Origin of the sequence: Streptomyces sp. 5K101 (genome assembly GCF_046506645.1) — a bacterium.
In the GTDB taxonomy this organism is placed as follows: Bacteria; Actinomycetota; Actinomycetes; order Streptomycetales; family Streptomycetaceae; genus Streptomyces.
Genome location: NZ_JBKFFO010000005.1, coordinates 457801 through 513922 on the forward strand (window position 1 = coordinate 457801; position 56122 = coordinate 513922).

Annotated in this window: 53 protein-coding genes and 3 tRNA genes (2 of these 56 running past the window's edge); 30 read left to right on the top strand and 26 right to left on the bottom strand. The window is 72.0% G+C overall.

Annotated features, from left to right (window positions below; genetic code table 11):
- Positions 1–538: the 3' portion of an LLM class flavin-dependent oxidoreductase gene (locus tag ACLB9X_RS13060; RefSeq protein ID WP_410360454.1), read on the top strand. 359 nt of this gene lie to the left of the window's left edge; only the last 538 of its 897 coding nucleotides appear in the window; the start codon falls outside the window, past its left edge; the stop codon is at positions 536–538.
- A 65-nt stretch (positions 539–603) separates the two neighbouring features.
- Here ACLB9X_RS13060 and ACLB9X_RS13065 read toward each other — a convergent pair whose 3' ends face one another.
- Positions 604–1197 (bottom strand): RNA 2'-phosphotransferase, encoded by a 594-nt coding sequence (locus tag ACLB9X_RS13065; RefSeq protein ID WP_410360455.1) that lies wholly within the window; start codon positions 1195–1197, stop codon positions 604–606.
- A gap of 362 nt (positions 1198–1559) precedes the next feature.
- Here ACLB9X_RS13065 and ACLB9X_RS13070 point away from each other — a divergent pair, with 362 nt between their 5' ends.
- The 5 genes from ACLB9X_RS13070 to ACLB9X_RS13090 all read left to right on the top strand — a co-directional run bounded on the left by ACLB9X_RS13070 (position 1560) and on the right by ACLB9X_RS13090 (position 5846).
- Positions 1560–2525, top strand: a complete 966-nt coding sequence (locus tag ACLB9X_RS13070) for an ABC transporter ATP-binding protein (protein ID WP_410360547.1) — start codon at positions 1560–1562, stop codon at positions 2523–2525.
- Positions 2522–3424, top strand: coding sequence for an ABC transporter permease (locus tag ACLB9X_RS13075; protein ID WP_410360456.1), 903 nt, complete (start codon positions 2522–2524; stop codon positions 3422–3424). The genes ACLB9X_RS13070 and ACLB9X_RS13075 overlap by 4 nt, the downstream gene beginning before the upstream one ends.
- Positions 3421–4332 carry an ABC transporter ATP-binding protein gene (locus ACLB9X_RS13080; RefSeq protein WP_410360457.1) on the top strand — a complete coding sequence of 304 codons (912 nt, stop codon included), beginning with the start codon at positions 3421–3423 and terminating at the stop codon, positions 4330–4332. The genes ACLB9X_RS13075 and ACLB9X_RS13080 overlap by 4 nt, the downstream gene beginning before the upstream one ends.
- A 17-nt stretch (positions 4333–4349) precedes the next feature.
- Positions 4350–5069, top strand: coding sequence for an ABC transporter permease subunit (locus tag ACLB9X_RS13085; RefSeq protein WP_410360458.1), 720 nt, complete (start codon positions 4350–4352; stop codon positions 5067–5069).
- 156 nt (positions 5070–5225) lie between these two features.
- The gene (locus ACLB9X_RS13090) at positions 5226–5846 is read left to right on the top strand and encodes an NADPH-dependent F420 reductase (RefSeq protein WP_410360459.1); all 621 of its coding nucleotides are present in this window, start codon (positions 5226–5228) and stop codon (positions 5844–5846) included.
- A 332-nt stretch (positions 5847–6178) separates the two neighbouring features.
- On the opposite strand, the gene ACLB9X_RS13095 is transcribed toward ACLB9X_RS13090, so the two are convergent.
- From ACLB9X_RS13095 to ACLB9X_RS13135, 9 genes are all read right to left on the bottom strand, one after another.
- Positions 6179–6991: an HAD family hydrolase gene (locus tag ACLB9X_RS13095; protein ID WP_410360460.1), complete on the bottom strand. Its 813-nt coding sequence runs from the start codon at positions 6989–6991 to the stop codon at positions 6179–6181.
- Positions 6988–8265 (bottom strand): serine--tRNA ligase, encoded by a 1278-nt coding sequence (serS, locus tag ACLB9X_RS13100; protein ID WP_410360461.1) that lies wholly within the window; start codon positions 8263–8265, stop codon positions 6988–6990. The genes ACLB9X_RS13095 and serS overlap by 4 nt, the downstream gene beginning before the upstream one ends.
- 477 nt (positions 8266–8742) lie before the next feature.
- A complete protein-coding gene (gene pheA / locus ACLB9X_RS13105; RefSeq protein ID WP_410360462.1) occupies positions 8743–9684 on the bottom strand; it encodes a prephenate dehydratase in 942 nt (313 codons plus the stop codon).
- A gap of 46 nt (positions 9685–9730) precedes the next feature.
- Positions 9731–10960, bottom strand: a complete 1230-nt coding sequence (gene efeB / locus ACLB9X_RS13110; protein WP_410360548.1) for an iron uptake transporter deferrochelatase/peroxidase subunit — start codon at positions 10958–10960, stop codon at positions 9731–9733.
- Positions 10961–10978: 18 nt separating this feature from the next.
- Complete coding sequence (locus ACLB9X_RS13115; protein WP_410360549.1) at positions 10979–13084, bottom strand: copper resistance protein CopC; 2106 nt, start codon at positions 13082–13084, stop codon at positions 10979–10981.
- 22 nt (positions 13085–13106) lie between these two features.
- A complete protein-coding gene (locus tag ACLB9X_RS13120; protein WP_410360463.1) occupies positions 13107–13556 on the bottom strand; it encodes a copper chaperone PCu(A)C in 450 nt (149 codons plus the stop codon).
- Complete coding sequence (locus ACLB9X_RS13125) at positions 13553–14212, bottom strand: SCO family protein (RefSeq protein ID WP_410360464.1); 660 nt, start codon at positions 14210–14212, stop codon at positions 13553–13555. Before ACLB9X_RS13125 ends, ACLB9X_RS13120 begins: the two co-directional genes overlap by 4 nt.
- 31 nt (positions 14213–14243) lie before the next feature.
- Entirely contained in the window at positions 14244–14987 is a 744-nt protein-coding gene (locus ACLB9X_RS13130) for a YcnI family protein (protein WP_410360465.1), read from the bottom strand.
- A gap of 96 nt (positions 14988–15083) precedes the next feature.
- Entirely contained in the window at positions 15084–15866 is a 783-nt protein-coding gene (locus tag ACLB9X_RS13135; protein WP_410360466.1) for a hypothetical protein, read from the bottom strand.
- A gap of 215 nt (positions 15867–16081) precedes the next feature.
- On the opposite strand from ACLB9X_RS13135, the gene ACLB9X_RS13140 reads away from it, so the two are divergent.
- Positions 16082–16534 (top strand): ATP-binding protein, encoded by a 453-nt coding sequence (locus tag ACLB9X_RS13140; RefSeq protein WP_410360467.1) that lies wholly within the window; start codon positions 16082–16084, stop codon positions 16532–16534.
- Between the two features lie 66 nt (positions 16535–16600).
- Here the strand turns inward: ACLB9X_RS13140 and ACLB9X_RS13145 are convergent, their stop codons facing one another.
- Both ACLB9X_RS13145 and ACLB9X_RS13150 read right to left on the bottom strand, forming a co-directional pair.
- Positions 16601–18061 (bottom strand): aminopeptidase P family protein, encoded by a 1461-nt coding sequence (locus ACLB9X_RS13145; RefSeq protein ID WP_410360468.1) that lies wholly within the window; start codon positions 18059–18061, stop codon positions 16601–16603.
- A 130-nt stretch (positions 18062–18191) separates the two neighbouring features.
- Positions 18192–19736: a PP2C family protein-serine/threonine phosphatase gene (locus tag ACLB9X_RS13150; protein ID WP_410360469.1), complete on the bottom strand. Its 1545-nt coding sequence runs from the start codon at positions 19734–19736 to the stop codon at positions 18192–18194.
- 490 nt (positions 19737–20226) lie between these two features.
- Between ACLB9X_RS13150 and ACLB9X_RS13155 the strand changes: the two genes are divergently transcribed.
- Positions 20227–20967: a bifunctional DNA primase/polymerase gene (locus tag ACLB9X_RS13155; protein ID WP_410360470.1), complete on the top strand. Its 741-nt coding sequence runs from the start codon at positions 20227–20229 to the stop codon at positions 20965–20967.
- Positions 20968–21156: 189 nt separating this feature from the next.
- A complete protein-coding gene (locus tag ACLB9X_RS13160; RefSeq protein WP_410360471.1) occupies positions 21157–21768 on the top strand; it encodes a hypothetical protein in 612 nt (203 codons plus the stop codon).
- A gap of 194 nt (positions 21769–21962) precedes the next feature.
- Here the strand turns inward: ACLB9X_RS13160 and ACLB9X_RS13165 are convergent, their stop codons facing one another.
- The 3 genes from ACLB9X_RS13165 to ACLB9X_RS13175 all read right to left on the bottom strand — a co-directional run bounded on the left by ACLB9X_RS13165 (position 21963) and on the right by ACLB9X_RS13175 (position 24560).
- Positions 21963–22946, bottom strand: a complete 984-nt coding sequence (locus ACLB9X_RS13165; protein WP_410360472.1) for a DUF5926 family protein — start codon at positions 22944–22946, stop codon at positions 21963–21965.
- 156 nt (positions 22947–23102) lie between these two features.
- Positions 23103–23687 (bottom strand): ATP-binding protein, encoded by a 585-nt coding sequence (locus tag ACLB9X_RS13170; protein ID WP_410360550.1) that lies wholly within the window; start codon positions 23685–23687, stop codon positions 23103–23105.
- Positions 23688–23756: 69 nt separating this feature from the next.
- Positions 23757–24560, bottom strand: a complete 804-nt coding sequence (locus ACLB9X_RS13175; protein WP_410360473.1) for a glycerophosphodiester phosphodiesterase — start codon at positions 24558–24560, stop codon at positions 23757–23759.
- Between the two features lie 274 nt (positions 24561–24834).
- Between ACLB9X_RS13175 and ACLB9X_RS13180 the strand changes: the two genes are divergently transcribed.
- Positions 24835–26292: a trypsin-like peptidase domain-containing protein gene (locus ACLB9X_RS13180; protein ID WP_410360474.1), complete on the top strand. Its 1458-nt coding sequence runs from the start codon at positions 24835–24837 to the stop codon at positions 26290–26292.
- 91 nt (positions 26293–26383) lie between these two features.
- Positions 26384–26468, top strand: a tRNA-Ser gene (locus ACLB9X_RS13185).
- 137 nt (positions 26469–26605) lie between these two features.
- Here the strand turns inward: ACLB9X_RS13185 and ACLB9X_RS13190 are convergent.
- Complete coding sequence (locus ACLB9X_RS13190) at positions 26606–26836, bottom strand: hypothetical protein (RefSeq protein ID WP_410360475.1); 231 nt, start codon at positions 26834–26836, stop codon at positions 26606–26608.
- Between the two features lie 380 nt (positions 26837–27216).
- On the opposite strand from ACLB9X_RS13190, the gene ACLB9X_RS13195 reads away from it, so the two are divergent.
- The 4 genes from ACLB9X_RS13195 (at position 27217) to ACLB9X_RS13210 (ending at position 29707) form a co-directional block, all read left to right on the top strand.
- A complete protein-coding gene (locus ACLB9X_RS13195) occupies positions 27217–27915 on the top strand; it encodes an aminotransferase class IV (RefSeq protein WP_410360476.1) in 699 nt (232 codons plus the stop codon).
- 218 nt (positions 27916–28133) lie between these two features.
- Entirely contained in the window at positions 28134–28904 is a 771-nt protein-coding gene (locus tag ACLB9X_RS13200; protein WP_410360477.1) for a formylglycine-generating enzyme family protein, read from the top strand.
- A 247-nt stretch (positions 28905–29151) separates the two neighbouring features.
- Positions 29152–29412 carry a WGxxGxxG family protein gene (locus ACLB9X_RS13205; protein ID WP_410360478.1) on the top strand — a complete coding sequence of 87 codons (261 nt, stop codon included), beginning with the start codon at positions 29152–29154 and terminating at the stop codon, positions 29410–29412.
- A 13-nt stretch (positions 29413–29425) separates the two neighbouring features.
- Complete coding sequence (locus ACLB9X_RS13210) at positions 29426–29707, top strand: hypothetical protein (RefSeq protein WP_410360479.1); 282 nt, start codon at positions 29426–29428, stop codon at positions 29705–29707.
- A gap of 306 nt (positions 29708–30013) precedes the next feature.
- Here the strand turns inward: ACLB9X_RS13210 and ACLB9X_RS13215 are convergent, their stop codons facing one another.
- Positions 30014–30484, bottom strand: coding sequence for a GNAT family N-acetyltransferase (locus ACLB9X_RS13215; RefSeq protein WP_410360480.1), 471 nt, complete (start codon positions 30482–30484; stop codon positions 30014–30016).
- Positions 30485–30510: 26 nt separating this feature from the next.
- Complete coding sequence (locus tag ACLB9X_RS13220) at positions 30511–31392, bottom strand: bifunctional DNA primase/polymerase (RefSeq protein WP_410360481.1); 882 nt, start codon at positions 31390–31392, stop codon at positions 30511–30513.
- A gap of 424 nt (positions 31393–31816) precedes the next feature.
- Here ACLB9X_RS13220 and ACLB9X_RS13225 point away from each other — a divergent pair, with 424 nt between their 5' ends.
- From ACLB9X_RS13225 to ACLB9X_RS13245, 5 genes are all read left to right on the top strand, one after another.
- The gene (locus tag ACLB9X_RS13225; protein WP_410360482.1) at positions 31817–32740 is read left to right on the top strand and encodes a bifunctional MaoC family dehydratase N-terminal/OB-fold nucleic acid binding domain-containing protein; all 924 of its coding nucleotides are present in this window, start codon (positions 31817–31819) and stop codon (positions 32738–32740) included.
- Positions 32737–33141, top strand: a complete 405-nt coding sequence (locus tag ACLB9X_RS13230) for a MaoC/PaaZ C-terminal domain-containing protein (RefSeq protein ID WP_410360483.1) — start codon at positions 32737–32739, stop codon at positions 33139–33141. The genes ACLB9X_RS13225 and ACLB9X_RS13230 overlap by 4 nt, the downstream gene beginning before the upstream one ends.
- A complete protein-coding gene (locus ACLB9X_RS13235; protein ID WP_410360484.1) occupies positions 33138–34307 on the top strand; it encodes a lipid-transfer protein in 1170 nt (389 codons plus the stop codon). Before ACLB9X_RS13230 ends, ACLB9X_RS13235 begins: the two co-directional genes overlap by 4 nt.
- Positions 34308–34429: 122 nt before the next feature.
- Complete coding sequence (locus ACLB9X_RS13240; RefSeq protein WP_410360485.1) at positions 34430–34990, top strand: SigE family RNA polymerase sigma factor; 561 nt, start codon at positions 34430–34432, stop codon at positions 34988–34990.
- A gap of 164 nt (positions 34991–35154) precedes the next feature.
- The gene (locus ACLB9X_RS13245; protein ID WP_410360551.1) at positions 35155–36801 is read left to right on the top strand and encodes a long-chain fatty acid--CoA ligase; all 1647 of its coding nucleotides are present in this window, start codon (positions 35155–35157) and stop codon (positions 36799–36801) included.
- Between the two features lie 136 nt (positions 36802–36937).
- Here ACLB9X_RS13245 and ACLB9X_RS13250 read toward each other — a convergent pair whose 3' ends face one another.
- The gene (locus tag ACLB9X_RS13250) at positions 36938–40861 is read right to left on the bottom strand and encodes a PAS domain-containing protein (RefSeq protein WP_410360486.1); all 3924 of its coding nucleotides are present in this window, start codon (positions 40859–40861) and stop codon (positions 36938–36940) included.
- Positions 40862–41029: 168 nt separating this feature from the next.
- Positions 41030–41473 carry an SSI family serine proteinase inhibitor gene (locus ACLB9X_RS13255; protein ID WP_410360487.1) on the bottom strand — a complete coding sequence of 148 codons (444 nt, stop codon included), beginning with the start codon at positions 41471–41473 and terminating at the stop codon, positions 41030–41032.
- Positions 41474–41718: 245 nt separating this feature from the next.
- On the opposite strand from ACLB9X_RS13255, the gene ACLB9X_RS13260 reads away from it, so the two are divergent.
- The 3 genes from ACLB9X_RS13260 (at position 41719) to ACLB9X_RS13270 (ending at position 42913) form a co-directional block, all read left to right on the top strand.
- Positions 41719–41812: transfer RNA gene (locus ACLB9X_RS13260), tRNA-Ser, on the top strand.
- A 253-nt stretch (positions 41813–42065) separates the two neighbouring features.
- Positions 42066–42138: transfer RNA gene (locus tag ACLB9X_RS13265), tRNA-Arg, on the top strand.
- Between the two features lie 265 nt (positions 42139–42403).
- Entirely contained in the window at positions 42404–42913 is a 510-nt protein-coding gene (locus ACLB9X_RS13270; protein WP_410360488.1) for a hypothetical protein, read from the top strand.
- A 111-nt stretch (positions 42914–43024) separates the two neighbouring features.
- Here ACLB9X_RS13270 and ACLB9X_RS13275 read toward each other — a convergent pair whose 3' ends face one another.
- Complete coding sequence (locus ACLB9X_RS13275) at positions 43025–43378, bottom strand: hypothetical protein (RefSeq protein WP_410360489.1); 354 nt, start codon at positions 43376–43378, stop codon at positions 43025–43027.
- Positions 43379–43654: 276 nt separating this feature from the next.
- On the opposite strand from ACLB9X_RS13275, the gene ACLB9X_RS13280 reads away from it, so the two are divergent.
- The 6 genes from ACLB9X_RS13280 to ACLB9X_RS13305 all read left to right on the top strand — a co-directional run bounded on the left by ACLB9X_RS13280 (position 43655) and on the right by ACLB9X_RS13305 (position 51445).
- A complete protein-coding gene (locus tag ACLB9X_RS13280) occupies positions 43655–44521 on the top strand; it encodes a DUF2797 domain-containing protein (protein WP_410360490.1) in 867 nt (288 codons plus the stop codon).
- A 153-nt stretch (positions 44522–44674) separates the two neighbouring features.
- The gene (locus ACLB9X_RS13285) at positions 44675–45556 is read left to right on the top strand and encodes an amidohydrolase family protein (protein ID WP_410360491.1); all 882 of its coding nucleotides are present in this window, start codon (positions 44675–44677) and stop codon (positions 45554–45556) included.
- A gap of 104 nt (positions 45557–45660) precedes the next feature.
- Positions 45661–46398, top strand: a complete 738-nt coding sequence (locus tag ACLB9X_RS13290) for a response regulator transcription factor (RefSeq protein ID WP_410360492.1) — start codon at positions 45661–45663, stop codon at positions 46396–46398.
- Positions 46391–48004: a sensor histidine kinase gene (locus ACLB9X_RS13295; RefSeq protein WP_410360493.1), complete on the top strand. Its 1614-nt coding sequence runs from the start codon at positions 46391–46393 to the stop codon at positions 48002–48004. Before ACLB9X_RS13290 ends, ACLB9X_RS13295 begins: the two co-directional genes overlap by 8 nt.
- Before the next feature lie 25 nt (positions 48005–48029).
- Complete coding sequence (locus tag ACLB9X_RS13300; protein WP_410360494.1) at positions 48030–49370, top strand: glycosyltransferase; 1341 nt, start codon at positions 48030–48032, stop codon at positions 49368–49370.
- Positions 49367–51445: an ArnT family glycosyltransferase gene (locus ACLB9X_RS13305; protein ID WP_410360495.1), complete on the top strand. Its 2079-nt coding sequence runs from the start codon at positions 49367–49369 to the stop codon at positions 51443–51445. Before ACLB9X_RS13300 ends, ACLB9X_RS13305 begins: the two co-directional genes overlap by 4 nt.
- A gap of 160 nt (positions 51446–51605) precedes the next feature.
- Here the strand turns inward: ACLB9X_RS13305 and ACLB9X_RS13310 are convergent, their stop codons facing one another.
- From ACLB9X_RS13310 to ACLB9X_RS13320, 3 genes are read right to left on the bottom strand one after another with little or no spacing between them, the layout of a single operon-like run.
- Positions 51606–52325 carry a collagen binding domain-containing protein gene (locus tag ACLB9X_RS13310; RefSeq protein WP_410360496.1) on the bottom strand — a complete coding sequence of 240 codons (720 nt, stop codon included), beginning with the start codon at positions 52323–52325 and terminating at the stop codon, positions 51606–51608.
- Positions 52301–54088 carry an MDR family MFS transporter gene (locus ACLB9X_RS13315; protein ID WP_410360497.1) on the bottom strand — a complete coding sequence of 596 codons (1788 nt, stop codon included), beginning with the start codon at positions 54086–54088 and terminating at the stop codon, positions 52301–52303. Before ACLB9X_RS13315 ends, ACLB9X_RS13310 begins: the two co-directional genes overlap by 25 nt.
- An 8-nt stretch (positions 54089–54096) precedes the next feature.
- Entirely contained in the window at positions 54097–54561 is a 465-nt protein-coding gene (locus ACLB9X_RS13320) for a MarR family winged helix-turn-helix transcriptional regulator (RefSeq protein ID WP_410360498.1), read from the bottom strand.
- Between the two features lie 202 nt (positions 54562–54763).
- On the opposite strand from ACLB9X_RS13320, the gene ACLB9X_RS13325 reads away from it, so the two are divergent.
- Positions 54764–54979 (top strand): hypothetical protein, encoded by a 216-nt coding sequence (locus ACLB9X_RS13325; protein WP_410360499.1) that lies wholly within the window; start codon positions 54764–54766, stop codon positions 54977–54979.
- Positions 54980–54995: 16 nt separating this feature from the next.
- Here ACLB9X_RS13325 and ACLB9X_RS13330 read toward each other — a convergent pair whose 3' ends face one another.
- Both ACLB9X_RS13330 and ACLB9X_RS13335 read right to left on the bottom strand, forming a co-directional pair.
- The gene (locus ACLB9X_RS13330; RefSeq protein ID WP_410360500.1) at positions 54996–55715 is read right to left on the bottom strand and encodes a hypothetical protein; all 720 of its coding nucleotides are present in this window, start codon (positions 55713–55715) and stop codon (positions 54996–54998) included.
- Between the two features lie 59 nt (positions 55716–55774).
- A protein-coding gene (locus tag ACLB9X_RS13335; protein ID WP_410360501.1) for an RNA polymerase sigma factor SigF crosses the window boundary here: on the bottom strand, positions 55775–56122 show its 3' portion. Its footprint extends 516 nt past the window's final position; 348 of the gene's 864 nt are visible here — the last part of the coding sequence; the start codon falls outside the window, past its right edge; it ends in the stop codon at positions 55775–55777.

Below are 56122 nucleotides of genomic sequence, written 5' to 3' on the forward strand. Positions count from 1 at the left end.
GCGGGAGCGGGCCGACCGGTTCGCCGAGTTCGTGCCGCTGCTCGACCGGCTGCTGACGGAGGGGGCCGTCACTCACGAGGGCGCCTTCTACTCGGCGGTCGAGGCGCGCAACATCCCCGGCTGCGTCCAGCGCCCGCGGCTGCCGTTCGCCGTCGCCGCCACCGGGCCGCGCGGACTGAGGCTCGCGGCCGCGCACGGCCAGGCATGGGTGACGACCGGTGATCCGAAGCTGTTCGAGACGGGGACGCCCGAGCAGTCGACCGAGGCCATCCGCGGGCAGATGGACAAGCTGTCGAAGGCCTGCGCCGAGGTCGGCCGGGACGGGGCCGAACCGGAGAAGATCCTGCTGACCGGGTTCACCCCCGACCGGGGGCGGCCGCTGGAATCGCTGGACGCGTTCGTCGACTTCGCGGGCCGGCACTTCGCGCTCGGCTTCGACGAGATCGTGATCCACGCGCCCATCCCGGACTCGGTCTTCGCTGCCGACCAGGCCGTCTTCGAGCAGATCGCGACCGAGGCCCTGGGACAGCTCCGCTAGCTGACCGGCGGGTGGCGGGGCCCGGGCGCGGTCCCGGAGCGGCTGCGGGGCCGCGCACCGGCGGATCAGGGGCGGGGCTCGAGGCGCTGGAGACCCGGGAAGCGGATGAACTCCGGGGGCACCGAGGCGGTCAGCCACACGCCGTTGGCGCTGACCCGGAAGACATGGCCTCCCCGGTGCAGCGCGCCGGCGTGCACGGCCAGCACCACGGGGCGGCCTCGGCGCGCGCCGACACGCGTGGCGGTCTCCCGGTCGGGCGAGAGGTGGACGTCGTGGCGGTCCATCGGGCGCAGCCCCTCGGCGCGGATCGCGTCCAGGCTGCGGGCCACCGTGCCGTGGTACAGGTACTCGGGCGGTTCGGCCGCCGGGAGCCCGAGATCGACGTCCACGGTGTGGCCCTGGTTGGCGCGGATGCGGCCTTCGTCGATGGTGAAGCGCCTCTTGTCGTTGACGGCCACGACATGGTCGAGCTCGGCGCGGGTGAAGCGGAAGCCGTGCTCCGCCGCCGCGCGCATCAGCTCGTCGATCGGTACCCAGCCGTTCGCGTCGAGGGTGATGCCGATCCGCTCCGGCTGGTGCCTCAGATGCTTCGAGAGGTACTTCGACACCTTGACGGTGCGCCGGTCGTCCGGGGAGGCGCCCGCGGGTCGTGCGTTCATTCCTTCAGCGTGCCCCGTGGATGTCGGCCACGCCACTGAAAAATCTGCGCCTCGGATGTTTGGTCCACAACCAACTGCACTTACCCACAAGCGAATTGGCGATTCTGTGGACAACGGGCATGGCATTCGCCCCATGTGAACGGGCCTCGTCTTGATCACGCCCTCGTCGTCCAGTATCTCCTGCAGCGCGAGTCCGACGTCCTCAAGGAGCCTGCGGGGCCTGTGGAGAACTCCGGGACCCCGAGGCGGGGTCTCCTCAGGTCGCACCGCCCCTACGGGTCCGTACCTCTCTGGTCGGACGCGAATCGGGACGCGAGGCTGACGTCAGGTGTGGCGGACGCCACTACCGTCGAAGCGTGACTGTGATCGCGACCGAAAGCCTGAGCAAGCGGTTCCCGAGGGTGACCGCGCTTGACCGGCTCTCGTTGGACATCGGCCCCGGTGTGACCGGCCTGGTGGGCGCCAACGGAGCCGGCAAGTCCACGTTGATCAAGATCCTGCTGGGTCTGTCCCCCGCCACCGAGGGCCGGGCCGCCGTGCTCGGACTCGACGTGGCCACGAGCGGAGCGCAGATCCGCGAGCGCGTCGGCTACATGCCCGAGCACGACTGCCTGCCGCCCGACGTCTCGGCCACCGAGTTCGTCGTCCACATGGCGCGCATGTCGGGGCTGCCGCCGACCGCCGCCCGCGAGCGCACCGCCGACACGCTGCGCCACGTCGGCCTGTACGAGGAGCGCTACCGCCCCATCGGCGGTTACTCGACCGGCATGAAGCAGCGCGTGAAGCTGGCACAGGCCCTCGTCCACGACCCGCAGCTCGTTCTGCTCGACGAGCCGACGAACGGACTCGACCCGGTCGGCCGCGACGAGATGCTCGGCCTGATCCGCCGTGTCCACACCGACTTCGGCATCTCGGTACTGGTCACGTCCCACCTCCTCGGCGAGCTGGAGCGCACCTGCGACCACGTCGTCGTCATCGACGGCGGCACGCTGCTGCGCTCCAGCTCCACCAAGGACTTCACGCAGACCACGGCCACCCTCGCGGTCGAGGTCACCGACTCCGAGACGCACCCCGACGGCACCGCCGCGCTGCGGGCGGCGCTCGCCGCGGCCGGTGTCACGCTGCACGAGCGGACGGAGGAGGGCCTGCCCGGAGCGGGCCACATCCTGCTGCTGGAGGCGACCGGCGAGGAGACGTACGACATCGTCCGGGACACCGTCGCCGACCTCGGCCTCGGTCTCGTCCGGATGGAACAGCGCCGTCACCACATCGCGGAGGTCTTCCGCCCGGAGACGGCCGACCGGCCCATGGAGGTGCAGGCCCGGTGAGCACGCAGACCCCCGGGGCCCCGGAGACAACGCGGATCCACAACATCGGGTACCGCACCTACGACGGCCCCCGCCTCGGCCGCGCCTACGCGCGCCGCTCGCTCTACTCGCAGTCGCTGCGCGGCGCGTACGGCCTCGGCCGCTCGGCCAAGTCCAAAATCCTGCCGATGATCCTGCTGGGCATCATGTGCCTCGTGGCGGCGATCATGGTGGCCGTCGCGATCTCGGTGCCCACGATGAAGGACCTGCCGGTGGAGTACACCCGCTTCGCGATCATCATGCAGGCGCTGATCGCCCTGTTCCTGGCGGCACAGGCACCGCAGTCCGTCTCGCGCGACCTGCGGTTCAAGTCGGTCCCGCTGTACTTCTCGCGTCCCATCGAGCGCGTCGACTACGTGGTCGCCAAGTTCGCGGCGATGGCCTCCGCGCTCTTCGTCCTCACCGCCACGCCGCTGGTCATCCTGTATCTGGGCGCGCTCCTGGCGAAGTTCGACTTCGCCGACCAGACGAAGGGATTCGCCCAGGGCATGGTCTCCGTGGCTCTCCTCTCCGTCCTCTTCGGCGGCATCGGCCTCGTGCTCGCCGCCTTCACTCCGCGCCGCGGCTTCGGCGTCGCCGCCGTCATCGCCACAATGACCATCACCTACGGCGCCGTGTCCACGGTCCAGGCCATCGCCTGGGAGACCGGCTCGGCGGGTGCCGTCCCGTGGCTGGGCCTGTTCTCGCCGGTCACGCTCATCGACGGGGTGCAGACCGCGTTCCTCGGCGCCACGTCCGCCTTCCCGGGCGGCGACGGCCCGGGCGCCGGCGCCGGCGTCGTCTACCTCCTCGTCGTCCTCGCGCTCGTCGCCGGCTCGTACGCCGTGCTGATGCGCCGCTACCGGAAGGTCGGCCTGTGACAACGGTCAACATCGAGCACGCATCGCGCTGGTTCGGCAACGTGGTGGCCGTCAACGACGTCACCATGGCGATCGGCCCCGGCGTCACCGGTCTCCTCGGCCCCAACGGCGCCGGAAAGTCCACCCTCATCAACATGATGGGCGGCTTCCTGGCCCCCTCCACCGGCACCGTCACCCTCGACGGCCGGCCGATCTGGCGCAACGAGTCGGTCTACCGGCAGATCGGCGTCGTCCCCGAGCGGGAGGCGATGTACGACTTCCTCACCGGCCGCGAGTTCGTCGTCGCCAACGCCGAACTGCACGGCCTGGGCGACCGCGAGGCCGCGCGGGCGCTCGCCACGGTCGAGATGGAGTACGCCCAGGACCGCAAGATCGCGACGTACAGCAAGGGCATGCGGCAGCGCGTGAAGATGGCCTCAGCGCTCGTCCACGACCCGTCGGTGCTGCTGCTGGACGAACCGTTCAACGGCATGGACCCGCGCCAGCGCATGCAGCTCATGGACCTGCTGCGCCGCATGGGCGCGGACGGCCGCACCGTGCTGTTCTCCTCGCACATCCTGGAGGAGGTCGAGCAACTGGCCTCCCACATCGAGGTGATCGTCGCCGGGCGGCACGCGGCCAGCGGTGACTTCCGCCGGATCCGTCGCCTGATGACGGACCGCCCGCACCGCTACCTGGTGCGCTCCAGCGACGACCGGGCGCTCGCCGCCGCGCTGATCGCCGACCCGTCCACGGCCGGCATCGAGGTCGACCTCGCCGAGGGGGCGCTGCGCATCCAGGCCGTCGACTTCGGCCGGTTCACCGAGCTGCTGCCGAAGGTCGCGCGGGAGCACGGGATCCGGCTGCTCACGGTCTCGCCGTCCGACGAGTCCCTCGAATCGGTCTTCTCCTACCTCGTAGCGGCCTGAAAGGAGCTGTGACGTCCATGTACAACCCCACAGTCGCCCGGCTCACCTATCGGGCCCTGCTCGGCAGGCGGCGCGCCGCCATCCTGTTCGTGCTGCCCGCCCTGCTGCTGCTGATCGCCGCCGCCGTACGGGCGTTCAACGGCGCGGACGACCAGGTCGCGGCCGACGTCCTGAGCGGCTTCGCCCTCGCCACGATGGTGCCGCTGATCGGTGTGATCGCGGGAACGGGCGCGATCGGCCCCGAGATCGACGACGGCTCGATCGTCTACCTGCTCGCCAAGCCGGTGAAGCGGCCGACGATCATCTTCACCAAGCTGATCGTGGCGATCGCCGTGACCATGGCCTTCTCGGCCGTCCCCACGTTCGTCGCCGGCTTCATCCTGAACGGCAACGGGCAGCAGATCGCCATCGCCTGCACCGTCGCGGCCCTGGTCGCCTCCATCGCGTACAGCGCCCTCTTCCTGCTGCTGGGCACCGTCAGCCGGCACGCGGTGGTCATCGGGCTGGTCTACGCCCTGGTGTGGGAGACGCTGTTCGGCAGTCTGGTTCCCGGGGCCCGGACGCTCAGCGTCCAGCAGTGGTCCCTGTCGCTGGCCGAGAAGATCGGCGGCGAGGGAATGATCGGCTCGGACGTCGGCCTGCCTGCGGCGGTGGCGCTGCTGGCAGGAGTGACCGTGGCGGCGACCTGGTACGCGGGCCAGAAGCTGCGCGTTCTCAAGCTCGCCGGCGAGGAGTGACGCGCGCCGGCCGAGCACGGCGGCCCCTGCCGGGACGGGCGGGGGCCGTTCCGCACGTGACCACCGGTCACGGTCGGGCCCTACGTCCACAGCCCGAGCGTGTCCGGGCCCGCAGCCCGACACGGGCGAACGGCCCGCCCGCCTAGCGTCACAGCCATGACGAACATCGCGATCATCGGCACAGGAAATGTCGCCAGAACACTCGCGGCCGGCGCCGTGCGCGCCGGTCACGACGTGGTGCTCGGCTCCCGAGACCCGCAGAACAGGAAGGACCTGGACCACCCCGTGGTCACCGTCGCGGAGGCGGCCGCACACGGGGACATCGTCGTCAACGCCACGCCCGGCACCTCCGAGAGCCTCGAACTCCTCGCCTCCATGCGGCCGAAGCTGGCCGGCAAGGTGCTGCTCGACGTCACCGTCGCCCTCACGCCGGCCATGGAGCTGGTCCACCACAACGAGAGCGTGGGCGAGATCCTCCAGCGGGCGCTGCCGGACACCAAGGTCGTCAAGACGCTGTGCACCATGGACGCCTCGGTCATGATCCGCCCCGAGCTCCTGACCTCGCCCGGCACGGTCTTCCTGTCCGGGGACGACGCCGGGGCCAAGGAGCGCGTCGGCGATCTGCTGGAGGACTTCGGCTGGCCGGCCGCGTCCCGGCTCGACCTGGGCGGCATCGCCACGGCCCGGGGCCAGGAGCACTTCGCGCTGCTGTTCGTGGGGGTGGCCACCGCGCTCGGTGCGCACGTCTTCAACGTGGAGGTCGTGCGAGCCCGCTGACACGAAATCCGGTGGCTCCGAACACCCTTACCGGGCAGAGTGGTTGAAGCCGGTCCCGTACATCCGTGCGAGGTGCCGGTGCCACCGACCGGGAGAGGAGCGCGGCGATGACCGAGAGTTCGAGTCGAGGTCCGTTGTGCTCCCGTCGGGGCGGCACCGGGCAGGCCGCGGAGTAGTCATCACCCTCCGCACGGCCGCCCGGAGCGGCTGCCCAGGGGGCGGCCGCTTCGAGCGCGCATCCGCGCGGGCCGCCCCCTTCCCGGAGGATCGGCCGAGGGCAAGGCCCGAGCGCCGCGCCCGTGGGGCCGAGTCCCCGCCGTGAGCGTTCGCCGTCAGCCCCGGAGCAGGTGCTCCAGGACCACCGCGATGCCGTCGTTCTCGTTCGAGGCGGTGATCTCGTGGGCCACGGCCTTCAGTTCGTCGTGTGCGTTCGCCATCGCCACGCCGTGCGCGGCCCAGCCGAACATCGGGATGTCGTTGGGCATGTCGCCGAAGGCGATCGTGTCCGCGCCCCGCACGCCCAGCCGGCGCGCCGCCAGCGACAGGCCCGTGGCCTTGCTCAGGCCCAGCGGCAGGATCTCCACGATCCCGGCCCCCGCCATCACCACGTCCACGAGACTGCCGACCGTCGCCCTGGCGACCGTGGCCAGCTCGTCGTCGTCCAGCGTCGGGTGCTGGATGTAGATCTTGTTCAGCGGAGCGGCCCACAGGTCGGCCGGGTCCTGCATCGGCACGTACGGCAGCGGGCCGTCCAGCACCCGGTAGCCCTCGCCGATGAGCACGTCGCCGTCGAGTCCGTCCCGGCTCGCCGCCAGCAGCAGCGGGCCGACCTCCGCCTCGATCTTGGCGAGGGCGAGCCCGGCCAGCTGCCGGTCGAGGGTGACCGACGTCAGCAGCCGGTGCTCGCCCGCGTGGTAGACCTGCGCCCCCTGCCCGCACACGGCCAGGCCGTCGTAGCCGAGGTCGTCCAGGATGTGCCGCGTCCACGGCACCGCGCGCCCGGTGACCACGATGTGCGCCGCGCCCGCCGCGGTGGCCGCGGCGAGCGCGGCACGGGTGCGCTCCGAGACGGTCTCGTCGCCACGCAGCAGTGTGCCGTCCAGGTCTGTCGCGACGAGCTTGTACGGGAAGGGGGCGGAGCTCACCTGGAGATCGGCTCCAGCACCTCGCGGCCGCCGAGGTACGGACGGAGCACCTCGGGGACCCGCACCGAACCGTCGGCGAGCTGGTGGTTCTCGAGGATTGCCACGATGGTGCGCGGCACGGCGCACAGCGTGCCGTTGAGCGTCGCCAGCGGCTGCACCTTCTTGCCGTCGCGCATGCGGACGGCGAGGCGGCGCGCCTGGAAGCCGTCGCAGTTGGACGCCGAGGTCAGCTCGCGGTACTTGCCCTGGGTCGGGATCCACGCCTCGCAGTCGTACTTGCGCGAGGCCGAGGCGCCGAGGTCACCGGTGGCGACGTCGATCACCTGGAACGGCAGCTCCAGGCCGGTCAGCCACTGCTTCTCCCACTCCAGCAGCCGCTTGTGCTCGGCCTCGGCGTCCTCCGGAGCCACGTACGAGAACATCTCGACCTTGTCGAACTGGTGCACCCGGAAGATGCCGCGGGTGTCCTTGCCGTACGTGCCGGCCTCGCGGCGGAAGCAGGGCGAGAAGCCCGCGTACCGCAGCGGCAGCTTGTCGCCGTCGATGATCTCGTCCATGTGGTACGCGGCGAGCGGGACCTCGGAGGTGCCGACCAGGTAGTAGTCGTCCTTCTCCAGGTGGTACACGTTCTCCGCGGCCTGGCCGAGGAAGCCGGTGCCCTCCATGGCGCGCGGGCGGACCAGCGCGGGGGTGAGCATCGGGATGAAGCCGGCCTCGGTCGCCTGGGCGATCGCGGCGTTGACGAGGGCGAGCTCGAGGAGGGCGCCGACGCCCGTCAGGTAGTAGAAGCGCGAGCCGGACACCTTGGCGCCGCGCTCGACGTCGATGGCGCCGAGCGCCTCGCCGAGCTCCAGGTGGTCCTTGGGCTCGAAGCCCTCGGCGGCGAAGTCGCGGATCGTGCCGTGCGTCTCCAGGACGACGAAGTCCTCTTCGCCCCCGACCGGGACGTCCGGGTGGACGATGTTGCCGAGCCTGAGCAGGAGCTGCCGGGTCTCCTCGTCGGCGTCGTTCTGCGCGGCCTCGGCGGCCTTGACGTCGGTCTTGAGCTGCTCGGCCTTCTGCAGAAGCTCGGCGCGCTCCTCGGGAGAGGCCTTGGGGATGAGCTTGCCGAGCGACTTCTGCTCGGAACGCAGCTCGTCGAAGCGGAGGCCCGAGGACCTTCGCCGCTCATCGGCGGAGAGAAGGGCGTCGACGAGGTCGACATCCTCTCCACGGGCGCGCTGGGAGGCGCGAACACGGTCGGGGTCCTCACGGAGCAGGCGAAGGTCAATCACCCCACCAGGCTACCGGTGCCGACTCGGGGCACCCCACCCGATATTGCCTTGCGTGGCGTTTTGCCCGAATTGCCAGAATCGATAAAGGTGGGCAATTCCTCGCCCCGGGTGTCCATTATCCAGACGCTGTCCGGATCGTGGACCGCTTGTCCACAGGCACCATGCGGCGGATGCGGTTATCCACAGGGTGTGCGAAGGGTCTGTGGACTATGGAATTGATCATTCCGAAAGGCCCGTGAGCGCCCGGGGATTCCCTGATCAAACTGCCCCCACGCGCTCATTCGGGTGGGAATTCCTCGCTCTAAAGAGTTGATCAATGGAATTGGGGTGACAGGGGGCAGCCTGCTGCTCTGTGGACGGAAGTGGGACCTCTGGGCCGATTTGTCGATGATGCGGCGATGCGTTGTCGACTTGTCCCCAGGTCGAGAAGCGCGCCTGTGGATAAGTTCTGTGGAAAACCGGAATCCGCCGGTACGGTCAGCCCTGGGCGCGGCCGTCCTGGCAGCGGGCCAGCCAGTCGGACGCGGCGGTGAACTCGGCGTCGGACGTCCCCGTGCGCAGCGCACGCACCTGCCCGGGCGCCACCCCGGCCCTCGGATACGAGCCGAGGAACCGCACCTCCTGGCAGATCCGCTTCAGGCCCATCAGCGCCTCGCCCACCCGGCGGTCCGAGATGTGGCCTTCGGCGTCGATGGCGAAGCAGTAGTTCCCGATGCCCGCGCCGGTCGGCCGCGACTGGAGCAGCATCAGGTTGACGCCGCGTACGGCGAACTCCTGGAGCAGCTCCATCAGCGCACCCGGATGGTCCTCGCGCTGCCAGATCACCACGGACGTCTTGTCCGCGCCCGTCGGCGCCGCGGGCCTGGCCGGCCGGCCCACCAGCACGAACCGCGTCTCGGCGTTCTCGGCGTCGTGGATCTCGGTGACCAGCGCCTCCAGCCCGTATGTCGCCGCGGCGAACTCGCCCGCGAAGGCGGCGTCGAACCGCCCCTCCTGGACGAGCCGCGCGCCGTCCGCGTTCGACGCGGCCGACTCCCACAGCGCGTCCGGCAGATGCGTGCGCAGCCAGTTGCGCACCTGCGGCTGGGCCACCGGGTGGCCGGTCACCGTCTTGATCTCGGAGAGCTCGGTCTCCGGGCGCACCAGCAGCGCGAAGGCGATGGGCAGGACCACCTCGCGGTAGATCATCAGCGGCTCGCCCGAGGCCAGCTCGTCGAGGGTGGCCGTGACCCCGCCCTCCACGGAGTTCTCGATCGGCACGAGCGCCGCCGCGGCCTCACCCGCCCGCACGGCGTCGAGCGCGGCGGGCACGGAGACCATCGGGACCAGCTCCCGGGTCGCGGCTTCGGGGAGGGTGCGCAGGGCGGCCTCCGTGAAGGTGCCCTCGGGACCGAGATACGTGTAGCGCGTGGCCGACATACCGTCACCCTAATGCGCCCGGGACCCGCCCGTACGCCGCCTCGGTTCAGCCCTCCAGCAGCCGCTGCCCCACGTACTCGCCCTTCGCCGGCCCGCCCGGCACCGCGAACAGGCCGCTCGCCTCGTGCCGGATGAACGGCGACAGCGCGTCACCCCGGTCGAGCTTGCGCTGCACCGGGACGAAGCCGCGCAGCGGATCGGCCTGCCAGCAGATGAAGAGCAGCCCCGCGTCGGGCGTCCCGTCGGCGTCGATCCCGTCGTGGAAGGAGAACGGCCGCCGCAGCATCGCGGCACCGCCGTTCTGCTCGGGCGCGGAGATGCGTGCGTGCGCGTTGGCGGGGATCACGGGCTTTCCGTCACGGCCGGTCTCGTCGAGGGCGAGCTCCGTCGTCTCCGAGCCGCCCGTCAGTGGAGCGCCGTCGGCCTTGCGGCGGCCGATGACCTGCTCCTGCTTCCTCAGCGGCAGCTTCTCCCAGTCGTCGAGCAACATGCGGATGCGGCGCACGACGGCGTACGAACCGCCCGCCATCCAGGCGTGCTCGGTCTCGTCCGGCACGAACACCCGTCGGCGGAAGTCCGGTTCGGACGGCTTGGGGTTGCCGGTGCCGTCGACCTGGCCCATCAGGTTGCGCGCGGTCATCGGCGTCGCGGTCGCGCCCCGGGAACGGTTGAAGCCGTTCATCTGCCAGCGCACCCGCGCCGCGTCGCCCGCCGACTTCTGGATCGCGCGCAGCGCGTGGAAGGCGACGAGCGCGTCGTCCGCGCCGATCTGCACCCACAGATCGCCGTCGGAGCGCTTGCGGTCGAGGCGGTCCGAGGAGAAGTCCGGCAACGGGTCCAGCTGCACAGGGCGTTCGGCGACCAGGGACGTACGGTCGAAGAAGGTGCGGCCGAACCCGAAGGTGACGGTCAGCGACGACGGTCCGGCGTCGAGCGCGACGCCCGTGTCACCGTCCCCCGCGGGCCGCCCCGCCATCAGGTCCGCCGCAAGGGCCGACCAGCGCCTCATCAGCGTGGCCGCCTCCTTGCGCCCCGCCCCTGGCGCGAGGTCGAAGGCGACCAGGTGCCCGTGGGCCTGCTGCGGGTCGGTGATCCCCGCCTGGTGCGTGCCGTGGAAGGCCACGCCGGTGGTGCCGATGGCGGTCAGCGGCGTCGGGGAATCCGACGAGGCGGCGTGCGCGGCGGCGCCGCCCGCGGCGCCGAACACCAGCCCGGTCGCGCCCGCGGCGCCGGCGGTGCCGAGCAGCCGCCGCCTGGAGATGTCGTTGTCGCGCAGGGAGTCACTCACGGGGTATCAGCCGATCCTGATGTTCTTGTCGACGGTGGTCTGGTCGATGTCCGAGGTGCGCAGGGTCACCTTGACCTGCCAGTCGCCGGGCATCGGGATCTGGACCGCGCTCGCGCTCCAGTGTCCCGCCGACACCCGGTCGGGCGTGATGGGCAGCGGGCCGATCTGCTTGGCCTCAAGGGTGAAGGAGACCTTCACCTCGGGGGCGTCCAACGGCTTGCCGTCCGGCGTCTCGGTCCACACGTGCATCTCGTTCGAGCCGGGCTGCGCGGGGTCGAGGCTCAGCCGTACGGTGCCCTTGCCCTGTTCGCCGCCCGTGTCGAAGGGCAGCTCGATCTCGGCGGGCCCGGTGTTCGCGGGAGCGGCCGACGCCTCGCCGCCGCGCGCGGCCTCCTCTGCCGTACGCCCCGGCTCGGTCGACGTGAGCACGGTCGTCACGGCGAGCAGGACGACCGCGACCGCGGTCTCGGCCAGCACGGTGCGGCGCAGCCCGGAGCGCTCGGCGTCGGCGTCCCTGGCGCGCCTGCGCTCGGCGGTGGCCATCGCGGCCTTCTGCCGGGCCAGTTGAGCGGCACGGACCGGGTCGGACGGCTCGCCGCCGGTGCCGTCGGCGGGCTCGTCCTCCGCGGTCTTCGTGTCGTCGGCGACGTCCACGGCGGTCTTCGTGCCGTCCGAAGTCTTCGTGTCGTCGGCGGCGTCCACCGGGGTCTTCGTGCCGTCTGCGGTCTTCGTGTCCTCGGCGGGTCCGGCCGCCGCGATCTTCATGCCGTCGGCGGGCTCGTCCTTTGCGGGTCCCGCCGCCGCGACCTCGGACAGCCGCGCGGTCCAGCGCCGCGAGATCCACGCGACGGCGACGAGCACCGCCACGAGGCCGATCTTGAGCAGCAGCAGCTGTCCGTACCGCGTCCCGGTGAGCGCCGACCACGAGCCGACCTGCCGCCACGACTGGTAGAGCCCGGTCGTCGCCAGCACCACGACGCTCCAGAACGCGGCCGTGGAGAACCGCCGCACGGCCGCGCGCTCCACCGACGGCGCGCGGTACAGCGCGGTCAGCAGCGTGGCCAGACCGCCGAGCCAGACCGCGACGGCCAGCAGGTGCAGGATGTCCACCGGCATGGCGATCACCGGCTGGACGCCGGTGGACGCGTGCTCGGACAGCGCCCAGGTCGCGGCGATCCCGGCCGCGACGACCGAACCGCCCAGGGCGAGCCCGAAGGTGAGGTCGTCGCGGTGCTGCTCGTCGTCGCCGGAATCGGGCAGTCGGCGCGAAGCGCCGTCCGGCAGGGTGGTGGTGGCGGACGCGCGGGCATAGGTGCCGAAGAGCACCGCGACGAAGAGCGCGGCCGCTCCGAGCAGCAGCAGCCGCGAGACGAGCGCGGCACCGGTCTTCGTCTCCAGGACGTCCCCGAGGCCGCCGAGGTCGAGCGCGTCCGCGAGGTCACCCGAGCCGGTGTACGGCGAACGCAGCAGCAGCATCGCCAGGGTGGCCGCGGTCAGCGTCACCCACCCGTGGGCGACGAGACGCTGCACGGGCCGCACCGACGCGCCGCGCCGCCAGCACAGGAGCACGAAGGCCGCGCCGCCCGTGAGCAGGACGAAGCCCGCGTACGCGGCGTAGCGCGCGATCCCGTACAGCACGCCGACGACTCCGCCGCCGGCCTCCTGATCGGGCAGCGCGACGGTTGTCTTCGACGGCGCGCCGATGGAGAAGGTGAAGGCGCCGGCGACCGGATGGCTGTCGGCGGAGACGGCCTGCCAGGCGACGGTGTACGTGCCGTCCGGCAGACCCGCGTGAAGGGAGACGCCGTACGTGACGGTGCCGCCGGTGCCGAGGTCGCGGACCTCGTCCGTGTCGGCGCGCTTGCCGCTCGGTTCGAGCACGCGGATCGAGTCGTCGCCCATGGCGATCTGCTCGGAGAAGGTGAGCGTGACCTCCTTGGGCGCGCTGGGCACCACCGCCCCGTCCTTCGGGTTGCTCGTGATCAGCGCGGCGTGCGCCTCGGCGGGGCCCGCACCGGCCAGCAGAGCACCGACGAGCGTGCCGACGAGCACGACCGCGGCGAGCAGTCGCCGCAGCGCGGACGGGCCGAAGCGCGGGGCGGTGGCTGTCATCATGCGATCAGTCCCTCACTGCTCAGTGCTTCTGCGGGTGGTAGGTGGTCTCCTTGACGGGGACCTCCACCGTGATCGGGTCCGACTTCTCGAAGTGCAGCTCGACCGCGACCTTGTCGCCCTTCTCCGGCCGCTGCTTGAGCGTCATGAACATGATGTGATTGCCGCCGCGTTCGAGATCGAGCGTGCCGTCCGCGGGGATGTCGAACGACGTCACCTCGCGCATCTTCTGGTCCTTCGTCTCGTGGATCGTGACGTCGTCCGAGATGTCGCTGGTGACCGAGGTGAGCTTGTCCGCGCTCCCCCCGCTGTTCTCGACGGTGAGGAACCCGGCGGCCATGTCGCCGACGGGCTGCGGCATGAAGGCGCCGCTGACCGACAGCTTCGGCCCGTCGTCCGCCGAGCAGCCCGCCAGCGCCAGACCGGTGCTGACGGCGACGGCGAGGGCCAGGGAGATACGCCGGCGGGTCACGGCTTCTCGCCCTTGATCAGCGCGGGCAGGTCCTTCGCCCACTCGTCGGCCGTGGTGTCCTCGCCGTACAGGACGTAGCCCTTGTCGGTCTTCGGCGAGAAGACGACGACCTGGGCGCCGTGCATGGACACGACGGTGCCGTCCTTCTCCTTCTTCGGCGGGTCGATGCCGATGCCGATCGCGCGTGCGCCCGCCTGGATGGTCGGGAACTCGCCGGTCAGCCCGATGAAGGACGGGTCGCCCGCGCTCGGCAGCCACTTGGCGAGCTCGGCCGAGGTGTCCCGCTCCGGGTCGGTGGTGACGAAGACGACCTGGAGCTTGTCCTGGTCGGCCTTGGGAAGCTGCTTCCTGGCGATGGCGATGTTGCTCATCGTCAGCGGGCAGACGTCGGGGCAGTGGGTGTAGCCGAAGTAGATCAGGGTCGGCTTGCCCTTGGTCCGCTCCCGCAGGTCGAACGTCTTGCCACGGGTGTCGGTCAGGACGAGGTCCGGCTTGGTCTTCGGCTCTTGGAGCACCGTCGCGGCCTCGGTCTTCTTCTGCGCCGAGATGTCGAAGTCGGGCTTGGCCGCGGCTCCTTCGTCACCGGTGCCGCAGGCGGACAGGGAGAGCCCGGCGGCCACGACGAGCGCGGCCGCGAGCAGGGTCTTCTTACGCATTGAGCAGGTTCCAGACGTGGTGGACGGGTTTTCAGGAGCTGCGGCGGCGGCCGGCGAGGACTCCGAAGGCCACGCCCGCCGCGCCGACGACGATGCCGACGACGCCCAGGACGCGGGCCGTGGAGTCACTGCTGACGGACGAGGCGGCGGACTCGGTGCGCGCCGCGCCCTCGTCGTCGTGGCCCCCGCTCTTGTCGTCCGCGGGGGCGGCCTTCGCGCCCGCGCCGTGGTGGTCGTCGGTCGCCGCGGAGAGCTTCAGCACGGGAGCGGGGGACTCGGGCTCCTCGCCGCCCTCCTTCGGCTCCTCGATCCAGCGCACGACTTCCTTGTTGTCGTACGTCTGCAGCGCCTTGAAGACCATCTGGTCGGCGTCCTCGGGCAGCCGGCCCAGGGAGAGCGGGAACTGCTGGAACTGGCCGGGCGCGATCTTCGAGCCGTCCGCGGTCCAGGTGACCTTGGAGGCGGCCTCGGTGATCTGCTTGCCGTGCACCTCCAGCGGCTTGTCCAGCTTCGCCTTGGTGACCTCGACCTTCCAGCCGGGCACCGGCTGCGGCATCACGGACGCCAGCGGGTGCTCGGTGGGCATGGAGACCTCGAGCTTGACGGTCGAGGCGTTGTCCCGCTCGTTGGGGACCTTGAAGTTGACGGTCGCGTAGCCGCCCTTGGCGGCCTCGCCCTGCGGCTGCACGCTGACGTGCGCGAAGGCGGCGCCGGAGAAGACGACGACGGAGGTGGCGGCGACGACGGCAGCGGCGGCAGCGCGGTAGACGTTCATGCTGGCAAACACTCCACGGTGAAGGAGAGACGAGGATGCGCCGGCGCACGGGCGTGCGCGGGCACGGCGGCTCCACTCCCGTCGAGCGAGCCGCGATCAGGCGCTGAGGACGTGTACGCGCGGTGGCCCGCGCCTGATCACCGTGTGCTGAAGAACCTCCCCGGCCGTGGGCGGGGGAGGCCCCGCCGGGTGCGCCGAGGGCCGGGGCAGGCGCGCCGGTATGCCGGGCAGACCGGCGCACAGGGCCCGTACGAGCACGACGGCCGCACGCAGTGCGCGCAGCCGCGCCGCCTCGGCGACCTCCTGGGCCGGGCCGGCGGAGAGCAGCATCAGCCGCATCAGCGCCGCGTCCCCGCGCCGCAGCAGCAGTCCCGTCACGATCCCGGCCAGCAGGTGCCCGAGCACCATGGCCAGCGAGGGCATCTCAGGCCCCGTGGCCGTCGCCTCGGCGAGGTGCTCGTGACCGGTGTGCGCCGCCGGGTCGATGCCCGCCGTCGTGACGATGCGCCGCGCGTCCGAGGGGCTGAGGGAGGCGGCGCCCGCGCCGCAGACGAGCTTGGCCGCCGTCCTGATCAGCGCTTCGTCGGCGGTCTGCGCGAGGTGCAGCCTGCTCTGCCCGAGGCCGAACAGGGCGTGCAGCCCGAGCTGTCCGGCGGTCAGTACGGCCACGATGGCGGGCAGCGAACGCTCCCGTCCCGCGAACGGCACGACCAGCGCGAAGACCCCGGCGCTCCCGGCCAGGAGCGTCCACAGCGGAACCGTCTCGCAGGCGGCGAGCACATGTCCGGTCGCGGACAGCACGACGCAGACCGCGGTGAAAACCGCGGCCCTCAGAAGCCGCAGACCGGCTCCGGCGCGTGCGGGGGGTGTGGACGACATGGCCGGCTCATCATCGCACTGTGCCGTTCGCCTCCGTATGGCGGGTCCGGAAGATCCCGTTTGCGGACCGGGTTCGTCGCGGGTCCGTCGGCATACACCGCGAAGCGCGGCTCCGCATCCGCCGAATGAGGGCCGTCACAGCGACCGAGTGCTTACGGAGTGTGCCCGTGGGCAATACGTATCGGTATGTCGAGCCGCGGCCAGGAGGCTGGAGCATGAGCATCTGGTGGTCCCTCCATCTGCGGCGTGAGGCTGCGAGCGTGCCGTTCGCCCGCCGTCTGCTGCTCGGCGCGATGGAGACCGCGGGCGTCGACCCGGACGTCTCCTACGACTTGTGTGTGGCCCTGACCGAGGCGTGTGCGAACGCCGTGGAGCACGGCGGCGGCACGGACGCGCGCGGCGCGTCGGCGGGATACCGGGTGACGGCCTACCTGGACGGCGAGAAGTGCCGTATCGAGGTGGCCGATTCGGGGCCGGGCTTCGTCCCGCGGCGCGGTTCGCTGTGCGGGCACACCGCACCGTCCACCGCGGAGAGCGGCCGGGGGCTCTGTCTGATCGAGCAGCTCGCGGACCACGTCCATGTGCGCAGCGGGCCGGGCCGCGGCGCGGTGGTGAGCTTCGACAAGATCCTCAAATGGCGCGAGGGCGCGCTGCTCGGAGTCTCCTGAGTCTCCTGAGCGGCGCGCCCTCGGTGTGTCCGTAGCGGATCGGCCCTGTCGGGGTCCGTCCCCGGATCAGCCCTGGCGCAGGCCGGCCATCCAGGCCTCGACCTCGTCGGCCCGGCGGGGCAGGGCGGCGGAGAGGTTCCGGTTGCCGTCCTCCGTGACGAGGATGTCGTCCTCGATGCGGACGCCGATGCCGCGGTACTCCTCCGGCACCGTGAGGTCGTCGGCCTGGAAGTACAGGCCAGGCTCGACGGTCAGGCACATGCCCGGCTCGAGAGTGCCGTCGACGTAGTTCTCGGTGCGGGCGGCGGCGCAGTCGTGGACGTCCATGCCGAGCATGTGGCCGGTGCCGTGGAGGGTCCAGCGGCGCTGGAGGCCGAGCTCCAGGACGCGCTCGACGGGGCCTTCGACCAGGCCCCATTCGACGAGCTTTTCGGCCAGGACGTGCTGGGCGGCGTCGTGGAAGTCGCGGTACTTGGCACCCGGCCTGACGGCGGCGATGCCGGCCTCCTGGGCCTCGTACACGGCGTCGTAGATCTTGCGCTGGATGTCGGTGTAGCGGCCGTTGACCGGCAGGGTGCGCGTGACGTCGGCCGTGTAGAGGGTGGTGGTCTCCACGCCGGCGTCGAGCAGGAGCAGGTCGCCGGAGCGCACGGGGCCGTCGTTGCGGACCCAGTGCAGCGTGCAGGCGTGCGGGCCGGCGGCGGCGATGGTGCCGTAGCCGACGTCGTTGCCCTCGACGCGGGCGCGCAGGAAGAAGGTGCCCTCGATGTAGCGCTCGCTGGTGGCCTCGGCCTTGTCGAGGACCTTGACGACGTCCTCGAAGCCGCGGGCGGTCGCGTCGCACGCCTTCTGCAGCTCGCCGATCTCGAAGTCGTCCTTGACCAGGCGGGCCTCGGACAGGAAGACGCGCAGCTCCTCGTCGCGCTCGGCGGTGACCTTGTCGGTCAGGGCGGCCTCGATGCCGGCGTCGTGACCGCGCACCACGCGGACCGGGCCGGTGGCCTCGCGCAGGCGGTCGGGCAGCTCGCGCACGTCGGACGCGGGGATGCCGTAGAGCTGCTCGGCCTCGGTCAGCGAGTGCCGGCGGCCGACCCACAGCTCGCCCTGGCCGGACAGCCAGAACTCGCCGTTCTCCCGGTTGGAACGCGGCAGGAGGTGGATCGTGGCCCGGTGGCCCTCGCCCTCGGGCTCCAGGACCAGGACGCCGTCCTCCGTCTGGTCACCGGTCAGGTACGCGTACTCGGTGGCGGCGCGGAAGCTGTACTCCGTGTCGTTCGAGCGGGCCTTGAGGTTGCCCGCGGGGATCACCAGGCGCTCGCCGGGGAACCGGGCGGACAGCGCCGCGCGGCGGGCGGCGGTCTGTGCGGCCTGCGCGACGGGCTCGAGGTCACGCAGCTCGGTGTCCGCCCAGCCGGTCGTCATGTTCTCGGCCAGCTCGTCGGACACGCCCGGGTACAGGCCGTTCTTGCGCTGCTTGATCGGCTGCTCGTCCTGTTCCGGGGTCTCCGGGGTGAGCTCCTCCGCCACGTCTGCCTCCTGGGCCTGTCGGCCTTCGCGATACGACATAGGGCCCCGGCCGCCGTTCCGGCAGCGTGGGACCTGTCCATCGTATGTGCGAGGCGGGGCGGACCGGCGCGGTCCTGTGAGATGTGACGATTCAGTCGAAACGGGCAGCGAGCAGCACGACGTCCTCGCCGCCGGCCGCCCGGTCCAGCCCCTTCGGCAGCATCGTGTGCAGCACGTGGTCGGCGATCGCGGCCGGATCGTTCCTGGTGGCCTTCGGCACGCTCGACGCGGCGGCGTGCAGCCGGGCGAAGGCCCGGTCCATCGGGTCGCCGGTGCGCCGGAGCAGTCCGTCGGTGTACAGCAGCACCGTTTCTCCGGGCTGCGGGGACAGCTCCACACTCGGCGCCTCCCAGCAGGCGAGCATGCCCAGCGGCGCCGACAGCGAGGTCTCGACGAACTCCGTCCGCAGGTCCCCGATCACGAGCGGCGGGGTGTGCCCGGCCCCGGCCAGGACGATCTTGCGGGCGGCCGGCTCGGCGTAGGCGAACAGGGCCGTCGCGGTGCGCGCGGGCTCGGTCAGGCGCAGCAGCAGCTCCAGGTCGGAGAGGACCGCGACCGGGTCCTCGCCCTCCATCACGGCGTAGGCCCGCAGGGAGGCGCGCAGCCGGCCCATCGCGGCGAGCGCGCTCGGACCCGACCCGCTGACCGAGCCGACCGCCAGGCCGAGCGCGCCTTCGGGCAGCGGCAGCGCGTCGTACCAGTCGCCGCCGCCGCGCGGTCCTGCGCGGTGCCGGGCCGCGAGCCGGACGCCGGGCACCCGCGGCAGCCGGCTGGGGAGCAGCTCCTCGGCCACGGTCGCGACGGTAGCCCGGGCGCGCTCCAGCTCCAGGAGACGGGCGAGGTGCTCGGTGGCGTAGCGCAGGTAGAGGCCGACGAGATGCGTCTGGCGCTCGACGGGGGAGGCCGGTTCGTCGTAGAACCACACGGCCGCGCCGAGCGTGCCGGACTCCTCGGTGGCCAGCGGAGACGTGTAGCAGGCGGCGTAGCCGAGGCGGACGGCCACCTCTCGGTGCAGGGGGTGCAGTGCGTTGTCGGCGAGCAGGTCGGGATGCGCGACCGGGCGCGGAACGGCGGGTGCCGGGCTGCCCTGCCGACGGCCTTCGAGGATCGACCCGTACGCCGTGACCTCGCGTGGCACGGTCTCGATGTGTCCGAGGTCGGCGCGGCTGAGGCCGAGGCCCTTGGTGCGCGCGGGTCCGCCGCCGGGGGCGAACGCGCCGTCGCGCGCCGGGTCGCCGGACGGTTCGAGGACGACCATTCCGCGGCGGGCGCCGACCAGCGCGGCGCCGGCGCACAGCAGTTCGTCGAGGGCGTCGTCGAGCGAGGCGGTCCGGATCAGCCGCTCGGTGAGCTCATGGAGGGTGGTGAGATCGGAGACCCAGCCGGCCAGCCGGTCCTGGATCACCGCGCCCGGGGCGGGCGGTGCGGCGGGGACGGGGGGCAGCGGGGCCGCAGTGTGCGTCGGCGCGGGAACCGTTGCATCGATTCCGGCCACTTTCGGCAGGTGTGGGGCGCTCATGGCTGCCGGCTTTCCGGCAGGTGCGTTTCGCTCAATAGCATCGCAAACCCCCATGTCAATCTGCGCCGCTACCAATGCATCCACATCTACACGCACACGCGAGGTGATGTCCAGCATTGTCCCGGTGGGATTGATGGTGTCTGCGGGACAGTTAACTTGGCTGAAAAAAGCACCCGATGGCCGGTGTCTGCGGTCGACTGAGGGCGTTCGGCAGGGGCCCCGGGGTGCAGACCCCAGGGGGAGCGTCATTGCAAGCGTGCTGGGTACGTGTACGTAGACGGTGATGGCCAGGGGCAGTTGGACCGCCCCCGGAACCTGGCAGCGGGCCCGGGCGTCTCAATGCCAAAGGCCGCGCCCCATCCTCGTGGCGGGAAAGTCAGAGCGGGACAGCAAGCGCCAGGCGCGCGCCACCCCTCGCCACGCGTTTAATGGACTACAGCCGACGTTCGGCCCCTGGGCGGCGATCCTGCCGCAGCGCACCAGGGGGCGCCCATGCCAGCGGCACGGGCGGTGACGCGCCGATCAGTACGCATTTGTACGCACAGTGAAGTCATGTGCACGTTATGTGATGTGGACCCCGGCGTTCAACGGAAAGGAACGAGCGCTCATGCGCGAGATCCTCGGAAGGCGACGCAGGCTTCGGTACCGGCGCAAGAAGGGGCCGAACCAGCTCGAGACGGCGCTCACCTGCGCCGCCGAGTGGGACTGGCCGGTGCTCCCCGGTGTGGGACCGAAAGCCGCGGGGGGCAACTCCCCTGAGGGCTCCGGAAGAAGCGGCCGCGACCGCGGGCGGGGCTGCGCCTGTCCCGACCCCGAGTGCGTCGTCCCCGGCGCGCACCCCTTCGACCCAGGGATCCTGGCGGCCACCACCGATGAGCGGATGATCCGCTGGTGGTGGTCCAACCGGCCCACCGCCCCGGTGGTGCTGGCCACCGGCGGCCGGGCGCCCTGCGCGCTGAGCCTGCCCGCGGTCGCGGCGGCCCGGGCGCTGGCCGTGCTCGACCGGATGGACATGCGGCTCGGGCCCGTCGTCGCCACACCCACCCGCTGGTCGCTGCTGGTCGCCCCGTACAGCCTGGAGCGGCTCGGCGAGCTGCTCTTCGTCAAGGACTGCGTGCCCAGTTCGCTGCGCTTCCACGGCGAGGGCGGCTATCTGGTGCTTCCCTCCTCGGAGACGGGGAGCGGGCAGGTGCGCTGGGAGCGGGCGCCGCTGCCCGGATCCGCCGCGCCCTGGCTGCCGGACGTGGAGGCGGTCGTGGACGCACTGGTCGAGGCGACCGCGAGCAGCGCACCGGAGAGCGGCCTGTATCCGCCGGACGCGGGCGGCGGCAGCCGGCTCGCCTACTGACCGGCCTCTCCACGGGCCCGGCCCACGGCCGGGCCCTCGCGCGGAATACGGTGCTCCGCTGCCTCACTCTTATGGGTAAGAGCTGGGCCGACGTGTCACGGAATTGGACGTACGCCGTCCGGGGCACCCTCAATTCGCGGATATCTTCGGGCAACCGTCAGGAATTTCCGCGCAGTCGGCAGGTGGCCCATGAATCTCCGCATGACCGGGCTCGCCGCCGTGGTGGCCGTCGCCACGCTGGTCCCCCTCGCCGCGTCGGCCGGCACGGCCGGCGCCCCCGCATTCGAATCGGCGTCGTCCGAGGAGGCGGAGGGCGGCGGCGCGACGCACCGCACGCGTACCGGCGAAGCCACCGGCGTGCCGGCCCTGCTCCCCGCGCTCGTCGGCGAGGGGGCGGCCGGGAACGAGGGGGCGCATGGTACTGGAACGGCCGAGCGGGTCCCAGCGCACACTTCGGAGCGATGTGGGCCGGAACTCGCCTCCCCCGACGGCGTCGATGGACAGACCTGCGTCCTGACCGACGGCGACCGGACCTGGGCGCGTACGTATTACCGCAATGCGACGGGTGAGGAATTGACCTCCGTGCTGACCCTCATGGGTCCCGGCGGACGTACCTGGCAGACGAACTGCGCGGTCGACGAGGGCGACGAGCCGGGCACCTGTGAAACCCCTCGGGAACGTTCGCTGGGGGCTGCCTCGCACTACTCCGCCGTCGCCGAGTTCGCTGCCGCGTGGGCCGGTGACGACGCGCCCCTGATGCTGCGCTCCGGGAGCAATTCCCGTATGGCCATGGGCAGTTGACGGGGAGAACCTACCCGCACAATGGAAGCGCCCGGTCGCTGGCGACGGGGGATGCACCAGCGACCGGGCTTCTAGAACGGTAACAAGAGATCTGCGGTTCGCAAATTCGATCTCTGGTATTCGGACAGGGATTCAGCTCGCCACAGAGTGAGTTGTGACTGGGGTCACCCGGAAGCTCCCGGAAGTCGTCACTCTCAGCTCAGGGTGACTTGGCGGTTGGTGAGACCGCCGCGCGCCCTGCGCTCCTCCGCGGTCAGCGGTGCGTCGTTCTCCAGGGCCGCCGCGAGCCGCTCCGCGAACTCAGCCGCGGGCGTCTCGCACTCCTTGGCCCCCATGGCGCGGGGCAGGTCCCACACCGGGACCATCAGCCCGTGGGCACGGAAGGAGCCGACCAGCCGGGTGCCTTCGCCGAGCGAGGACGTGCCGGCCGCGTGCAGTCGCGCCAGGGCGTCGAGCAGCCGCTCCTCGGGGTGCGGCATGACCCAGCGCAGGTGGTTCTTCTCCGGCGTCTCGCACCAGTAGGCGGCGTCGACACCCGACAGCTTCACGGTCGGGATCGCCGCGGCGTTGGCGCGCTCCAGCGAGGCGGCCACCTCCGGCGACGCCTGCTCGGCCGAGTCCGGAACCCAGAACTCGAAACCGGAATGGACCTGCGGCGCGAAGGCGGCGTCCGGGTCGAGCAGATCCTGCAGCCGTACGTCCGCGGCCGGGGCGCCTGCGGTGACGGGCGTGCCCGGCTCGGCGGCGAGCGCCTTCCGCAGCGTGCCGGCGAGGTCGCGGCTGAGGTCACCGGACGGGGTGTCGTTCTGCAGACCGAGCAGAACGGAACCGTCGTCACGGCGCAGTGCGGGCCAGGCCATGGGCAGGACGGTGGCGAGCGTCACGGACGGCACACCCTCGGGCAGTCCGCCCTTCAGGGTCAGCTCGACGGTGGCGGCGGGCACCAGCTCGCGCAGGGCCACCCAGTCGCACTCGCCCGGCAGGCCCTCGAAGGGGCGCTGGACCAGTTCGGCCACCGCGTGCGCGGCGGCCCGGCCGTGACAGGCCTTGTAGCGGCGGCCCGAACCGCAGGGGCAGGGCTCGCGCGCGCCCACGACCGGCACGGGCTCGTCGACGCCTGTGGCCCCGGCCTTGGTCTGAGGCTTCGTCGCCTTCGTCTGGGGGCGCTTCTTGGCCATGGTGTGGCTTTCTCCCGAATGCGGCGGTGCTGTGTCGGGCGCGAGCCTAGCCGTATGCCGTCGCCGTGGGGGAGCGTTGCCGCACCGGCGTGCGGCGGTGTGCCGGAACGGGTGGGTGACGGACCGTCGGCGCGGTCCCGGCGCCGCGGCGCCGGATCAGTCCAGATCGTCGAAGGCGTCGGCGAAATCGAAGGACGGGCCCGCGATGCGCGTGGCGAAGTCCTCCCGGCGGTGCCCCTCCGTGACGATCACCCACACGGTGACCTCACCGGACACGCCGTCCCGCACACCCCACTCCTGGGCCAGCGCCGAGATGATGTTCAGCCCGCGGCCGCCGCGTGCGGTGACCGAGGGCGTGGCCGGAACCGGGCGGGTCGGACCGCCCCCGTCCGTCACCTCGACCGTGAGCCGGCCCGCCGCGTCCACGCGCCACGCGGCGTGGATGTCGCCGTCGCCCACATCGGCGCGCCCCAAGGGCCTGCCATGGCGACACGCGTTGCTGAGAAGTTCGGAAAGGATCAGAACTGCATCGTCGACGACCGCTTCGGATACGCCGCTGCGGCTCAGCTGCTCGCGCATCCGGTGTCGTGCCTCGCCCACGCCCGCAGGGCCATGGGGTACGGCCATGCTCGACGACGTGGGCACCTCCTGTGCCACCACCAACGCCACCCCCGAGACCTCCTTTGCCCCACGCCACGGTGTGAATGCCCCAATGGACTGGACCGGAAACCGGCCAACCATGGACGAGTGACGCACTCGACACGGACCGGATACGCCCCGAACGCGCCGGGGCACTCCCCGTAACGACCGTTACGCCCGGCCCAGTTGGGACAGGACCTGTTTGGGGCGATTGGTGATGATTGCGTCCACGCCCAGCCGGACGCAGAGTTCGACGTCCTCCGGTTCGTTCACCGTCCACACGTGGACGCGGTGGCCCGCCTGGTGCACCCGGGCCACGTAGCCGGGATGGTTGCGCACGACCCGGATGCCGGGGCCCGCGATCCGTGCACCGCCGGGAAGCCGCCCGTCGCGCAGCCGCGGGGTCATGAACTGCGTGAGGTAGACGGTGGGCAGGCTCGGCGCGCCGGCCGCGATCCGGGTCAGCGAGCGGGCCGAGAAGCTCATCACCCGCACCTGCGACTCGTCGGCGGACGGCGGCGCGTCCAGGCCGAAGCGCCCGAGCAGCTTCAGCAGCCGTTCCTCGACCTGACCCGCCCAGCGGGTGGGGTGCTTGGTCTCGATGGCGAGCTCGATGCGCCGCCCGGAGTCGGCGACCAGTTCCAGCAGCCGCTCCAGGGTGAGTACGGACGTCAGGGACGGGTCCCGCCAGTCCGGGCTCTCGGGAGCGTCCTTCCACGAGCCGAAGTCGAGGGCGGCGAGATCCGCGAGCTCCAGCGCGGAGACCGCGCCGCGGCCGTTGGAGGTGCGGTTCACGCGGCGGTCGTGGACGCAGACCAGATGGCCGTCGGCGGTGAGGCGCACGTCGCATTCGAGGGCATCCGCGCCGTCCTCGATCGCCTTGCGGTAGGCGGCCAGCGTGTGTTCGGGTGCGTCCTCGGAGGCGCCTCGGTGGGCGACGACCTGAATGTGGTGCTGCTGCCGTGCTTGGGTCACCGCGTCATGGTGTCACCGGGACGGGGCATACGGATGCAGGGGTACGGCGGAACGCATCGTTCCTGCCCCTCTTCGGCCGTTCCGCCCGGCACGCGCCGCCCAGCCGGTCGGCCGCTCCGGGGGTGCGTCCGTTTTGCCGGAAGTAAAGGATTGTCGGAATACGCACAGCTCCTGCTTACAGTGGCCTGACGTGCTGTGGGAAAAGCTGTCTGCGGACGGATCGCGCCGACGAAGCGCGCACCGACACCGACGTGGAATCTGAGGAGACAGAGCTGTGAGCACCGAGAACGAGGGCAACGCGGTTCCGGCCGCCCCGTCCGTACCTCCTCGGCCGGACACCGCTCCCGAGGGTTCTCCGCCCTCCCCCGCCGGCGTCGGGGCACCTGGGCCGGAGGCGTCGACCGTGGCGGAGCGGCCCTGGCAGTCCCCCCAGCCGGAGCAGGCCCCCGCCCAGCACCCCGGAACCGCGCCGGAGCAGGCCCCCGCCCAGCACCCGGGCACCGCGTGGCCGCCGCCCTCGCTGCCTTCCTACGGCGCCGGAGGCCCCGGCGGTCCCGCGTGGGGAGCGCCGGTGCCTCCGCCGCAGCCGCCGCGCAGGCGTGCGGGCGGGCTCGTGGCGGCCGTGCTCGTCGCGGCCCTGGTCGCGGGCGGTGTCGGAGGCGGCATCGGCTACTGGGCCGCCGCCAGCAACGACGACGCCCCCGGCTCCACCACCGTCTCCGCCGTATCGCCCCAGGACCTCAAGCGCGAGCCCGGCACGGTCGCCGCGGTCGCCGGCAAGGCGCTGCCGAGCGTGGTGACCATCGAGGCGGAGTCGGGCGCCGGCGGGATGGACGGCTCCGAGGGCGGCGGCGAGGCCGGCACGGGCACCGGCTTCGTCTACGACAAGGAAGGCCACATCCTCACCAACAACCACGTGGTGGCCTCGGCGGCCGACGGCGGCACGCTGTCGGTGATCTTCTCCAACGGCAAGAAGTACGACGCCGAGGTCGTCGGCCGGGCCCAGGGCTACGACGTCGCCGTCCTGAAGCTGAAGAACGCGCCCGCGGGTCTCGCCCCGCTGCCCCTCGGCAACTCGGACAAGGTCGTGGTCGGCGACTCCACCATCGCGATCGGCGCCCCCTTCGGCCTGTCCAACACGGTCACCACGGGCATCGTCAGCGCGAAGAACCGCCCGGTGGCGTCGGGCGACGGCTCCAGCGGCAAGAACTCCTACATGAGCGCGCTGCAGACCGACGCCTCGATCAACCCGGGCAACTCGGGCGGCCCGCTGCTCGACTCCGGCGGTGCGGTCATCGGCATCAACTCGGCCATCCAGTCGGCGGGCAACGGCCTCGGCCAGTCCCAGGCCGGTTCGATCGGCCTCGGCTTCGCGATCCCGATCAACCAGGCGAAGGCGGTCGCCGAGCAGCTGATCAAGACGGGCCGGCCGGTCTACGCGGTGATCGGCGCGACGGTCGACATGGCGGGCGAGGGCACGGGCGCCAAGATTGCCTCCGAGGGCGCAGGCGGCACGGAGGCAGTAACCCCGAACGGCCCCGCGGCCAAGGCGGGGCTCGAGCCGGGCGACGTGATCACCGGCTTCAACGGCAAGGCGATCGACAGCGGCCCGACGCTGATCAGCGAGATCTGGAACCACAAGCCGGGCGACAAGGTGACGCTGACCTACGAGCGCGACGGCAAGGAGCACAAGGCCGAGGTGACCCTCGGCGAACGCGAGGGCGACAGCTGACCCCGCGCCCCCACCCTCGGAACGCTGCTGCACCCGACGTGCGCAGCCCGGTAGTCTGTAGCCCGCTCCGGCGCAGGTGGCCGGGGCGCTGGGTGGGTTGCCCGAGCGGCCTAAGGGAACGGTCTTGAAAACCGTCGTGGCGCGAGTCACCGTGGGTTCAAATCCCACACCCACCGCTTGCAGGTCAGCGTAGGCGCTGGTCAGAAGGGGTGCCCCGGTCCTCGGAGCACCCCTTTCGCGTACGGACTGTCTCACCCCTTCTCGCCCGTATCCCAGCTCTGACCAGTACGTATGGGCCATCTGTGGGCCAGAGTCAGGGCTGCTTCCCCTCATCGAGCGCGCGGGCGATCAGGTTGTTGGAGTGCTGCTGCCCGCCCTTAAGGATCTTTGCGTAGAAGCGGTACAGCACGGCGATGCTGTGGCCGGCCCGAGCTGCGACCTCGGCAGGGTCTACTCCCGACTTGATCCAGAGGGAGACTCCCGCGTGCCGCAGGGAGTACGGCACCGCCGCGAGACCGGACGCAGCCTCGCGGCGCGAGAGCACGGCTTTGCGCGCCCTCTCTCAGACATCGCAGTACTCCGTGGAGGCCACGCGTCCTCCCCGTGCAGCCCGGAACAGTCGGCCGTCGTCGGCGGTGCCGTATCGGGCAATGTGCTCTCGGAGTAGATGCACCAGAATGGGCGGGACTGGCACAGTCCGCGTCGCGCCACGCTTACGGCGCTTGAGCCCCCGTGTCTCGTAGGACTCGCCATCGTCTGTCCAGCCGCCGCCCACCTCTGGACGGCTCTCGCCAAGCAGTAGCTCGCCCCATTCCTTCACGGAGTCCGGCGAGTTCGGCGGCAAGGTGCAGTCCGACTCCTTGAGGGCGACGATTTCGCCCGGCCGCATGGCCGCGTGATTACGGGCACTTCACGTCTATGCGGATGGAAGACGGCACCATCCGGGGCCTGTCGCTTCATCTGGACCGCCTCGTGCGGGACTGCCGCATCGTCTTCGGTGTCGAGCTGGACCGAGAGCGGACACTGAACTACATCCGCCAGGCGGCCGACGGCGTCACTGGGGTCGCCGGCCTCCGCGTCACCGTCTTCGACCCTGCGCTCGACATGGGGCGCCCGAGCGACGCCAAAGACCCAGACATCCTGGTGAACCTGCGGCCCGCCGGTGCCTTGCCGCCGCCGCCCCTCACTGCCAAAACCTACACCTTCACCCGCGACAACGCGGAGGTGAAGCACATCGGCCTGCACCCGCAGCTCCGGCTCCGCCGCGAGGCTCAACTCGCGGGATTTGACGACGCGGTGTTCCTTGAGCCGGACGGCAGGGTCTCCGAGGGCGGCACGTGGAACCTGGGCTTCGTCGACAGGGAAGGGACAGTCATCTGGCCCGACGCACCCGTGCTTCCCGGCACGACGATGCTCCTGCTCCAGGGCCTCGATGCCCCGAAGCAGACCACCGCCCCGGTGCGGCTCGCCGATATCCCGAAGATGGCCGCCGCATTCGCCACGAACACGACGATCGGCGTGCGCTCCGTCAGCGCGGTCGACGACGTGCAGTTCCCGCAGGATCACCCCGTGCTCGCAGCGCTGCGTGACGCCTACGCCGGCATTCCCGGCGACCGCCTGTAGACGCGCGCCGCCGCCCCGCCTAGGGCAGCGACTCACGACAGAGGTAGCCCCATGCCACTCGTTACGAAATGGACCGGACGTGAAGTTAAGGCACTGCGTGAAGCCGTACGGATGAGCCTCATGGAGTTTGCCGAGAAGCTGGGGGTATCCGATCGCATCGTCTCCCGGTGGGAGGCGGACGGCGAACAGGCCTCCCTGCGCATGGTGAACAAGCGGCCTTGGACACCTTGCTCGCCAAGGCCGACCAGGATGCCCAGGGCCGCTTCGTCGGCATCCTGGCAGCGGACGACATCCCCGCCTTCGCAGTCATCGAGCCCGTCGAAGACCAGACGAGCAGCGGCGACTACGTGAAGCACCCCGGTGACGGCAAGCTCATGGCGCATGTTCCGGAAGGAATCTTCCTGGCGGGGGAGGACGACGACCCCGTGTGGGTGGACGAATTCCACATCGACACGTTCCCGACGACCAACGCCGACTATGCGCGATTCTGCGCGGCCACTCGGCATCCCGTGCCCGAGCACTGGGAGAACGGCCGATGCCCACGCGACCTGTACGACCACCCGGTCGTGCACGTCACGTGGCGAGACGCGCAGGCGTACGCGACATGGGCGGGTAAGTCGCTGCCGACAGCCGAACAATGGGAGAAGGCGGCGCGCGGCACCTCCGGCCGTACCTTCCCATGGGGCGACCAGAAGACCGCCGCCAAGTGCAATGTCCGGGAGACCGGCGTGGAGCGCACGACGTCTGTCTCGCGGTACCACAGCGGCGTCTCGCCCTACGGGGTCTACGACATGGTGGGCAACGTGTGGGAGTGGCTCGAAACCCCGACCACGCCCGGTCGCTACGAACTCCGCGGCAGCGCCTTCACGAGCCCTCTGTTCCGTGGAGTGCCGGCCATCCCGAACGATGCGAACGACACGATGCGCGACGATGACACCGGGTTCCGATGCGTGGCGACGCCGGAGCAGATGGCACCCAGCAAGCGGTGACGAGTGGGACATCCCTTGGGCCATGGCATGTCAGGAGGCTCGTAGGGCGCCCGGACCAAATCGGGCGGGGCATGCGAGACCTCCGCAGTAACCCCGAGCAGCACCAGGCTAGATCAGTCCGGGAGGTACGGCATGTGGAGCGACAAGTAAGAGCCCACGAAAAAAAATGGCCAAATAGGTCTATCAATGGAGAAACCGGGCAATCGGGTTGGTGCCAGAGCGACTGCTGAGACCAAAGGAGACAGCAATGCGCAGAATCGCAGGCACCGCACTCATCGCCATCCTTCTCGCCATCGCCCCGGCAGGCGCAGCGTTCAGCCAGAGCACCGAGCGAACAAGCACCACGACCGCCACCGCGACCGTCCAGGCCGAGGAGACCAAGGACGACGACGGTGACGCTGGCCTGTGGGGCCTTTTCGGCCTCCTTGGACTGGCCGGCCTCATCCCCTGGAGGAAGACCCGCGAACGCCAGTCCCACCAGGGCACCACCCGCTCCACCGGCATGTGATCGGGAGAACATCATGATCATCAAGAAGATGCACGAGATGGGCATCCGCAGCGAACACGCCTACATGGCCGCTTTCGGCAGCATCGGGTTCTCCGTCTTCACCTGGATGGTCAGCCTCAAAGCCGAGCCCGGCGCCCACGCAGATCTCGCCCGCGCCGACCGGTGGGGAATTTTCGTCGGCGAATGGGCACCCACCTTCTTCGGTCTCGGCCTCGCTCTCTCCCACTACGAGCAGCAAGACGGAACCCTCACCGCCACCATCCACGACCTCCGCGAGCAGCGGGAGGCCGGCTGAGCCACGGCACCCGCGCCCGCCCCTGAATCAAGGGGCGGGCGCGAGCGCCGGGCCTGGGTCGGGGACGTCATATCCAACCGCTCTGTGCTCGCTCCGTGGGCCATGTGTGGGCCAGAGCGATGGATCCGAGTGGCAGACGGCAGCACTGCGCTGGTCAGAGGCAATGCGCCACACGGCCCTGCGACGCTCTTGAAAACCGTCGTGGCGCGAGTCACCGTGGGTTCAAATCCCACACCCACCGCCAGGTGACACGGCCCCTGACCAGGCAACTCGGTCAGGGGCCGGTCCTGTCCGGCGGATGAAGCGCTACAGCAAGTCCAACGCGCCGACTGTCTGGGTCCCGCTTGTCTCGCCCGTCGGACGGAAGCCGAGCCCTAGGTAGAAGCCTTCCGGGCCGCCTTCGCCCGGGTGCCAGGTGGTGGTCAGGAGAGTGCCGCCGCGACGGCGGATTTCAGCAGCGACGGACTCGACCGCGAAGCGCCCGTGTCCCCGGCCCTGTTCGCCGGCCGCGATGTTGAGGCGCCAGAGGCCCGAGCGGATGTCGGTGCCTGTGCCGTCGCCGATCCAGTCGATGTCGAAGAAGGCCATGAGGAAGCCGACGGGCTGGTCGCCGTCAACGATGAGGCGGGGCCAGACTGTGCCGGGATGGACGTACGCCTCGGCCAGAGACTTCACCACCGGTGCGACCAGGTGCTCCTGGTCTGGGCGGACCCGTAGGCCGATCGCGGCGTCGAAGTTGTCCGGAGTGATCTCCTCCAGACGACGTGTACTCGTCATGCGAGCACCCTAAGAGGATGATCCGGTCATCCGCGTGGGCCCGCAGCCAGGCGGGCCGCCGAGGCGATTGTCGCGCGGGCCTCTCGTTCGGGGAGACCGGCCCGGACCGCCGCGTCGGTCAGCGCGTCCGCGAGTGCGTCGCCGAAGCCGTGTTCGTACGCACGACAGGCGGCCCAGAACAGCCGGGTGTTGCGCTGCCCCTCCTGCGCGGCGAGGACGAAGTGGACCAGTCCCTGTCCCTGGTGCGTCCGGCTCGGCGCGCTCGGCGTCCCCGCGGCGTGGCGGGGGCGGCCGGGAGGGGCGATCAGGCGCAGGAGGGCGGGCGGGCAGGGTGCGGGGGGCAGGTCCGCGGTCCCGGGGGCCGGGCGGTACGCGCCGTGCGCAGTGACGGAGCCCGGTCCCACGAGGTACCCGCCGGTGCCGCGCACGTCGATGCCGGGGGCGAGGCGGCCCGCGGAGTTGAGGACGACCACGTCGGGCGGGCCGGTGAGCCACAGGTGCCGGCCACCGCTCGGCGTGAGCACCGTGACCGTCTCCGGGATGGTGAACAGATGGCGCAGGGCCAGGTGCCGGAACTCCGCCACGGAGTCGGTGTGCGACGTGGTGTCGAGGTCGATGCCGATGAGCCGGTGCGGCGGGCGTCCGCAGGCGATCCCGTATCCGGTCGCCCAGGGTGCGGCGGCGAAGAGGGCGCGTACGGCGGCGGGGTCCGTAGTCGCGTCGTGCACGCCGTGACCGGGCAGGCCGCACTCGCCGCGGCACAGGGACGGCCGCGGCTCGTCCCGGTGGGGCGAGCGCAGGGCCGGGAGCTTGGTGGGCGACAGGGGGATGACGGGGAGCCCGCGCTCGGCGGCGGAGAGAGCATGGGCGAGGGCCAGGGTGGCGGTCTGCCGGGCGGTGATGGCCATGACTCTATATTCGTACACAGGTTCGAAGAAAGGAAGAGGAAGGAGTGGGGCGGAGATGTGGCGGAACGCTTCGGCCCGTTCGGTGACAGGCTCCAGGGGGTGGGCCGAATTCGTGGGCGTGAGGGGTTTATCGACTTGTCATCACGCTTGCGAGCTAATCGTCCGGTCCAGGCGTGTTCGCCGGGATTCACGTGGGCAGCTCTGATCTCGCGACGTCACGGAACGGGCGTCGACCGTCACACGCCGCGGGGTGTGGCCGGCCCGAGGGGGAGGGGGAAGGAGGAGAACAGCGGCCTGCGCGACGGCACTTGGGAGCCGTCGCGCAGGGCGTGCAGGTGTGCCGGATGGGGTGGCGATCGGCTCATTCCTTGACAGCCACAGTGATCTGACGGACAGTCAGATTCTCTGGGCGAGGGGGGACGAGGTGACCGACGAGCTCTACGCATGGCTGAAGACGTACGAGGGGCGGCCCGCCGCCCTCTCCTGCGCAGGCAAGGACCCCGTGAACGAGCCGATGATCAGGCACTGGTGCGAGGCGATGGGGGACACGAACGCGGCGTACCAGGGGCCGGATCCCATCGCGCCCCCGACCATGCTGCAGGCGTGGACGATGGGCGGGCTGTCGGGACACGGCGGCCGGGCGCCCGCCCAGGACGAGCTGTTCGCCCTGCTGGACGAGGCGGGGTTCCGCTCCGTCGTGGCGACCGACTGCGAGCAGGAGTACCTGCGGCCGCTGCGCCCCGGCGACCGCATCACCTTCGACGCGGTGATCGAGTCGGTCTCCCCGCGCAAGACGACCAAGCTGGGGACGGGGTACTTCATCACCACGCGGACGGACGTGCGGGCCGACGGCGAGCCGGCGGGCACCCACCGCTTCCGCATTCTCAAGTACGCACCGGCCGCCCGGCCGGCCCGAGCCGCCCCGTCGCCCGCGGCCGAGCGCCCGCGCCCGGTGATCAACAGGGACAACGAGGGGTTCTGGCGGGGCGTGGCCGACCACCGGCTGCTCATCCAGCGCTGCGGCGGCTGCGGGACGCTGCGCCTGCCCTGGCTGCCGGGGTGCGCGGCATGCGGCTCGCCCGACTGGGACACGGTGGCCGCGAGCGGGGCGGGCACCGTCTTCTCGTACGTGGTGATGCACCACCCGCCCTTCCCCGCCTTCGACCCCCCGTACGCGGTGGGCCTGATCGAGCTGGCGGAGGGCGTGCGGTTCGTGAGCAACGTCGTCGGAGTGCCGTACGACAAGGTGCGCATCGGGATGCCGGTGGAGCTGGAGTTCCTGCGGGTGGACGACGAGCTGGAGCTGCCGGTATTCCGCGCAGCGCCGGACGGGCGGGAGGCCGTATGACCGGGGCCCCGGCGGCGGGCACGGAGCTGCCCCCGCTCACCGTTCCCGTCACGCGCACGCTGATCGTCGCCGGAGCCATCGCCTCCCGCGACTACCAGGACGTGCACCACGACGCCGAGCTCGCGCGGGAGAAGGGGTCCCCGGACGTCTTCATGAACATCTTGACGACGAACGGCCTGGTCGGGCGGTACATCACCGACTTCTTCGGGGAGCGTGCCGTGCTGCGCCGGCTCGCCGTACGGCTCGGTGTGCCCAACTACCCCGGGGACACCATGGTGTTGACCGGCACCGTCGAGGCGAGCGACGGCACGACGGCCGAGGTGCGCGTCCTCGGCGTCAACGGCCTCGGCACCCATGTGACGGCCACCGTGACCGTGACCGTCCCGGAGGAGACCGCATGAGCATCCGGCGAAGGGACGCGCTCGGCGGCAGGGCGGCCGTGGCAGGGATCGGCGCGACCGAGTTCTCCAAGGATTCCGGTCGCAGTGAGCTGAAGCTTGCCGTGGAGGCCGTGCGGGCCGCGCTCGACGACGCCGGGCTCTCCCCCGCCGACGTGGACGGCATGGTCACCTTCACCATGGACACCAGCCCGGAGATCACGGTCGCCCAGGCGGCGGGCATCGGCGAGCTGTCCTTCTTCTCGCGCGTCCACTACGGCGGCGGCGCGGCCTGTGCCACGGTGCAGCAGGCGGCGCTGGCCGTCGCCGCGGGCGTCGCCGATGTCGTCGTCTGCTATCGGGCGTTCAACGAACGCTCCGGCCGCCGCTTCGGCTCCGGGGTGCGCCACCGCGAGCCGTCGGCGGAGGGCGCCGCACTCGGCTGGTGCCTGCCCTTCGGACTGCTGACCCCGGCCTCCTGGGTCGCGATGGCGGCGCAGCGCTATCTGTACGCGTACGGGCTGACGCCCGAGGTGTTCGGCCATGTCGCCGTGAGCGGCCGGCGGTACGCGGCGACCAACCCGGCCGCGTACTTCCACGGCAGGCCGATCACCCTCGCGGACCATGCCGCCTCGCGGTGGATCGCCGAGCCCCTGCGGCTGCTGGACTGCTGCCAGGAGACCGACGGCGGCCAGGCGATCGTCGTCACCGGCGTCGAGCGCGCCCGTGACCTGCCGCGTCCTCCCGCGGTGGTCCTCGCGGCAGCCCAGGGAGCGGGCCGGGCCCAGGAGCAGATGACCAGCTTCTACCGGGACGGCCTCACCTCACTGCCCGAGATGGGCGTGGTGGCACGCCAGTTGTGGCGCACCTCGGGGCTCGGCCCCGCGGACGTCGACGTGGCGATCCTGTACGACCACTTCACGCCGTTCGTGCTGATGCAGCTGGAGGAGTTCGGTTTCTGCGGGCCGGGCGAGGGAGCCCACTTCGTGGCGGCGGACGGGCTGCCGCTGAACACCCACGGGGGCCAGCTGGGCGAGGCGTACCTGCACGGGATGAACGGGATCGCGGAAGCGGTCAGGCAGGTGCGCGGCACCTCGGTGAACCAGGTGCCGGGCGCGTCCAGGGTCCTGGTCACGGCCGGCACCGGCGTCCCCACCTCCGGACTGGTCCTCGGGGCCGACGGTGCGTAGCCCCTGCGGGTGCCCTCCACCTTCAGGAGGTGCGGCCCGCGCCGGTCCTACAACCTGAGGGGGACACCGCTTCGGTCCCTGGGACCGATCCGCCGCGACAGGCCCGCTCCTAGCGTGGAGACATGACCACGCCAGTCTGTACGAACGCCTCCCAGGCCGCCGCGCCGGTGCCGTCGTACACGCCGTACACATCGTTCTCGTCGTACGTACGGGCGCGGGGGCCCGTACTGCTGCGGACCGCCAGGTCGCTCACTGCGAACCCGAGCGATGCCGAGGACCTGCTGCAGACCGCGCTCGCCAAGACGTATGTCGCGTGGGACCGGATCGAGGACCACCGTGCGCTCGACGGCTATGTGCGCCGCGCGCTGCTCAACACCCGCACGTCGCAGTGGCGCAAGCGGAAGGTGGACGAGTTCGTCTGCGACGAGCTGCCCGAGCTGCCCGAGCAGACCGTCCCGGCGACGGACCCGGCCGAGCAGCAGGTACTGCGCGACGCGATGTGGCGTGCGGTGATGAAGCTGCCGGACCGGCAGCGGGCCATGGTCGTGCTGAGGTACTACGAGGACCTGAGCGAGGCGCAGACGGCCGAGGTGCTCGGCGTGTCGATCGGCACGGTCAAGAGCGCGGTGTCGCGGGCGCTCGGAAAGCTGCGGGACGACCCGGGTCTGACTCCCGTCCGCTGACCGGACGCGGGCCTCCGCTCCCTCGGCCACCGACGCTTCATGTGCGGTGTTGGTCGGTGATGTGCGGGATTCATTACTTCCGGGTAGTGACATACCGCGCGGTATGTGCGCAGAATCTTTCCCACTTGCCGCAACGTAGCGCCAGCGCCCACCGGGAGGACGCCGTGCTCAGCACCATGCAGGACGTACCGCTGACTGTGACCCGAATCCTTCAGCACGGGATGACGATCCACGGGAAGTCGCAGATCACCACCTGGACCGGCGAACCGGAGCCACAGCGCCGCAGTTTCGCCGAGACCGGACGGCGCGCCATCCAGCTCGCCAACGCCCTGCGCGACGAGCTCGGCATCGACGGCGACCAGCGCGTGGCCACCCTCATGTGGAACAACGCCGAGCACGTCGAGGCGTACTTCGCGATCCCCTCCATGGGCGCCGTGCTCCACACGCTGAACCTGCGCCTGCCCGCCGAGCAGCTCGTGTGGATCGTCAACCACGCCGCCGACCGCGCCGTGATCGTCAACGGTTCCCTGCTCCCCCTGCTCGCCCCGCTCCTGCCGCACCTGCCGACCATCGAGCACATCGTGGTCTCCGGACCCGGCGACCGCTCGCTGCTCGCCGACACCGAGGCCCAGGTCCACGAGTACGAGGAGCTGATCGCGGGCCGCCCGACCACGTACGACTGGCCCGAGCTGGACGAGCGCAGCGCCGCGGCCATGTGCTACACCTCCGGCACCACCGGCGACCCCAAGGGCGTCGTCTACTCCCACCGCTCCATCTACCTGCACTCGATGCAGGTCAACATGACCGAGTCGATGGGCCTCACCGACCGGGACACCACCCTCGTGGTCGTCCCGCAGTTCCACGTGAACGCCTGGGGTCTGCCGCACGCCACGTTCATGACCGGCATCAACATGCTGATGCCCGACCGCTTCCTCCAGCCCGCGCCGCTCGCCGAGATGATCGAGCGCGAGAAGCCGTCGCACGCCGCGGCCGTCCCCACCATCTGGCAGGGCCTGCTCGCCGAGGTCACGGCGAACCCCCGCGACCTCAGCTCCATGAAGCAGGTCACCATCGGCGGCGCCGCCTGCCCGCCCTCCCTGATGGAGGCGTACGACAAGCTCGGCGTACGGCTGTGCCACGCCTGGGGCATGACGGAGACCTCGCCGCTCGGCACCATGGCCCACCCGCCGGCCGGTCTGAGCGCCGAGGAGGAGTGGCCCTACCGCGTCACACAGGGCCGTTTCCCGGCCGGGGTGGAGGCACGGCTGGTGGGTCCCGGCGGCGAGTCCCTGCCGTGGGACGGCGAGTCGGCGGGCGAGCTGGAGGTGCGCGGCGCCTGGATCGCCGGTGCCTACTACGGCGGAGCGGGCGGCGAGAACTTCCGCCCCGAGGACAAGTTCAGCGAGGACGGCTGGCTGAAGACCGGCGACGTCGGCGTGATCAGCCCCGAGGGCTACCTGACGCTGACCGACCGGGCCAAGGACGTCATCAAGTCCGGCGGTGAGTGGATCTCCAGCGTCGAGCTGGAGAACGCGCTGATGGCGCACCCCGAGGTCGCCGAGGCCGCCGTCGTCGCGGTGCCGGACGAGAAGTGGGGCGAGCGTCCGCTGGCGACGGTCGTGCTCAAGGAGGGATCGACGGTGGACTACGGGACGCTGCGGGACTTCCTGGCGGAGTCGATCGCCAAGTGGCAGCTGCCCGAGCGGTGGTCGATCGTGCCGGCGGTGCCGAAGACGAGCGTGGGCAAGTTCGACAAGAAGGTGATCCGCAGGCAGTACGCCGACGGGGAGCTGGACGTCACGGAGCTGTAGACGTCACGCGGGCCAGGGGCGACGAAGGCGTCCTCACGGCGCGGTGACGAAGGGGCCGGCGGTGGTGAGGTGACCGCCGGCCCCTTCGCGTGAACGTCGGGCGTGGACCGCCGGCCCCTTCGCGCGGCGTCGGGCGTCAGTTGGTGCCGATCTTCGCGAGCAGATCGACGATGCGGGCCTGGACCTCGTTGCTGGTCGACCGCTCGGCGAGGAAGAGCACCGTCTCCCCCGACGACAGCCGCGGCAGTTCGGCCGGGTCGAGACCCGCGGAGGTGTAGACGACGAGCGGCGTGCGGTTCAACCGCCCGTTCGCGCGCAGCCAGTCGATGATCCCGGCACGTCGGCGGCGTACCTGCATCAGGTCCATTACCACCAGGTTCGGCCGCATCTGGGTCGCCAGCGTCACCGCGTCCGTGTCGGCGCCGGCCCGCGCCACCTGCATCCCGCGCCGCTCCAGCGTCCCCGTCAGCGCCAGCGCGATCTCCTCGTTCTCCTCGATCAGCAGCACGCGCGAGGGGTGCTGCTCGCTGTCGCGCGGGGCCAGCGCCTTGAGCAGGACGGCCGGATCGGCGCCGTACGCCGCCTCCCGCGTCGCCTGCCCGAGGCCCGCGGTCACCAGCACCGGCACCTCGGCGGCCACCGCGGCCTGCCGCAGCGACTGCAGGGCGGTCCGCGTGATCGGTCCGGTCAGTGGGTCCACGAACAGGGCCGCGGGGAACGCGGCGATCTGCGCGTCGACCTCCTCGCGGGAGTGCACGACGACGGGGCGGTAGCCGCGGTCGCTCAGCGCCTGCTGCGTGGAGACGTCCGGTGCCGGCCACACCAGCAGCCTGCGCGGGTTGTCCAGCGGCTCGGGCGGCAGCTCGTCGTCGACGGGATGCGGCTGGGGCCGGTTGGCGACCTCCACCGCGCCGCCGGGCCCGTCCAGCGGCTCGGGGCCCTCGGCGCCCTCGTCAGGCGCCCCGATCGCGTACGCGCGGCCTTCCGTGCGGTCGGCCGGCAGCCGCGACGTGCCCGGTACCGGGACCGGTGCGGGCGTTGGCACAGGTGCGGGTGCGGGGCTGGGCGCGGCCTGCGGGAGGTCGCTGTCCGGGCGCGTGCCCAGCTTGCGGCGGCGGCCGGAGCCGAGCGTCTGGTTCTGCTGCTGCGTGAGGTGCTGCGCGAACGGCACGCCTTGCCCGAGAGTGCGCACGCTGAACGCGCGGCCCTGCGTCGAGTCCGCCGTGACCGGCTCTTCGGCGGGCAGCGGCTGGGCGGCGCGGGGCAGCGGTACGGACACGGAACCGGTGTCGGTACCCCGCGCGGGCGTGCCCGCCGCGGGCGTGGAGCCATCGCCCTGCGTGGTGGCCGCTGCCGGGACGGTGCCCGTCTGCCCGTTCGCGGGTGCGGTCGGCGTGGGCTGCGCGGCGGGTCCGTTGTCCAGCGCCTGCGTGGGCTGTCCTGCGGGCCCGCTGTCCGGCGCTGCCTGCGTGGGCTGCGCGGCGGGCACGTTGTCCGGTACGGCCTCCTGTGCTTGCTGCTCCGGCAGAACGGGCCGCGGAGCCGGCTGCTGCCGAACGGCGGTCCCGTCGGCGCTCCCCACGGCCGTCTCGCCGGTGGCGGGCGGCTGTGCCTGGCCGCGGGCACGCCTGCGGCCGGTGGGCGCCGGATGCTGCTGCGGCGGCGTGTGGTGCTCCGGGCCGGGGGTCGAGGCCACGGCATCGTGCTGTTCGGCCGGGGGCGCGGCGGCGGCCCCGGGCTGCACCCGGTCCGCCTCGGCCGGCGGCAGCGCGAACGCGGTCCGCGCGGCGCCCTCCGGCTCGGCGGGTGCGGGGGCGAGCGCCCGCCGGGCCCGGCGACCGGTGGGCGTGGGCTGGGCCGCCGCCGGCGGTGCGGCGGGCTGGGCAGGGGACGGCGCGGCGGCCAGCTCCGGCAGCCCGCTCTCCACGGCCCGCCGGGCCCGCCGCCCCGAGGGAGCGGTGCGTCCGTGGGCGTCGACCGGCACGCCCTGCGGCGGCACCGTCTGGCCGAGCGCGGCCCGGCCGCCCGCGCCTTCGGCGGCCGTGACGACCGAACCCTCGGCGGCGGCCTGCGGTGCGGCCGCGGCCTGCTCGGCAGGGCTCGGCCGCCCGCGCCGGCGGCCGGTGCCGCCGGCGTTCATGTTTCCGTCGGCGGAGGTGTCGCCCGCGTCCTGGGCGGGAGCCGGTCCGGCCTCGGCCGGGTCCGCCTGGGCGGCACGGCGACGCCCGGACGGCGGTGCGGCGACCGGGTCCTCCATCGCCACGGGGCTCTCCAGGAAGGCGTCCGTGGAGGCCCGCCGCGCGCGCCGCCGACCGCCGCCGGCCGTCCCCGGAGCGGGGGCAAGGGCAGGGGCAGGCTCGGAGGACTGCTGGGCGGGCAGGGCGAGTGCAGCACCCGGCGGCGGCGCCACCGTGCCCGCGCCCGCGCCGAGCGGCACCTCCAGCACGTACGCGCTGCCGCTCATCCCCGGCACCTCGTGCGTCTGCAGCACCCCGCCGTGCGCCCGGACGATCCCGCGCACGATCGGCTCGTGCACCGGGTCCCCGCCGGTGAACGGCCCCCGCACCTCGATCCGTACGACGTCGCCGCGCTGTGCCGCCGCCACCACGACCGTCGAGTCCACGTAGCCGCCGCCGGGCACGAGCCTGGCCTTGCCCGTCGAGTCGACGCCCGCGACGTCCGCGACCAGGTGCGCGAGCGCCGTCGCCAGCCGCGCCCCGTCCACCTCGGCCTCTATGGGCGGCGCGTGCACGGCGAACTGGGCCCGCCCGGGCCCGATCAGCTCGACGGCGCCCTCGACACCCGCCGCCACGACGGCGTCGAGCAGCACCGTGGACTTGGTCAGCTCCTCCGCGCCCATGTCGAGGCGCTGGTAGCCGAGCACGTTGTCGACGAGCGTCGTCATCCGGGCGTATCCGGCCGCCAGATGGTGCAGGATCTGGTTCGCCTCGGGCCACAGCTGCCCGGCGGGGTCGTCGGCCAGCGTGCCCAGCTCCCGGCGAAGCTCCTCCAGCGGCCCGCGCAGCGACTCGCCGAGCACGGCGGTCAACTGGGCATGCCGGGCGGCCAGCTCCCCGTACCGCTCGGCGCCGGCCTCCAGCTCGGCGGTGTACCGCTCGGCCTTGTCGGCCAGTTCGGCCTCGTACTTCTCCGAGGCGGCCGCGAGGTCGGCCGTCAGCCGCTCCGTCGTCCGCGACAGCTCGCCGGTCAGGCGCTCGGTCGTCTCCTCGAGCTCCGCCGCGTGCTTGCGGGCCTGCTCCTCGAACGGCCTCCGGTCGGTGAACGTCATCACCGCGCCGACCAGCTGGTCCCCGTCGCGCACCGGCGCCGTGGTCAGGTCGACGGAGATCTTGGAGCCGTTCTTCGCCCACACCACCTGCCCCCGCACCCGGTGCTTGCGCCCGGATTTGAGGGTGTCGGCGAGCGGCGACTCCTCGTACGGGAAGGGCTCGCCGTCCGCGCGCGAGTGCAGGATCAGCGGGTGCAGCTCCTGGCCGCCGAGATCGCTGGCCCGGAAGCCGAGGATCTGCGCGGCCGCCGGGTTGACGAGGACGACCCGTCCGTCGGTGTCGGTGCCGACGACGCCCTCGGACGCTGCCCGCAGGATCATCTCGGTCTGCCGCTGCGAGCGCGCCAGCTCCGCCTCGGTGTCGACGGTCCCCGACAGGTCCCGCACGACCAGCATCAGCAGCTCGTCGCCGGTGTAGCCGTTGTACGTGTCGTACGCCTCGCGTCCGTCCAGGCTCGCGCTGGTCACCTCGACCGGGAACTCGCTGCCGTCCGTCCGCCGCGCGATCATCCGGGTGGGTTTGGTGCGCCCGTGCTCGTCGGCCGTGTCGGGGCGGCGCATGGAGCCGGGGATCAGGCGTGAGTCGAACTCGGGAAGCAGGTCGAGCAGACCCCGGCCCACGAGGGCGGTCCCGGGTGCCTCGAAGAGCTCCAGGGCGATGGTGTTGGCGTTGATGACCGTGCCGTTGGCGTTGACGAGCACGAGCCCGTCAGGGAGGGCGTCGAGTATGGCTGCGAGGCGAGCAGCGCCTCGGGATGGCCTGCTGCTCACGACGACGGTTCCTCCCTGACCTACTGCGTATTGCGGACGGCCGGCCCCATCTTGCCCCTCGGATCTCGGCCTGTCACTGAGGGAGTCTAAGGGCAGCGCGTGGCGCGGGGACGGCGGATGACGAGGAGCTCTCACCAAGGTTGTGTGCGGACGGCGTACGCCATCCGCCTATGACCTGGTGTTCGGCAGGACGGGCTCCAACGTCCGCCAGCGCGAGATCTCGCAGCCGTCGGACCGGTCGAAGGTGGCGTCCACGTGCTGACCGCGCCAGGTGCCGGTGATCCGCGCGGTGGCCGGCCCGCCGAACTGCTGGGTGCACATCTGCCCCTCGGGCACCGGTGCGAACGGGTCGTGGTTCTGCCCGGCGAGCTCGTCGAGCCGCTCGCAGGCGGACTGCGCGGAGGGGTGGGTGCCGCCGGCGGGGGCGCACTCCAGCTCGTAGCGGCCGTCCGTCCGGGCCCCGGTCTCCGAGACCATGACCGTCAGCCGATCGGGTGCATACAGAAGCGGTACGGGCAGCGGCAACGGCGAGGTCACGGCCCCGGCGGCGGGCACGGCGCAGGCCAGAGCGGCGGCGGACACGGTGGCGGTGAGGACGAGGCGTCTCAGCATGCGGGGCTCCAGGAAGGTCACGGGTCCGTGCGGGGTGGCCGGCCGCCGGACGATCTCGACCGGTCGTGACCGGTCGCCCGGGGCGGGCCCCGGCATCTCTAACGCTGCGCACGCCGCCACGTTGCGCAACCGGAGATGCTTTGCCCTGCGGGCCCAGAGGCTAGTACCGTGGACGGCGATTGGTGACAGGCCGCCGTGCTGTGTCATCATCTGCACGCACCACTCGCGCCCGCGCGGGTGTGCCTGGAGGCGTCGCCTAGTCCGGTCTATGGCGCCGCACTGCTAATGCGGTTTGGGTCTTAAAGCCCATCGAGGGTTCAAATCCCTCCGCCTCCGCCAGTTGATCACCGAAGCCCCGGCCCGACGGCCGGGGCTTCGGTCGTTCCTGCCCCGGGGTCGTACCCGGCCGCCACGATCATTCCTGCCCCGCCCCGGCGGCCACCCTCGCACCCCCACCGCGCCAGCCCACTGCGCCCATTCGGGTATCTGTGCAGGTCAGAGGGGGTGCGGCTAATGGATTTCGCGTGACGGCGCAGGTCATGTAATGTTGTTCCCGCAACGCCGACCGGGCAGAAAAGCCCGGGAAGCACAAGCACTCGTAGCTTAACGGATAGAGCATCTGACTACGGATCAGAAGGTTGCAGGTTCGAATCCTGCCGAGTGCACACAGTTGAGAGGCCCCCGGAGATGATCCGGGGGCCCCTCGCGTTGCTGTCGGGCTCCGGACCGCGACCGGCGTCCCCATGACCAGGTCGCTGGAGACGCCGGTCTCGAGGACGGTCACGGAAGGGTTTCCATCGGTCGCCGCGAACATCACGTCCACGGTCGACAGCGCGGCACCGGTCTCGGCGTCCATCGCACGCTCGCCGGTACGGCGGTCTTTCGTTTTGGGCTGCGGGACTCAACCCGGCCACCGCGGTAGCATCCCGCATGCCCATTCCCTGGCGATCCAGCGCCGAAGTATTCGCGCAGATGCTGAGACAGCGTGGGAACGAGCCCGATGCCGTACGGGACGTCGACGCTGCGTGGGGCACCTTCGCCGAGTTTCTCCAGATCGAGATCTCGGGGATCGAGAGTCCCGAGAACGATGGCGACGGCTTCATCGTCGAGTGGGGCAGGTGGGGCTGGAACGATGAACAGCCTGCGTTGTCCTTCGGGCGGCAGCTCGCGGTCAACGATGTCGGCGAGCAGGACGATCCCTACTGTCAGCCCGAGTACTGGAAAGTGGAGTTGCAGCTCGCCTTCCACGAGGACCCTGCATGGGCTGACACCGACAGCATCGGACTTCAAGACACTGGGTTCGACTTCGCCGAGATCGGCGAGCCGAGGGCTGTGGCGCTCGCAGAGACTCGCCGCTTCATCCACTCCGACCCCCAACTCGCTGCCATGTGGCGAGCCAAGCCCGCTCGCAGCGAACTCACCCTTGACCGAGCGGGGTAGCCGCTGGGTTGCGGTACAGCAGCGCAGTACCGCAACCCGGCAACCGACCCCGTCCCACCGGTCCCCGTAGCGGCCGGTATGGCCGTCGCGCTGACCGCCCGGCGGAGTCGTTCAGTCCCCGTTCCGGGTCGCCTCTTCCGCCAGCTCGCGCTGGAGCAGGGTCAGCCGGCCCACCATGTCCGTCACCAGATAGACCGGCCGGTACCGGGTCCACACCTGCCCCGACTCGGGGTCGTAGGTGTCCGGCATCGCGTAGCCGTGCGGTGCGTAGGCCGTCATGTCGTTGGCCCGGGTGGTCAGCACGCACCGCTTGAGGTGGTCGTGGAAGCCCACCACGCTCGCCACACCGGGACCGCCCGGCCTCTGCCTGCGCAGCTCGGCCCTGGAGAGGGCGCCGCCGCCCTGTGGTGGCCGGTTGCCGAACGCGAAGGCGATGATGACGTCGGCCTCCTCCACCGGAGCCATTTCTCCTGGCGGTCGGGTCACGGGAACGTGGCGTGGTCAGCACCCTTCGTCGTCGGAGCGACCCGGCGGCACTCCTTACGCGACGCCGGGACAAACGCCCGGTGAAGCGATGACCGGCGCGCGGGCCCCGACGTCACCAGCCATCCGACGTCAGTTCTGTGTGTACGAGCCCGGCGGCGCGGGATCATGGAGGGGCGTCGCGATCCGTACGTGCCCGGGTGGGCCGAGGACCACGGATCACCGGCGTGGAGGCAGCGGGTCGCCGGAGGTGTGGGCATGGCGTGGCGGTGTGCGGGGGTGGCCTGGCCCGATGGGGGGCCGGGGGCTGTGCTGCGCTGGGAGGGCGGGCGGGAAAGTCCGCTCGGGGCCGGCCGGGAGATCGGCTTCCGGGCCGTCGGCGAGCGGCACTGCGTCGGGGCGCGGGGGAACGCCTGTCCGCTGCGGGCGCAGGTCTCGGCCCGCGCCACGCAGGCGCGGTGCCCCGAGTGCGCGCGGCTGGACCGGGCGCACTCCGTGGCGGCCGACGCCGTACCCGACGACCCCCGGCCCTACCGCGTGTACCTGGCCTGGTTCGGGCCGGGGATGGTCAAGGTCGGGATCACCGCCGAGGAGCGCGGCGCGGCCCGGCTGCGGGAGCAGGCCGCCGTGGCCTTCAGCTGGCTCGGGCGTGGGCCGCTGATGGCCGCGCGGCGGACCGAGGAGCTGCTGCGCGCCGCGCTGGGCGTGCCCGACCGGATCCCGTACGGCAGGAAGCGGGCGGTGCGCACGGGGTTGGCGCCGGCCGTCGAGCGGGCCGGCGAGGTCGAGGAGCTGCACGCGCGTGCCGTCGCGCTCGGCGGGTGGGCCGGCTCCCTGGAGCGGCTGCCGTGCGAGGTGGTCGATCACGCCGCGGTGTTCGGGCTCGACGGGCTGCCGGCCGCGACCGGCGTCGTGCGCGAGCTGGTCGACGGGAGCGTGGTCGCCGGGCGGCTGCTGGCCGCGGCCGGGCCGGACCTGCATCTGCGGACGGCCGCCGGCCGGGTCGTGGTGGTCGACACCCGCCTGCTGACCGGCTGGTCGCTGGTGGGCGCCGACCCGGGGGCCGAGCTGAGCGTGCCGCTGACCGCGGTGCCGGCCGGGAGCGAGCAGGCCGGGCTGTTCTGACCGGCACGAGCCCCGGGGCACTTTCGGCAATGAGGGTGGACAACGCCGCCGTTCGGACCGGAAGGTGGCCGTCATGACCATCGAACCCGTCCCGGTCACAGAACCGCCGCGTGACACCGAGCAACACCGCCGAGGTGGAGCGGAGCCACGGCTGTGAACGAGGGTGAGGCCGCGGACGTACGGGACTTCTGGAGGCGGCTCGGGCTGCCGGGGCTCGTCGACGTCCACACGCACTTCATGCCCGAGCGCGTCCTGCGCAAGGTGTGGGCGTACTTCGACTCCGCGGGACCGCTGACCGGCCGGGAGTGGCCCATCACCTACCGGCGGGCCGAGGACGAACGCGTCGAACTGCTGCGGGCGTTCGGCGTGCGGACCTTCACCTCGATGCTCTACCCGCACAAACCGGGCATGGCCGCCTGGCTCAACGGCTGGTCGGCAGGCTTCGCGGCGCGCACACCGGACTGCGCCCACACGGCGACCCTGTTCCCCGAGCCGGGCGTGGACGCGTATGTACGCGAGGCGGTCGAGGGCGGGGCGCGGGTGTTCAAGGCGCATGTGCAGGTCGGCGCGTACGACCCCGGTGATCCCCTGCTCGACCCCGCGTGGGGGCTGCTCGCCGAGGCCGGCGTGCCGGTCGTGATGCACTGCGGCTCGGGGCCCGCGCCCGGCAAGCACACCGGGCCGGAGCCGGTGGGCCGGCTCCTCGCGCGCCATCCGCGGCTGCGGCTGGTCGTCGCGCACATGGGCATGCCCGAGTACGGCGACTTCCTCGGCCTCGCCGAGCGGTACCCGCACGTGTACCTCGACACGACGATGGCGTTCACGGACTTCAGCGAGGCCACCGTGCCCTTCCCGGCGCGGGAGCGGGGGCGGCTCGCCGGCCTCCGGGACCGGATCGTGCTGGGGACGGACTTCCCGAACATCCCGTACCCCTACGTCCATCAGCTGCGCGCCCTCGAACGGCTGGAGCTCGGGGACGACTGGCTGCGGGCCGTCTGCCACGACAACGGCGCCCGGCTCCTCGCGCCGGCCTAGCTTCCCCCGGTCCGCCTCTCGGTCCGCTGTCTCCGTCTCTTTTCTCAGGGAATTCACAGGGTCGGGCAAGACGGCTCTCAGGGCGGGCCCCCAAGGTGGCGAGCATGACCACCACCTCGCCCCAGGGGCGCACCGAACTGCTCAGGCCCGACGGCGGTCCCGTACGGGTGCTCGTCGTGGACGACGAGGCGCCGCTGAGCGAGCTGTTGTCGATGGCCCTGCGGTACGAGGGGTGGGAGGTGCGCAGCGCGGGCGACGGCGCGGGCGCGCTGCGCTCGGCGCGCGAGTTCCGGCCGGACGCCGTCGTGCTGGACGTGATGCTGCCCGACATGGGCGGCCTCGCCGTCCTCGGCCGGCTGCGCCGCGAGGTGCCCGACGTGCCCGTGCTCTTCCTCACCGCGAAGGACGCGGTCGAGGACCGGATCGCGGGACTGACGGCCGGCGGCGACGACTACGTGACCAAGCCGTTCTCGCTGGAGGAGGTCGTGGCCCGGCTGCGCGGCCTGATCCGGCGGTCGGGGGCGACGGCCGTGCGCAGCGAGTCGCTGCTGGTCGTCGGCGACCTCACGCTCGACGAGGACAGCCACGAGGTGACGCGGGGCGGGCAGTCGATCCACTGCACGGCGACCGAGTTCGAGCTGCTCCGCTATCTCATGCGCAATCCGCGCCGGGTGCTGAGCAAGGCGCAGATCCTCGACCGGGTGTGGAACTACGACTTCGGCGGCCAGGCCAACGTGGTCGAGCTGTACATCTCGTACCTCCGCAGGAAGATCGACGCGGGGCGGTCGCCGATGATCCACACCCGGCGCGGGGCGGGGTACCTGATCAAGCCCGGTGAGTGAGGTGCGCGCGGGTGTGCGCGGGCGGCCCTGGTCGCTGCGGACCCGGCTGGTGGTCTCGGCGGTGCTGCTGATCGCCGTGGTGTGCGCGGTGATCGGAACGGTCACGACCGTCGCCTTCCGCACCTACCTGTACGGGCAGCTGGACGCCCAGCTCGGCGCGGTGGCGATGCGCGCCACCGGCCCTCCGCTCCCGGACGACGAGCGGCCGCCGCCGCGCGACCTGCCCCACAAGGCGCCGCTGGACTTCGTCACGGGCGGCGGCGCTCCCGTGGGCACGGTCGGTGCGCTGGTCGGCGACGACGGAACGGTCACGACGGCGGTCGCCAGTACCCAGCGAGAGCCGGACGGGCTCGGGCCCACCGAGGACCCGCTCACCGCGGCGCAGCGCGACGCCCTCGCTTCCGTGGCGCGGGACGGCGAGCCGCACACGGTCGAGCTGCCGGGCCGCGGCGGCCACCGGGTCGAGTACGCCGACGGCGTCCGCGGCTCGTTCCTGGTCGGGGTCCCGACCCGCGACGTGCAGGACGCGCTGCGGACGCTGGTCCTCGTCGAGGTCTGCGTCACCGGTGCGGGACTGGTCGCCGCGGGCATCGCGGGCGTCTCCATGGTCGGCGTGGCGCTGCGCCCACTGCGGCGGGTGGCGGCGACGGCGCGGCGCGTCTGCGAACTGCCGCTGCACAGCGGCAAGGTGGTGCTGCACGAGCGGGTGCCGGACGCCGAGGCCGATCCGCGCACCGAGGTCGGACAGGTCGGGGCGGCGCTCAACACGCTGCTGGGACACGTCGGTGCGGCGCTGGCCGCACGGCAGGAGAGCGAGACGCGGGTGCGGCGGTTCGTCGCGGACGCCAGCCATGAACTGCGTACGCCCCTGGCCTCGATCCGCGGGTACGCGGAGCTGATGCGGCGCGGCCGGGAGCGAAGCGGGGCCGGGCCCTCCCCGGCGCCGTCCCCGGGGCCTTCGGGGAGGGACGCGGTCCCGCCGGACGTCCGGCACGCGCTCGGCCGGATCGAGTCCGAGGCCGTGCGGATGACGGGCCTGGTGGAGGATCTGCTGCTGCTCGCCCGGCTGGACGCGGGACGCCCCCTCGCGTTCGAGAGCACCGATCTGCCGCCGCTGGTCGTGGACGCGGTCGCGGACGCACGCGCGGCGGGTCCGGACCACACGTGGCGGCTGGAGCTGCCGGACGAACCGGTGACCGTACGGGCGGACCCGGAAAGCCTGCACCAGGTCCTGATGAACCTGCTCGCCAACGCCCGTACGCACACCCCTCCCGGCACCACCGTCACGGCCCGGGTACGGGCCGGGGGCCCGCCCTCGCGGCCGGTCCTGCTGGAGGTCGAGGACGACGGCCCCGGCATCCCCGAGGAGTTCCAGCGGTCCGTCTTGGAGCGTTTCGCGCGCGGTGACGCCTCCCGGTCGCGGCAGGCCGGCGGCACCGGGCTCGGGCTGGCCATCGCGCACGCCGTCGTCACGGCGCACGGCGGCACGGTGGGCGTGCGGTCCGTCCCCGGCCGCACGGTGTTCACGGTCGCGCTGCCGCCCGCGGCGTACGAGGCGGGTCCGCGGGACTCACAGGCGGACCACAGGCTGATCACACAGCCGTGACAGCGCCGCCGCCGAGGGTCGTCGTATGCGAACCGACACCCCAGGCGGGACCCTTCCGGCCCGTGAGCACCTGCTCGCGGGCACGGCCGGTCCGCCCGTACTCGACGTCGTGGTCCCGGTGTACAACGAGGAGGCCGACCTCGAACGGTGCGTGCTGCGGCTGCACGAGCACCTCGCGCGGACCTTCCCGTACGGCTTCCGGATCACCGTCGCCGACAACGCGAGCGCCGACCGCACGCCCCTGATCGCCTCGGGCCTGGCCGCCCGCATCCCCGAGGTGCGGGCGTACCGGCTGGATGAGAAGGGGCGAGGACGGGCGCTGCGCAGCGTCTGGTCGCACTCCGACGCGCCCGTGCTCGCCTACATGGACGTCGACCTGTCCACCGACCTCAACGCGCTGCTCCCGCTGGTCGCGCCGCTGATCTCCGGCCATTCGGACCTGGCGATCGGGTCCCGGCTGGCACGCAGCTCCCGGGTGGTGCGCGGCCCGAAGCGGGAGATCGTCTCGCGGGCCTACAACCTGATCCTCAAGTCTTCCCTGGCAGCGCGCTTCTCGGACGCCCAGTGCGGGTTCAAGGCGATCCGCCGGGACGTCGCCGAGCGGCTGCTGCCGATGGTCGAGGACACCGGCTGGTTCTTCGACACCGAGCTGCTGGTGCTCGCGGAACGGGCGGGGCTGCGCATCCACGAGGTGCCCGTCGACTGGGTCGACGACCCGGACTCGACCGTGCACATCGTCCGGACGGCCGTCGAGGACCTGAAGGGCGTCTGGCGGGTGGGCCGGGCGCTGGCCGTCGGCGCGCTGCCGCTCGACCGGCTGGCGCGGCCCTTCGGCGACGATCCGTGCGACCGTCGGCTGACCGGGGTGCCCGGGGGGCTGACCCGTCAGCTGGTCGGCTTCTGCGCGGTGGGCGTGTTCTCCACGCTGCTCTACCTGTTGCTGTACTCCCTCTTCCGCGCCGGTACGGGTCCGCAGGCCGCGAACGCGGCGGCCCTGCTGCTCTCCGCGGTCGCGAACACGGCCGCCAACCGCCGGCTGACCTTCGGGGTGCGGGGCCGCGACCGCGTGGTGCGCCACCAGGCGCAGGGCCTGGTCGTGTTCGGCATCGGACTCGCGCTGACCAGCGGCTCGCTCGCCGCCCTCGACGCGGCGGCGGGTACGCCCTCCCATGCCACAGAGCTGGCCGTCCTGATCGCGGCGAACCTCGCGGCGACCGTGCTGCGTTTCCTGCTGTTCCGCGCCTGGGTCTTCCCCGACCGGCACCAGGACACCACCGCGCGTGCCACCGCCCCGATGCCGCCCGACGGCTCCGGGTGGCCCGACCGCTCCGTCACCACCGACGACTCCATGAGGTGCACCCGATGACCACGATCCTTCCTTCCGCCGCGGCGGCGGCCGAAGGCCCCGGACACGCCCGCGCACCTCGCGGCGCGGTCGCCCGGCTGTGGCGCGGCCGGGAGACGGACGGCCCCTGGGCGCGGCCGGCCCTCCTCGCGCTCCTGCTCGCCACCGCTCTGCTCTACCTGTGGAACCTGAGCGCGTCCGGGTACGCCAACTCCTTCTACTCCGCGGCCGTCCAGGCCGGCAGCGAGAGCTGGAAGGCCTTCTTCTTCGGCTCGTCCGACGCGGCCAACTCCATCACCGTCGACAAGCCCCCGGCCGCCCTGTGGCCGATGGCCCTGTCCGTGCGGCTCTTCGGACTCGGCTCCTGGCAGATCCTGGTGCCCGAGGTCCTGATGGGCGTCGCGACCGTGGCCGTGCTGTACGCGGCCGTCCGGCGGCGCTTCGGCCCGGCCGCCGGGCTCATCGCGGGCGCGGTGCTGGCGCTGACGCCGGTCGCCGCGCTGATGTTCCGCTTCAACAACCCGGACGCGCTGCTCGCCCTGCTGATGACGGTCACCGTGTACTGCGTGCTGCGCGCCCTCGAAGGCGCACGCACGAAGTGGCTCGTGTGGGCGGGCGTCTCGGTGGGGCTCGCGTTCCTGACGAAGACGCTTCAGGCGTTCCTGATCCTGCCGCCGCCGGTGCTGGTGTACGCGGTGTGCGCCCCGACGACGCTGCCGCGCAGGCTCGGTCAACTCGCCCTGGCGGGACTCGCGCTCGTGGTCTCCGGCGGCTGGTGGGTCGCGGTCGTCGAACTGTGGCCGGCGTCCTCGCGCCCGTACATCGGCGGCTCCCAGACCAACAGCTTCCTGGAACTGACCTTCGGCTACAACGGCCTCGGCCGGATCAACGGCAACGAGACCGGCAGCGTCGGCGGTGGCGGCGGCCGGGGTGGCGGCGGCTGGGGCGAGACCGGCATCGACCGGCTGTTCGCGGGGAACATCGGCGGCCAGATCGCCTGGCTGCTGCCCGCCGCCCTGGTGCTGCTGGTCGCGGGGCTCGTCCTGACCCGGCGCGCCGGCCGCACGGACACGGCGAGGGCGGCGTTCCTGGTGTGGGGCGGCTCGTTGCTGACGACCGCGGCGGTCTTCAGCTTCATGGCGGGGATCTTCCACGAGTACTACACGGTGGCGCTCGCCCCGTACATCGCGGCGCTGGTCGGCATGGGTGCGACCATGCTCTGGGAGGAGCGGGCGAGAGCCGGGTGGTCGGCGGTGCTCGGCGGCACGGTGGCGCTGACGGCCTGGTGGTCGTACGTCCTGCTGGGCCGGAGCGCCGACTACCTGCCGTGGCTGCGTACGGCGGTGGCGATCGGCGGCCTTGTGGCCGCGGCGGGGCTGCTGTTCGCGGTCCGGGCCGGGCGGACGCCGGCGCTCGCCGCGGCGGGACTGGGTCTCGCGGTCTCGCTCGCGGGCCCGGCGGCGTACTCGCTCACGACCGTGGGCGAGGCCCATGTGGGCTCGATCGTCACGGCGGGGCCCGCGGTGGCGGGCGGCCGGGGCGGACCGGGCGGAGGTCCGGGCGGCCCCGGTGGCGAGGGCTGGCTCGGGATGCGGCCGGGTGCGCAGGCGGGCGGCAGGCCCGACGGCCGGATGCAGCCTCCCGGGCAGCCGGGCCAGGGCGGCCAGGGGCCGGCGCAGGGCCGGGGGCAGATGCCCCTCGGTGCCCCGTCTCGTGGCGAGGGCGGCCTGGGCGGGCTGCTGGGCGGCACGACCGTCGACGCCGAGACGGCGGCGCGGATCGGGCAAGACGCGGACGACTTCACGTGGGCCGCCGCGGCCGTCGGCTCCCAGAACGCCGCGAGCCACCAACTCGCCACCGGTGAGCCGGTGATGGCGATCGGCGGCTTCAACGGCAGCGACCCGTCCCCAACCCTCGCACAGTTCAAGCAGTACGTCGCCGACGGCCGGATCCACTGGTTCGTCTCCGCTGGCGGCGGCATGCGCAACGGGCCGGGCGGCGGCACCGCCGCGGCGATCACCGCGTGGGTCGAGGAGAACTTCACCGAGGTCACCGTGGGCGGCACGACCCTCTACGACCTGACGGCGTCCGCATAGCGCGGTACGGCGTCACGGCAGCGCCGTCGCGTCGCGCACGGTCCCGTCCGTCGCGGCCCGGGCCCGCAGTACCTCGGACAACTGAATGGGGCGGCAGGCCGTCCCCTGCCTGCCGCCCCGCCCCGGTCGCCCCTCCGCTCAGGGGCGACAGGGAGTCCGACTACTCGCCCGGGTGGGCGAGTTCGAATTCGTGGCCACAGGCTCCGCGCCCCGCCACGGTCAGCGCGACCGCGACGGGGGGATATCCGGTCGCGATGAGCGTGTACTCGCCGGCGTCCAGGTCGGCGAAGGCGTACGCGCCGTCGTCGCCGGTCGTCGCGGTGGCCACCGCGTTCCCGGCCGCGTCGACGAGCGTCACCCGGGCGTCCGCCAGGGGCCGGCGTGTCGCGCCCGCGCGCACCGTGCCCCGGACCACGGCCCCGGACTGCAGGACCGCCTCGACCCGGGTCACGCCCTGCCCGCCGATCTCGACGGGCAGCGCCAGCGGGCGGTGGCCGGGGGCGCTCACCGCGACTGTCACCGCACCGGGCCCCAGCTCGGTGAAGGCGAAGTCGCCCTGCTCCGTGCTCTTTCCGGTGGCCAGCACGTCACCGCGGACATCTGTCACGACGACCATCGCGCCCTCCACGGGGCCGCCTTCGCCGGCGGCCCGCACCGTCCCGGCGAGTCCGCTCGTGCCGGCGAGCAGGATGTCGTGGGCCAGCGGCTCGTCACCGACGACCACCGTGGCGGCCTGCGGCTGGAAGCCGTCGGCCGAGGCGATCAGCACGTACGACCCGGCGCCCGGCGCGTCCAGCGTGCAGCCGCCGTCCAACTGGGCGACCGCGCGGTCGAGCTGACGGCCTGCGGGTGAGATCAGCGTGACCGCCGCCTGCGGCACCGCCGCACCCTCGGACCCGCGCACCACACCGCGTACCGCGCGACACCTGCCGTGGCCACCGCATCGGCGCCCACGGCGGCCGGCTCGACCACCAGGGTCGGGGCTGGGGCCGGAGCGGGCGCCTCGGCCGCGGCCCCGGGTGCGGCGGCCTCCTTGGTGGCGTTGCTCTTGAGGGCGACCTCCTTGATGAACAGGGTCACGAGGAAGGCGACGAGAGCGAACGGCGCGGAGTAGAGGAACACGTCCGCGACTCCGTGCCCGTACGCCGTCTCCATCACCGTGCGGATGGGGGCGGGCAGCGCGTCCAGGTCGGGGATGGAGCCGCCGCCGGTGCCGCCGTGGCCCATCGCCGCGCCCTGCGGGCCGAGTTCGGCGAGTCCGTCCTTGACGTAGTGGGTGACCCGGTTGGCCATGACCGCACCGAGCGCCGAGACGCCGACCGCGCCGCCGAGGGAGCGGAAGAAGGTGACGACCGAGCTGGCGGCGCCCAGGTCCGAGGGGGCGACCTGGTTCTGCGTGCACAGCACCAGGTTCTGCATCATCATGCCGAGGCCGAGACCCATGACCGCCATGAAGAGCGCGATCCGCCAGTACTCCGTGTCGTGGCGGATGGTGCCCAGCAGGCCGAGTCCGGCGGTCAGCAGCACACCGCCGTTGACCAGCCACGCCTTCCAGCGGCCCGTCTTGGTGATGATCTGGCCGCTCACCGTGGAGGAGACGAACAGGCCGCCGATCATCGGGATCGTCATGACGCCGGACATCGTGGGCGACTTGTCCCGCGCCAGCTGGAAGTACTGGCTGAAAAAGACCGTGCCGGCGAACATCGCGACACCGACGAAGAGCGAGGCCAGCGAGGCCAGCGCGATGGTGCGGTTGCGGAACAGCCGCAGCGGGATGATCGGGTCGCTCGCCCTGGACTCGACGAGGAGGAACAGCGCGCCGAGGACGACGGCACCGCCGACCATCGCGTACGTCTGCCACGACAGCCAGTCGTACGTGTCGCCCGCGAAGGTGACCCAGACCAGCAGCAGCGACACGGCGGCGCTGATGACGAACGCTCCCGACCAGTCGACCTTGACCTGGCTCCCCTGGCCTTCGGCATGGGGGACCCCAACGACCGGGAGCTTGAGGGTCTTCTGCAGGACGATCAGGGCGAGGACCGCGAACGGCACGCCGACGTAGAAGCACCAGCGCCAGCCGAGCCAGTCGGTGTCGGTGATGACGCCGCCGAGCAGCGGGCCGCCGACGGTTGCGACGGCGAACGTGGCGCCGAGGTAGCCGCTGTAGCGGCCGCGCTCGCGCGGGGAGATCATCGCGGCCATCACGATCTGGGCGAGGGCGGACAGGCCGCCGACGCCGATGCCCTGGACCACGCGGCAGGCGATGAGCATGCCCGCGTTCTGCGACAGGCCGGCGACCACCGAGCCCAGGACATAGATGACCAGCGATATCTGGACCAGCAGCTTCTTGGAGAAGAGGTCCGCGAGCTTGCCCCACAGGGGAGTGGTCGCGGTCATCGCCAGCAGCGAGGCCGTCACCACCCAGGTGTAGGCGCTCTGGCCGCCGCCGAGATCGTTGATGATCTCCGGCAGCGCGTTGGAGACGATCGTCGACGAGAGGATCGCGACGAACATGCCGAGCAGCAACCCGGAGAGCGCCTCCATGATCTGCCGGTGCGTCATTGGCGCGCCGCCCTCGGGAGCCTGGGCGCCCCCCTGCCTGGCGTGGCCGCCCCGCACACCGGTCGGTGTAGTCGTAGCCATGAACTTCCTTACGTCGTCTGTGCGGGTGTACGGGTGGCGTGGGCCCGGCAGTCCCCCACGGCATCCCGGAGGCGGGCCAGCATCGTGTTCAGTTGTCCGACGTCGTCGTCGGACCAGTCCTTGAGGTAGTGGGCGAACATGTCCGTCGTCCGACGGCCGAGGTCGTCGAGCAGGTCTGCCCCCGCCGGGGTGAGCCGCAGGAGGCGCGAGCGCCGGTCGTCCGGGTCGGGCGACCGCTCCAGCCAGCCGCGTTCGACCGCATGGGCCACGTGCCGGCTGGTCACCGACATGTCCACGGCGAGCAGCTCGGCGAGGCGGCTCAGCCGCATCTCTCCGTGGCGCCCGACGAGGGACAGGACGGCCGCGGACCCGGCGGGGCACTCGAGGGGCAGCGTCCGCGAGAGGCTCCGCTTCACCGCCCCCATGGCGCTGATCTGCCGGGCCAGCTCTTCGTACTGACTCCGCTCCGCCATGGGCCCTCCTCGCCATCTTGTTGCTTAGGGCAACAATAAAAGCTATTGGTTGCTACAGGCAAACGAAAACGGTCGAGACGGGTAAAGGAACCCAAAAGGCTTTGCATGTGCAGAGTCATGAGGCGGTCATCACGCCCGGAAACCGCATCGGGCACTCGCCCGGGGTTGGGCCGGACACCTCGGTTCGCTAGGGTCCTGCCCCATGGCACACAACCCCCATGCTCCCCAAGGCCAGGGCCCCGAGGGCAACTACGACCCTGCGGGCAGCACCCAGATGTTCCGCGCGTTCGTCGACGAGGGCGCCCCGCAGGGCCGCGCGGCGGCCCCCGCGCAGTCGTCCTCGCGAGTCGGTCTGATCGTCGGCGTGATCGCCGCCGTCGTCGTCATCGGCGCGGTGGCCTGGCTCGCCCTCGGCTGATCGGTACGGCCGGGGCTCACCTCCACTCGGCCGTGGCGTCCCGCGTCTCGATGTGCATTCCGAGCGGCACCCGCCACGCCTCGACGCACACCGTGAACGTCTTCTTCCGTACGGCTCCGGGCCCGATGGGCCCGGGCAGCGGCTGAGCCGTCTCGATGGTGGCCCAGTCGATCCCGAGCGCGCCGATGACGTGCGTGGCGAACGTGACCGTCCCCGAAGTGGCCGCTTTCCCGCCGATGTTGCGGAACTCCACGGTGACCCGCTCGCACCAGCGTTCGTCCAGCGCCTCGCGGACCGGTTCGGTGAGCTGGAGCAGCGCCGGGTCCGCAGGGGGTACGGGGCTGCCGGACGGCGGCGGCTCGGGCGTGGGTGCGGGCGACGGCGGCGGAGGTGGCGGGCCGCCGGGGGTGCTCGGCGGGGGCGCGTCCGGTGAGTCGGCCGTCCCTGTGCCGGGCTGCTCGGCGGTCGGGGGCGCCTCGTCCTGGGGCGACTCCTCGGACGGCGGCGCGGCGGTGTCGCCGTCGCCGGATCCACGCGGCGGCCCGGACGCCACCGGTTCGTCGAGGGGAACGAGCACGACGCCGCCCTCGGGCGGGACGGCGCCCGTCGGCGCCTGACCGGCGCCCGCCGCCCCGAGCGGGATCCGCCCGTCGCCGTCGCTGCCCGAACACGCGGTCAGCGCCCCGCCGAGGCAGAGCGCCACCGCCACGATCCCGGTCCGCCGTCGTCGCCGCATGGCGGCAGTGTCGCTGACGAACCGTCAATTCAGAAGATCCCGAGCCGACTTCGTGTGGCTCAGTCCGCGATCAGGCCCTCCCGCAGCTGCGCCAGCGTGCGCGTCAGCAGCCGGGAGACGTGCATCTGCGAGATGCCGACCTCCTCGCCGATCTGGGACTGCGTCATGTTGGCGAAGAAGCGGAGCATGATGATCTGCCGTTCTCTAGGCGGCAGTTTGGCCAGGAGGGGCTTGAGAGACTCTCGGTACTCGACGCCCTCCAGCGCGCTGTCCTCGTAGCCGAGGCGGTCCGCGAGGGAGCCCTCGCCGCCGTCGTCCTCGGGCGAGGGGGAGTCGAGCGACGAGGCCGTGTACGCGTTGCCCACGGCGAGGCCGTCGACGACGTCCTCCTCCGACACGCCCAGCAC

Coding starts and splice junctions, on each gene's coding strand:
- ACLB9X_RS13065 (WP_410360455.1), bottom strand. CDS start 1,197: ATGAACGCACGACCCGCGGGCGCCTCCCCGGACGACCGGCGCACCGTC.
- ACLB9X_RS13085 (WP_410360458.1), top strand. CDS start 4,350: ATGTACAACCCCACAGTCGCCCGGCTCACCTATCGGGCCCTGCTCGGC.
- ACLB9X_RS13090 (WP_410360459.1), top strand. CDS start 5,226: ATGACGAACATCGCGATCATCGGCACAGGAAATGTCGCCAGAACACTC.
- pheA (WP_410360462.1), bottom strand. CDS start 9,684: ATGTCGGCCACGCGCTACACGTATCTCGGTCCCGAGGGCACCTTCACG.
- ACLB9X_RS13115 (WP_410360549.1), bottom strand. CDS start 13,084: ATGACAGCCACCGCCCCGCGCTTCGGCCCGTCCGCGCTGCGGCGACTG.
- ACLB9X_RS13125 (WP_410360464.1), bottom strand. CDS start 14,212: ATGCGTAAGAAGACCCTGCTCGCGGCCGCGCTCGTCGTGGCCGCCGGG.
- ACLB9X_RS13130 (WP_410360465.1), bottom strand. CDS start 14,987: ATGAACGTCTACCGCGCTGCCGCCGCTGCCGTCGTCGCCGCCACCTCC.
- ACLB9X_RS13135 (WP_410360466.1), bottom strand. CDS start 15,866: ATGTCGTCCACACCCCCCGCACGCGCCGGAGCCGGTCTGCGGCTTCTG.
- ACLB9X_RS13140 (WP_410360467.1), top strand. CDS start 16,082: ATGAGCATCTGGTGGTCCCTCCATCTGCGGCGTGAGGCTGCGAGCGTG.
- ACLB9X_RS13150 (WP_410360469.1), bottom strand. CDS start 19,736: ATGCTGGACATCACCTCGCGTGTGCGTGTAGATGTGGATGCATTGGTA.
- ACLB9X_RS13155 (WP_410360470.1), top strand. CDS start 20,227: ATGCGCGAGATCCTCGGAAGGCGACGCAGGCTTCGGTACCGGCGCAAG.
- ACLB9X_RS13160 (WP_410360471.1), top strand. CDS start 21,157: ATGAATCTCCGCATGACCGGGCTCGCCGCCGTGGTGGCCGTCGCCACG.
- ACLB9X_RS13165 (WP_410360472.1), bottom strand. CDS start 22,946: ATGGCCAAGAAGCGCCCCCAGACGAAGGCGACGAAGCCTCAGACCAAG.
- ACLB9X_RS13170 (WP_410360550.1), bottom strand. CDS start 23,687: ATGGTTGGCCGGTTTCCGGTCCAGTCCATTGGGGCATTCACACCGTGG.
- ACLB9X_RS13195 (WP_410360476.1), top strand. CDS start 27,217: ATGGAAGACGGCACCATCCGGGGCCTGTCGCTTCATCTGGACCGCCTC.
- ACLB9X_RS13205 (WP_410360478.1), top strand. CDS start 29,152: ATGCGCAGAATCGCAGGCACCGCACTCATCGCCATCCTTCTCGCCATC.
- ACLB9X_RS13210 (WP_410360479.1), top strand. CDS start 29,426: ATGATCATCAAGAAGATGCACGAGATGGGCATCCGCAGCGAACACGCC.
- ACLB9X_RS13215 (WP_410360480.1), bottom strand. CDS start 30,484: ATGACGAGTACACGTCGTCTGGAGGAGATCACTCCGGACAACTTCGAC.
- ACLB9X_RS13220 (WP_410360481.1), bottom strand. CDS start 31,392: ATGGCCATCACCGCCCGGCAGACCGCCACCCTGGCCCTCGCCCATGCT.
- ACLB9X_RS13230 (WP_410360483.1), top strand. CDS start 32,737: ATGACCGGGGCCCCGGCGGCGGGCACGGAGCTGCCCCCGCTCACCGTT.
- ACLB9X_RS13235 (WP_410360484.1), top strand. CDS start 33,138: ATGAGCATCCGGCGAAGGGACGCGCTCGGCGGCAGGGCGGCCGTGGCA.
- ACLB9X_RS13240 (WP_410360485.1), top strand. CDS start 34,430: ATGACCACGCCAGTCTGTACGAACGCCTCCCAGGCCGCCGCGCCGGTG.
- ACLB9X_RS13255 (WP_410360487.1), bottom strand. CDS start 41,473: ATGCTGAGACGCCTCGTCCTCACCGCCACCGTGTCCGCCGCCGCTCTG.
- ACLB9X_RS13270 (WP_410360488.1), top strand. CDS start 42,404: ATGCCCATTCCCTGGCGATCCAGCGCCGAAGTATTCGCGCAGATGCTG.
- ACLB9X_RS13275 (WP_410360489.1), bottom strand. CDS start 43,378: ATGGCTCCGGTGGAGGAGGCCGACGTCATCATCGCCTTCGCGTTCGGC.
- ACLB9X_RS13280 (WP_410360490.1), top strand. CDS start 43,655: ATGGCGTGGCGGTGTGCGGGGGTGGCCTGGCCCGATGGGGGGCCGGGG.
- ACLB9X_RS13290 (WP_410360492.1), top strand. CDS start 45,661: ATGACCACCACCTCGCCCCAGGGGCGCACCGAACTGCTCAGGCCCGAC.
- ACLB9X_RS13300 (WP_410360494.1), top strand. CDS start 48,030: ATGCGAACCGACACCCCAGGCGGGACCCTTCCGGCCCGTGAGCACCTG.
- ACLB9X_RS13305 (WP_410360495.1), top strand. CDS start 49,367: ATGACCACGATCCTTCCTTCCGCCGCGGCGGCGGCCGAAGGCCCCGGA.
- ACLB9X_RS13315 (WP_410360497.1), bottom strand. CDS start 54,088: ATGGCTACGACTACACCGACCGGTGTGCGGGGCGGCCACGCCAGGCAG.
- ACLB9X_RS13320 (WP_410360498.1), bottom strand. CDS start 54,561: ATGGCGGAGCGGAGTCAGTACGAAGAGCTGGCCCGGCAGATCAGCGCC.
- ACLB9X_RS13325 (WP_410360499.1), top strand. CDS start 54,764: ATGGCACACAACCCCCATGCTCCCCAAGGCCAGGGCCCCGAGGGCAAC.
- ACLB9X_RS13330 (WP_410360500.1), bottom strand. CDS start 55,715: ATGCGGCGACGACGGCGGACCGGGATCGTGGCGGTGGCGCTCTGCCTC.